Raw genomic sequence first — 51,177 nt, forward strand, 5'->3', positions numbered from 1 at the left:
CTGCTCGCCATCGGCGACCAGTCGCGCGACGACATCTTCGCGCTGCGCATTCCCCCGCGGCGCCGACTGTGCGCGCGGGTGGTCGGGGTGGATGCGCGCGTCGACGCGACCGGTTCGCGATGCACCCCCCTGGATCGGGACGCGCTGCGCGACGCGCTCCTTGCCGTGCGCGCCGCCGGCATCGAGAGTCTCGCGGTGGCGCTGCTGCACGCGCCGCAGGCTCCCGAGGACGAAAGGGCCATCGCGGCACTGGCGCGCGAGTGCGGCTTCACCACCGTCTGCGCCAGTCACGAGGTGTCCGCCGAGCCCGGTCTGCTGGCCCGGGCGCAGACGGCGGTCGTCGAAGCGGCACTGCAGCCGGTGCTGCAGCGCTACACGCGCGGCCTCGCCGACGCCCTGCCGGGTGCCCGCATCCGCCTGATGCAGTCGGACGGGCATCTGGCCGATGCCGCGCGCTTCCAGGCGCGCCACAGCATCTTCTCCGGCCCGGCCGGCGGCGTCATCGGCGCCACCGGAGTGGCCGCGGCGACCGGTGTCACGGGCGTGCTCGGCCTGGACATGGGCGGCACATCCACCGATGTCTTCGAATGCACCAGCCGCCCGGCGGTCCGCGCCGATGCCACGGTGGCGGGCCTCACCGTGCGGGCGCCGACGCTCGAGCTGCACACCGTCGCGGCCGGCGGCGGTTCGCGCATTCTCCGCGACGGCACCCGCCTGCGGGTCGGGCCGGAATCCGCGGGCGCCGACCCGGGGCCGGCATGCTACGGCCGCGGCGGCCCGCCCACGGTCACCGACGCGAATATCGTGCTCGGACGGCTCCACCGGGAGGGATTCGCGCCGGTCTTCGGCCCCGGCGGCGATGCCGCCCTCGATGCCCAGGCCGCGCGCGCGGCGATCGCGGCACTGGATGCCCGCTCGGCGGACGACGCGGCGATCGCCGAGACCGCGCGCGGCGCGCTGCAGCTGGCCGTCGAGCACATGGCCGGGGCGGTCCGCCGCATCAGCGTCGCGCGCGGCGTCGATATCGCCGGGCACACGCTGGTCGCGTTCGGCGGTGCCGGTGCGCAGCATGCCTGCGATGTGGCCGAGTCACTCGGGTTGTCGCGCGTGCTGGTACCGGCGCGGGCGAGCGTGCTGTCGGCCGTGGGCGTCGGCATGGCGACCGTGGGCGTGACGCGCGAGCGCACCGTCGACCTGGCACTGGACGACGACGCGGTGGCGCGCGCCCGCGCAGCGCTGCCCGAGCTGCGCGCACAGGCGATTGCGGATCTCGCCGAGCAGGGCGCGACCTGCGAGGACTGCGCCGCGATGCTGCGCCTGCACTACGCCCGCGCCGACACCACCATCGACCTGCCGCTGACCGAGGGCACCGGCGCCGCCGATCTCGCCCTCGCCTTCGCCGATGCGCACGATCGGGCCTTCGGCTTCGCCGACGCCCGGCGGCCCGTCCACGTCGCCAGCCTCCACGTGCGCGTGCGCGACCGACCGGACGAGCCGCGGGGCGAGCCGGCACCGTGCCCCGCGACCGTGCTCGGGCACCAGCCCATGATGACGCTGGCCGACGGTCGCTGGCACGACGCGCCCATCCTCTCCGACCCCGGCGATGCCGGGGTGAGCGGGCCGGCGCTGGTGCAGCTCGCCCAGTCGAGCCTGGTGCTGCCGGCAGGCTGGCGTGCGACCCGCAACCCGCACGGCATCACCGTCGAGCGCGCGGGCGCCGCTCCGACCGGGCACGACAGCGAAGCAGCGCGCCTCGAGCTGTTCAACAGTCGCTTCATGCACATCGCCGCCGAGATGGGCGACGCGCTGCGGCGCAGCGCGCACTCGGTGAACGTGCGCAATCGACTCGACTATTCCTGCGCGGTATTCGACGCGCACGGCAGCCTCATCGCCAACGCGCCGCACATCCCGGTGCACCTCGGATCGATGAGCGCTGCGGTCAAGGCGATTCGCGAGGCGAGCGGCGGCGCGCTGCATCCCGGTGACGCCTGGCTGATCAACGATCCGTACCGCGGCGGCACCCACCTCCCCGATCTCACCCTGGTGATGCCGGTTCACGACGGCACCGATGCCGCGCCGTTCGGCTTCGTCGCCGCGCGCGCGCACCACGCCGACGTCGGCGGCATCACGCCCGGCTCGATGCCGGCGGAAAGCCGCACCATCGACGATGAAGGCGTGCGCATCGAGGGCGTGCGCGTGGCGACGGGCGGTGTGCTGCTCGACGACACCGTGCGTGCGCTGCTCACCGGCAGCCCCGTGCCGGCGCGCGATCCCGAGGCCAACCTCGCGGACCTGCGCGCCCAGCTCGCGGCCTGCGCTCGGGGCGCGCGCCTCCTCGCCGCGCTCGCGTCCACCGTCGGCGTGGCCCGCGTATCGGAACAGATGGCGCGCGTGCAGGACCATGCCGCCGACGCGGTCGCCCGGTTCATCGCGGCGCTGGCCGACGGCGGACACGATGTGGCGATGGACGACGGCCAGCACGTGCAGCTGCGGACAAGCACCGGCGACGGGCGCCTGCGCATCGACTTCACCGGCAGCAGCGCAATGGACCCCGGCAACGCCAACGCACCGCTTCCGGTGGTGCGGGCGGCGGCGATGTACGCCCTGCGCTGCATCATCGACCGCCCCGTGCCGCTCAACGACGGCTTTCTGCGCCATGTCGACCTCGTCGTCCCTCACCCCGGACTGCTGTCGCCCGAACCGCCGGCCGCGGTGGTGGCCGGCAACGTGGAGACCTCGCAGGCGATCACCGATGCGCTGCTGGTGGCATTCGGCGCGATGGCCGAATCGCAGGGCACGATGAACAACATCAGCTTCGGCAACGACCGCGTGCAGTACTACGAGACCCTCTGCGGAGGAAGCGGCGCCGGACCGGGCTTCGACGGCGGCGACGCCGTGCACAGCCACATGACCAACTCGCGCATCACCGATCCCGAGATCATGGAGCGCCAGTTGCCGGTACGCGTGAACCGCTTCGCGATCCGTCACGGCAGTGGTGGTCACGGGCGACACCGTGGCGGCAACGGCGTTGTGCGCGAGCTCCGTTTCCTGGAACCGGTCGAGCTCGCCATCATCAGCAACCGCCGTGCGCGCGGCGCCCGGGGGATCGCGGGCGGCGGAGACGGCGCGCCAGGGCACAATCTCCTGCGCGATCCCGACGGCAACGAGCACTCCCTGCCCGCACGGGTCACCTGCCGGGTGGCGGCAGGAAGCGTCCTGCGCATCGAGACCCCGGGCGGCGGGGGCTGGGGCGCGCCCCGCGATCCGGGCACACCTACGTGAAGCGACGCACGCTGCTCCGCGCCGGACTTGCCGCCGGCGGCGCCCTCGGCGCGATCGCGCTGTTGAAGCCCGGCAATGCCGGTGCCCCGCACGCCCGCTATTTCGCCGACATGGAGCGTCTCCTGCAGCGTGACGGCCCCGGTACCGCCTGTCTGATCCTGGATCTGGACCGGCTCAACCACAATCTGATCGCGTTGCGCGATGCCATGCCGCCGGGCAAGGCCTATCGTCTGGTCTCGAAATCGCTGCCGTGCGCCAGCCTCATCGACCACGTGCTCGCGGCGATGCGCTCCCGCCGCATCATGTGCTTCCACCAGCCGTTCGCCAACGCCCTCGCCCGGAGCTTTCCGGACGCCGACCTCCTGGTGGGCAAGCCCATGCCGGTGGAGGCGGTCGCGCGCTTCTACGACGATCATCGCCCGGGCCGCTTCGACCCGCAGTCCCAGCTGCAATGGCTGGTCGATACCCCGCAGCGACTCGCGCGCTACGCCAACCTGGCGCGCGCGCGCGGCGTGCGCCTGCGCATCAGCATCGAGATTGACGTCGGCCTGCACCGGGGCGGTGTCGACAACGATGCCGACTTCCTGACCATGCTGCGCATGCTGCGCGACGATAGCCGGCATCTGCGCTTCGGCGGCCTGATGGGCTACGACCCGCATGTCGTGCGCCTGCCGGACCTGATGGGCGACGCCGATGCCCTCCAGCAGGCGGCGAATGCCCGCTATCGGCACTTCATCGCGCTTCTCCGCCGCCATGGCGGCGATCTGCTCACCCTGCAGCAGGATCCGCCGCTGGTATTCAACGGCGCCGGGAGCCCGAACTTCGTGCTGCACGATGAGCGCGCCCCGACCAACGACCTCGCGGTGGGCAGCGCCCTGGTCAAGCCCGCCGATTTCGATCTGCCCACGCTGGCCGCGTTCCGGCCGGCGCTCTGGATCGCCGCGCCGGTGCTCAAGGTGGCCGAAGGTGTCGAGCTCCCCGGCCTGGAGTGGGCATCCCTGCCCGCGCGCCTCTGGAATCCCAACCTGCAGCGCACGCACTTCATCTACGGCGGCAACTGGCGCGCGGACAGCGTATCGCCGCAGGGACTCTCGACCAACGCGCTGTTCGGGCGCAGCAGCAACCAGGAAATGCTGACCGGCGCCGCCATCAGCGCGCTGGCACCCGGCGACTGGGTCTTCCACCGGCCCCGCCAGTCCGAGGCCCTGATGCTGCAGTTCACCGAGATCCTGGTGGTGCAGGCCGGCGGCGTGGTCGACCACTGGCCGGTACTGACGACGACCTGACGCCGTTCCAGCGGGACAACGATTGTGCGGGGATGCATGCGCGCGGGGCGAACGGGTATAATCCCGACCAGATTGGTTGGGATTCGATCCATGCGACTCGGCAAGCTCACAGACTATGCGACGGTGGTGCTCACCGAAATGGCGCAGCGGCCGGGCGAGCGGCGCTCCACCGCCGAGCTGGCGCAACATACGCACCTGTCGGCAACCACCGTCGCCAAGCTCCTGCGCCAGCTGGCGCAGGCGGGCGTCGTCAAGGCCACGCGGGGCGCCAACGGCGGCTACGTGCTGGCGCACGACGCCGGGCGCATCACCATCGCCGATGTGGTCGCCGCGCTCGAGGGCCCCATCGCGCTGACCAGCTGCACGGTGCACGGCGAAGGCTGTCCGATCGACGACCACTGCGGCGTGCGCACCAACTGGTGGCGCATCAACGCCGCCATCGAGCGCGCGCTGGCGTCGGTGACGCTCGCCGACATGAGTGCACCGCTGCCCGCGCAGGAATTCCCGCTGCGGCGCGTCGATGCACCGCACACCCGTCAAACCGCCGGAGCCTGACATGGCAACGACCGCCGAACTCGAGAACATGCTGAAGCAGCGGCAGTACAGTGCCGGCTTCGTCACCGATATCGAATCGGATACCGTGCCGCCGGGTCTTTCCGAGGACGTCATCCGCGCCATCTCGGCGAAGAAGGGTGAGCCGGAATGGATGCTGGAGTTCCGTCTCAAGGCCTATCGCCGCTGGCTGAAGATGGAGTCGCCGAGCTGGGCGCACCTGGACTATCCGCCCATCGACTATCAGGCGATCAGCTACTACAGCACCCCCAAATCGATGGCCGACGGCCCCAAGTCGCTCGACGAGGTCGATCCCAAGCTGCTCGAGACCTACGACAAGCTCGGCATTCCGCTGGAGGAGCAGAAGATGCTCGCCGGCGTGGCGATGGACGTCGTCTTCGACTCGGTCTCCGTGGCCACGACCTTCAAGGAGAAGCTGGCCGAGGCCGGTGTCATCTTCTGCCCGATTTCCGAGGCCGTGCAGGAGTACCCCGAGCTGGTACGGAAGTACCTCGGCACGGTGGTGCCCTTCGGCGACAACTTCTTCGCCGCACTCAATTCGGCGGTGTTCACCGACGGCAGTTTCGTCTACGTGCCGAAGGGCGTGCGCTGCCCGATGGAGCTGTCCACCTACTTCCGGATCAACGAGCGCAACACCGGCCAGTTCGAGCGCACGCTGATCGTGTGCGAGGACGAGGCCTATGTCTCGTACCTCGAGGGCTGCACCGCGCCGCAGCGTGACGAGAACCAGCTGCACGCCGCGGTCGTCGAGCTGGTCGCGCTCGACGATGCCGAGATCAAGTACTCCACCGTGCAGAACTGGTATCCCGGTGACGAGGACGGCAAGGGCGGCATCTACAACTTCGTGACCAAGCGCGGTGACTGCCGCGGCAAGCGCTCGCGCATCTCCTGGACGCAGGTCGAGACCGGATCGGCGATCACCTGGAAGTATCCGAGCTGCCTGCTGCGCGGCGACGATTCGCGCGGCGAGTTCTACTCGGTGGCCGTCACCAACGGGCGCCAGCAGGCCGATACCGGCACCAAGATGATGCACATCGGCAGGAACACGCGCTCGACCATCGTCTCGAAGGGCATCTCGGCCGGACGCTCGAACCAGTCCTATCGCGGCCTGGTGCGCATCATCGAGGCGGCCGAGGGCGCGCGCAATCACACCCAGTGCGACTCGCTGCTCATCGGCGACCAGTGCGGCGCGCACACCTTCCCGTACACCGAGGTGCGCAATCCCACCGGCCAGCTCGAGCACGAGGCGACCACCTCGCGCATCGGCGAGGAACAGCTCTACTACCTGATGAGCCGCGGCCTCTCCGAGGAGGACGCCGTGTCGATGATCGTCAACGGCTTCTGCCGCGACGTCTTCAAGGAGCTGCCCATGGAGTTCGCCGTCGAGGCCGGCAAGCTGCTTCAGGTTTCGCTGGAGGGCGCCGTCGGTTGATGCCGCGCGGGGTCAAGCCGAGCCACTCATCCCCCATCCGAATGCCGCGCCGGTCGCGGCCAGAGCCATGCTAGACATAGAGAATCTTCACGCCACGATCCACGACGAGCCCATCCTCAAGGGACTCGACCTGAGCATCAATGACGGCGAGGTTCACGCCATCATGGGCCCCAACGGAGCCGGCAAGTCCACGCTCGGCCATGTGCTGGCCGGCCGCGAGGGCTATGACGTCACCGCGGGCAGCATCAAGCTGGACGACCGCGATCTGCTCGCGCTCGACACTGCCGAGCGCGCGGCCGCCGGGCTCTTCCTCGGCTTCCAGTACCCGGTCGAGATTCCGGGCGTCAGCAACGTGCAGTTCCTGCGTGCCGCCTACAACGCGCAGCGCAAGGCACGCGGCGAGGAGGAGCTCGACGCCATGGCCTTTCTCAAGCACGTCCGCCAGCACCTCGGCACCGTCGACATGGACAAGGACATGCTGCACCGCGGCGTCAACGAGGGCTTCTCGGGCGGCGAAAAGAAGCGCAACGAGATCCTGCAGATGCTCGTGCTGGAACCGCGCATGATCATCCTCGACGAGACCGATTCCGGTCTCGACATCGACGCGCTGAAGACCGTCGCCCAGGGCATCAACGCAATGCGCGGACCGGACCGCGCCATCCTGCTCATCACCCACTACCAGCGCCTTCTGGACCACGTGGCGCCGGACCGGGTGCACGTGCTCGCCGACGGCCGTATCGCACGCAGCGGCGGCCCCGAGCTGGCCCGCGAACTGGAGGAGAAGGGCTACGCCGGGATCGAGAGCGCAGCATGAGCCTCGCCGAGCGCCTTCAGCCTCTCTTCGACCGCCTGCCGGAGGACAAGCGCCGTGCGCGGCACGACCTCTGGCAGCAACTGATGGACGAGGGATTCCCCGGCCGCAAGCACGAGCGCTGGCGGTTCACCGATATCGCCGAAGCGGTGGCCGAGACGCCCGAGGCCCCCGGCCCGGCACGGATCACCCTGCCCGAGCTCGACGGCCTGCGCCGGGTGGGCTTCATCAACGGCCGCAGCGACGGGCTCGATGACGGCGAGCGGCAGGAGGCACCGGCATCCGGGATCAGCGATGCCAGCGATCTGGTCAATGCGGCGCTGTCCGCCACCGGCGTGCGCTGGGATGCGAGCACCGCGGACGCGGCGCTGCATCTGTGCACGCGCGCAACGGCGGGCTCGGTCCATCTGCGGCATCGCGTGCACGTGCCGGCGGATGTTCAGGCCGTGCTCTACTGGGACGACCACGTTGCGGAATCTGCCGGTTTCGGCACCCAGACGCTGGAGATCACGCTCGCGGAGAACGCGCGGCTGGATCTGGCACGCGTGCACCGCAACCAGGCGGCACCGGTGCTGCTGCGCACCGACGCCCGGCTGGCGGCCGGCGCCCACCTGCGCATGACCGGCTTCGATGCCGCCGACCATCTGTCGCGCCACAACCTGTACGTGCGCCTCGACGCGCCCGGCGCCCGCGCCGATCTCGACGGCGTCTACGCGCCCTACGGCGAGGGGCACATCGACACCTTCGCCACGGTCGAGCACGCCAGCGGCGAGACGATCAGCCGCATGACGTTCCGCGGGCTGGGCATGGACAAGGGCGTGGGGGTGCTCACCGGCCGCGTGCACGTCCATCGCGATGCACAGAAGACCGATTCCGACCAGCATCTCGCGAGCCTGCTGCTGTCGCCGCGCGCCCGGATCAATGCCAAGCCCGAGCTCGAGATCTACGCCGACGACGTGCAGTGCGCGCACGGCAACGCCATCGGCCAGATCGACCGCGACGCCCTGCACTATCTGCAGACGCGCGGCATTCCCCACGCCACGGCCCGCGCGCTGCTCATCGGCGGCTTCGCGGCGGAGACGCTGGCATTCCCGGCGCAGCCCGCCGTGCACGACGCGCTGCTCGCGGCCCTCGACGAGGCGCTGCAGCACGCCGACTGGAGCACGGCATGAACGCGCCCGACGGCCTCGCCCCGACCCTGCCCGGATTCGATGTCGCGTCGGTGCGCGCACAGTTCCCGGTGCTGGCGCAGCGCGTCCACGATGACCGGCGTCTCGCCTATCTGGACAACGCCGCAACCACGCAGAAGCCCGAGGCGGTGCTGCAGGCCCTCGATCACTACTACCGCCACGACAACAGCAACGTGCATCGCGGCGTGCACGCCCTCGCGGCGCGCGCCACGAAGGGCTACGAGGACGCGCGGGCGCGCATCGCGCGCTTCGCCGGCGCCGATGTCGCCGGCACCGTGTTCACGCGCGGAACCACCGAGGCGATCAATCTGGTCGCCTACAGCTATCTGCTGCCGCGCCTGGAGGCCGGTGACGAGATTCTCGTCACCGAGATGGAGCACCACGCCAACATCGTTCCGTGGCAGATCCTCGCGGAGCGCACCGGCGCACGGGTCGTGGTGGCGCCGGTACGCGACGATGGCGGCCTGGACCTGGACGCCTGGCGCGAGCGCCTGACGTCGCGCACGCGCATGGCGGCATTCGTGCACGTATCGAACACCCTCGGCACCATCAACCCGGTCGCCGAGATGGTCGCCGCCGCGCGCGAGCGCGGCGTGCCCACGTGCATCGACGGGGCGCAGGCAGTCGCGCACATGCCGCTCGATTTCGGCGCGCTGGGCGCCGACTTCTACGCGTTCTCGGCGCACAAGCTGTACGGCCCGACCGGCTTCGGCGTGCTCCTCGCGCGTCCCGAGCTTCTCGCCGGGATGCCGCCCTGGCAGGGCGGCGGCGACATGATCGAGACGGTCAGCTTCGACGGCACGACATTCGCCGAGCCGCCCGCACGCTTCGAGGCGGGAACCCCGCACATCGCCGGCGCCATCGGTCTCGCCGCCGCCATCGACTGGCTCGACGCGACCGGAGTCGCGGCCGCGGGGGCGCACGAGCAGACCCTGCTGCGGGACGCGATGGACGCCATCCGCGATATACCCGGGCTCCGGGTGCTGGGCACGGCACCGGACAAGGCGGCCATCATCGCCTTCACGATCGACGGCACGCACCCCTCCGACATCAGCAGTCTCCTCGACATGCAGGGCGTGGCGGTACGCATCGGGCATCACTGCACGATGCCGCTTCACAGCCGCTTCGGCATCAGCGGGAGCGCACGGGCCTCCTTCGCCGTCTACAACGATGGCGAGGATGTGACCCAGTTCGCCGCGGCGCTGACCAAGGCGCGGGAGATGCTGCGCTGAGGCTGCCGCTCCGCCTGCGGCGACTCGGCACCGCCGCGCTCGTCGCGGGCGCCCTGCCCTTCGGCGCCGCCGCCGACGGGCTGCCGCGGCTCGACGCCATCGCCTCCGACCGCACCCCGGTCAGCGCGCTGGTCGTGCGCCTGCGCGACGGTGCGCCCATCGCCGGGCATGCCGCTGACCGACGCCTCATCCCGGCGTCGCTCAGCAAGCTCTTCGTCGCCGTCGCCGCGCTGGAGCACTTCGGTCCGGAGCACCGCTTCCGTACCGGCCTCCACGCGCGGACGGCGCCCGACGACGGCATCCTGTCCGGCGACCTGCTGTTCCGCGGCTCGGGCGACCCCGATCTCGGTACCGAGCAGCTGCGCACGCTGGTGGCGCGTCTGCGGCAGGCCGGAGTGCAGCGGATCACCGGCGCGCTGATCATCGACGAAGGCCGCTTCGGCGCGATTGCCTGCCGCACGAAGGATCGCTGCGACGCGCGCACGGGGAGCCGCTTCGCCTTCGACGGGCCCCTCTCGGCCGCGGGCATCGATCACGGCACCGTCGAGATTGCCGTCCGTCCGGCGTCCCGCCCGGGACAGCCGGCCAGCGTCGCGCTGATGCCGCCGAGCATCTCCGGCATCGCGCTGACGGGCAGCGTCGAGACCCTGCCCGCCGACGCGCGTCTCCGCTTCCGGGTCGAGCGCCGCACCGATGCCGACGGCAACGATGTCCTCGGCTTGGACGGCGGCATCCCCCTCGGACACGCCACCGTGCGGCGCTCGCGGTCGGTCTCCAATGCCGCGCGCCACACCGGTCGCGTCCTGCGCGCGCTTCTGCGCGACGCCGGCATCGCGCTCGAGGGCGGGGTCCGGATCGCGAGCCTGGATGCCCCCGGCGACGACTGGCGCCTACTGGCCGCCATCGACGGCACTCCGCTCGCGGCGCAGCTGCGGCGCATGCTGCACTTCAGCAACAACTACATGGCGGACATGCTGACGCTGCACCTGACGCACGGCGCGACCGGCTCGACCGATCTCGATGTCGCCGGCATGCGACTGCTGACGGCTCTGGACATGGCGCCGGCGGGGGACGCGCCCGAGGCGGGCCCGATCCTGCACAGTGGTAGCGGGCTCAGCGTCTCCAGCCGTCTCTCGGCTCGACAGGTCGTCGCCGTGCTGGCGCGCGCGTATCGGCGGCATGCGCTGTTCCCGGCGCTGCTCGGCGGCCTGACGGTACCGCTCTACGCCGACAGTGGACAGCTCGACGGCGGAAGCGCTGCGTGGAACACCCGGCTCGCGGTCAAGACGGGATGGCTGAGCGAGCCGGTGGGCGTGCGCGCGCTGGCGGGGTACCTGCGCCTCTCCGATGACGACTGGGGCGCGTTCGCGGTCATCGTCAACGGCACCAGCAGGCACCCGCGTGTGCCGCGCACGGCGACGCTGACGGCGCTGCGACAGGACCTCGAAGCCTTGCTGAGCAGCTCCGGGTCCGGGGAGTGAACGAGCACACTCGACCAAAGTGGCGGTGACGCGGAGGCCGCAAGACCGCTAGGCTTCCGACTTACCTGATTGCGGAGATCGTCGTCCATGTCGAGTGCCAGCCAGCGCATCCCGGTCACCCTGCTGAGCGGGGACGGAATCGGTCCCGAGATCATCGCCGCCACCCGCCGCGTGATCGACGCACTGGATGCACCGTTCGCGTGGGACGAGCAGCCCGCCGGTCTCGGTGCGCTGGAGAGCCACGGCGACCTGCTGCCGAGCTGCACGCTGGACAGCATCCGCCGCAACGGCCTCGCGCTGAAGGGGCCGCTGACCACGCCGGTAGGCAGCGGGTTCCGCTCCATCAATGTGCGCATGCGCGAGGAGTTCCAGCTCTACGCCAACCTCCGGCCGGCGCGAACCATCATCGATGGCGGACGCTACGAGGACATCGATCTGGTGCTGGTGCGCGAGAACCTCGAGGGCTTCTACGTCGGCTACGAGCACTACATCCCGGTCGGCGGCGACCCCAAGGCGGTCGCGGAGAGCGCCGGCATCAACACGCGCGAAGGCTGCCGGCGCATCGCGGAGTGGACCTTCGACTATGCCGTCCGGCACGGCCGCAGGAAGGTCACCATCGTGCACAAGGCCAACATCCTCAAGCTGCTCACCGGGCTGTTCCTGGAGACCGCGCGCGAGGTCGGAGAGCGCTACAAGGATCAGCTGATCATCGAGGACCGCATCGTCGACAACTGCGCCATGCAGCTGGTGCTGAATCCCTGGCAGTTCGACGTGCTGCTGACCACCAATCTGTTCGGCGACATCCTGTCCGACCAGATCGCCGGACTCATCGGCGGCCTGGGCATGGCGCCGGGTGGCAACATCGGCAAGGACGCCGCCATCTTCGAGGCGGTGCACGGCTCCGCTCCGGACATCGCCGGCAAGGGCATCGCCAATCCCAGCGCGCTGCTGCTCGCTGCCGCGATGATGCTGGAGCACGTCGACCGGCACGACTCGGCCGAGCGTCTGCGCATCGCGCTGCGCGCCACACTGGTGGAGGATGGCGTACGAACCGGTGATCTCGGCGGCAGCGCGACCACAGAGCAGTTTGCCGACGCGCTGATCCAGCGCCTCTAGAACAAAAAAAGCCCCGGTCGCAGGGAAGGACCGGGGCCAGCGAGCACCTGCCGAGGGGGACTGGCAGGCCTCTCACCTGCGCGGATCAGGCCGCGTCGTCGTCATCCCCATCGTCGTCGTCATCGGTGCCGCCGTCGTCCTGCTGATCGTCTGCGCTGTCATCGTCACCATCGCCGGCAGCATCGTCCTGCCCCTCGTCGGTGTCGCCGCCGCCTTCGTCCGGCGGGCCGACACCGTCCGGCGGGCCCGCATTGCCGGGACGACCATCATCGTCGTCGACGTCGTCATCGTCCTCGCGACCTTCGCGCTCGATCTCCCGCGCCACCAGGATGTTGCCGTCGAAGGTGCCCTCGATCTCCACGAAATCGCCGACCTCGGTGGTCGCGAAGAAGCCCTCCGCCGTCAGATCGCCTTCCTCGCCTTCAAACGCTTCGGCCGAGTTCGCGTCCACGGTAACGCCGGCCACGACCAGCTGCCGGGTGGCCGGATCGATATCGGAGACGGTGCCGGAGAGCTCCTGATCACCGTCGTCGACATCGCCATCGTCGTCCGCACCCTCGCGTTCGATGCGCAGCGCTACCACGTCCTGCGGGCGACGGACCGCGGCGATCTCGACCATGTCGCCAGGCTGCAGATCGTCCAGCCCGAAGGTGCGATCACCGTCCCGGTCGTCCTGATAGCGGGTCCGTGCGTCGGTCCGGATGGTGGTGCCCAGCACCTCGACGGTACCCGCGTCGACATCCACCGCCTGTACCGCACCCTCGATCTCGACACGGCCGAAGCCGTTCTCGGCATCGCGTTCCTCTTCGAAGTCGATCGCGGTGGCGATGACGCCACCCTCGCCGTCCGCGACGCCCTCAACCTCGACGATGGCGCCGTCGACCAGATCGTCGGCAGTGCCGCTCTCGAAGACGGTGGCATCGCCGAAGCTGACGGCGAAGCCGCGCACGCGGAAGGTGCCCGCTTCCGCATCGAGCTCGGCGACCGGACCGTCGATCTCGACCTCGGTGTCGGCCTCGAGGTCATCGTCCACGCGATTGCCCGGGACGTCCTCGATCTCGACCTCGGTTGCGGTCAGCACGCCGGATGCGACGGTTCCGAGCACCTCGACCAGGGCACCGTTGGCGAGCGCGCCGCCCCCCGGCGTGATGGTGGCGCCGGCGTAGTCGATTTCCAGCGACTGCACCCGGAAGCGCTGCGTGGAGGCGTTCAGCGCGCCCAGGCGACCGGTGATCTCGACGGCCTCCACGGCGTCGTCCTCGAGCCCCACGAAGCTGGCGATCATGACCCCATCGCCGGTGACCTCGCCGCTCACCTCGACGGCGTCACCGACAACGAGCGCAGCGAAATCGGTATCGTCGAACACGGTGGCCCCGACGATGCGGATGGTCTGGCCCGCGACCTCGATGGTCTCGGCGTCGACGTCGATCGCCGCGATCGTCCCCCGGATCTGGGCGTCGTAGCGCACGCGCTCGGCGATGAGGCGTCCCTCGTCGTCACGCCGGCCATTGACCTCGACGATCTGACCGACGCGCAGCAGGTTCTCGCTCGCAGCGCCCGGGAGATCGTCGATCTCGAACGAAGCCTCGCCGGTCTCGAAGCGTCGGCCCTCGACGATGACGCTGCCGAATCCGGTGATCGAGCCGCGCACGAAGACCTTGCTGGCCGCGCCCGATCCGTTGATATCGCCCATGGCGCCGGAACTGGAGTCGCCGCCACCGCAGCCGGCGGCCAGCGCCAGCGCACCGGCAGCGACCGTCCAGCCGATTGTCGTCCTCGGAATGTTCATTGTTTCGGTCCTCCGTCGGGGGTGTTCATGTCGAAGTAGTAGATGCCCATGCCCGTCATGTGGGCACCGTCGCTGTCGTCCCGGGTGTGGGGGGTCAGCTCGTGGTTGAGCCGCTCCATCCAGGCCTGGCCGTCACGCTCCAGCGCGCGGCGGAGCTTGTCCTGCCCCGCTCCGTCGAGTCCGGGAAAGACCAGCTTGCGCTCGAATCGCGGCGCGTCCGCGCCGTGCACGAGGTTGTGATCGATGGTGTCGATCAGCGCGGCGACGTTCTCGCCCAGATACGGGAGCCGGTCGCCCTCGTCCGCGCCGCCGGGCACGAAGGCGCGCTTACGGAGCGTGGCGCGGCCGTCGCGCCGCGCCACGATGTCCATGCGCTCAAGCTCGCGAAGCAGGGTCTGCCACGGCACGTCGCTCCCGATGGCACGCACCAGCGCCGGGAAGTCGTCGCCTTCCGTCTCCAGTCCCAGCGGGCGGGGGTTCCCCGCATCGTCGAGCCACGGCGTTTCACCGACCCAGACGGTCACGATCCGGTTGAGCAGATGGCGATCGCCGATGGCCTCGCCGGGACCGCCCCCGGCATCGACGATGCGCGCCACCTCGGTGCGGCTCAGACCGGTCAGTGTCGCGACCCGGGACTTGTTGGTGGGGCGCCCCCGGATACCGAACTCGGCACGCGCGGTGTCCACGAACGCGGTACGCACGATGCGCTCGAAGTCGCGTGCGGTGAGACCGTGGCGGATGGCGGTCCGGGCCAGGGGGCGCAGCACACGATAGACGGCTCGGGCTAGCAGCGTCTTGGATTCCATATTTGCAGGTTACACGTGCATATATGGACGCGCAAGGCGAGCCGACACGACGGTGACGAGCGTCTCCGTCACTCGGATGAACGGCTGTGCGGTGCCGCCGAGAACTCAGCCGGCAGCGGCGAGCGCCTGCACGATCAGCTGCGGCTCGACGCGCCCGCGCCACCGGTTCACGCCCAGTTGATACGCGATGGCGACCCGGGCGCCGCGCTCCGCCATGCGCTCCGCGCCACCGAAGTCGATGGCGGTATGGGTCGGTCCGCCTTCCTCGTTTTCCAGGCGGTAGCGCGCGTGGCGCTCGCCGACAACCCGCGATTCCGCGACGCGGAAGATGCCGTCGAACACCGGTTCGGGGAAACCCTGCCCCCAGGGCCCCGCCGCTTCCAGCGCCAGCGCCGTCTCGACCGCGAGCTCGTCGCCGGTGAGCCGACCATCCGATGCGATGCGGGCGACGAGGTCCTCGTCGCGCAGCATGGCGCGGCACGCGCTGTCGAAGGCTTCCGCGAACGGCGCGAGGGCGTCGGCCGGCAGGGTCAGGCCGGCTGCCATGGCGTGACCGCCGAAGCGGGCCACCAGCCCCGGCGCCATGCGGTCGGCTTCCGCGATGGCATCGCGTATGTGCAGGCCCGGAATGGAGCGCGCCGATCCCTTCAGCCATCCGGCGTCGCTCGACGGTGCGAAGGCGATGACGGGCCGGTGGGCACTCTGCTTGGCGCGGGACGCCACCAGACCGACCACGCCCTCGTGCCAGTCGGACTGGTACAGGCAGAGACCAAGCGCGTCCGGCAGTACCCGGGCGGCATCGGCACCGTCGACCATGACCGTCTCGATATCGCGACGCTCGCGATTGAGGCGATCCAGCTCGCGGGCCATCGTCCGCGCCTGCTCGGGGTCGTCGCACAGCAGGCAATCGACGCCCTGCCCCATGTTCTCGAGCCGTCCGGCGGCGTTCAGGCGCGGTCCGACCACGAAACCGAGCGTCGCGGCGTCGGCGGTGGCGGCATCGCGGCCGCCCACCTCGAGCAGCGCGCGGATCCCCGGACAGGCCCGGCCCGCACGGATGCGCGCCAGCCCCTGCGCGACCAGGATGCGGTTGTTCCGGTCCAGAGGCACCACATCCGCCACCGTGCCGAGGGCGACCAGATCGAGCAGCTCGGCGATGTTGAGACGATCGCGGCCGATGCGTGCGCGCACGGCCGCGAGCAGGTAGAACGCCACACCGACGCCGGCAAGACACTTGCTCGGAAAGGCATCGCCGGTGTTGTTGGGATTGACGATGGCGTCCGCCGATGGAATCGCTTCGCCGGGGAGATGGTGGTCGGTGATGACGACGCGCATCCCGCGGGCCTGCGCGTGCGCCACGCCACTCATGCTGCTGATGCCCGAGTCCACCGTGATCAGGAGCTCGGCGCCGCGCTCGTGCGCGGCGTCGGCGAGCGCCGTCGACAGTCCGTAGCCCATCGTGAAGCGGTCGGGAACAACGTGGTCGAGGCGTCGGGCGCCGAGCGCCCGGAGGCCGCGCATGAGCAGCGCCGTGCTGGTGGCGCCGTCGGCATCGTAGTCGCCGGCGATGCAGATGGCGGTGTCGTCGGCGACCGCGGACGCCACCAACGCCGCGGCCTCGTCGAGACCCTGCAGGCCAGTGGGCGGCAGGAGCCCGCCCAGCTGGTAGTCGCAGTCGGCAGCGCCGGTAACGCCGCGGGCGGCGAGCACCCGGCGGACCACCGGATGCATCGTTGCCGGCAGACCGCTCGCGTCCGCGACCGGGCGGCGGGTGAGATTGAGCCAGGCTGACGCGTCGCCCGGCGTCACGCCATCTTCTTGGCCAGCAGATCGGCGATGGCGCCGCGCTCGGCCGGCACCTTGACGATGTGATCCAGTGCGCCGCGCATGGCGATCTCGGGATCCTTGAGGCCGTGACCGGTCAGCGTGCAGACCACATCGCTGCCGTCCGGCACGCGGCCGGCCGCGATGTCACGCAGCGCGCCCGCCAGCGATGCCGCGGAAGCGGGTTCGCAGAACACGCCTTCGCGCATGGCAAGGCGCGACTGCACGTCGAGGATCTCGTCGTCGGACAGCTCGCCGAACCAGCCGCCGGACTCGGCCTGCACGCGATGCGCGGCGTCCCACGACTGCGGATCGCCGATGCGGATGGCGGTGGCGACGGTATCCGGATCGCGCACCGGTCCGCCGCGCATGAAGGGCGCGCTGCCGCTCGCCTGATAGCCCACCATGACCGGGCGATTGTCGGTGGCCGCCGGATGCGGCACCCGGCAGTCGTTCTCGCAATAGGCACAGGCCGTGGTGCTCTGGCCGCTGGCCTCGGAGTAGCCGATCCAGTGGGCCGTGATGTTGCCGGCGTTGCCCACCGGCAGATAGTGGAAGTCCGGCGCGCGGCCCAGTGCGTCGACGATCTCGAACGCGGCCGTCTTCTGGCCCTGCAGGCGGAACGGGTTGATCGAGTTGACGATGGTGACCGGCGCGGTGGCACCGACCTCCTTGACCAGTCGCATGCCGTCGTCGAAGTTGCCCTCGATCTGCACCACGACTGCGCCGTGCATCACCGCCTGCGCCAGCTTGCCGGCGGCGATCTTGCCGTCCGGTATGACGACCAGCGCCGTGATGCCGGCACGACCGGCATAGGCCGCGGCCGCCGCCGAGGTATTGCCGGTCGATGCGCAGATCACGGCGCGCGCGCCCTCGTCCACCGCCTGCGAGACCGCCACGGTCATGCCGCGATCCTTGAAGGAACCGGTGGGGTTGAGCCCCTCGTACTTCACGAACAGCCGACCGCCGAATCCGATGTCGTGCACCAGATTGTCCAGCTGGATGAGCGGCGTATTGCCCTCGCCCAGGCTGATGGCGCGCGCGCCCTCCGCCAGCGGGAGGCGGTCGCGGTAGGCGTCGATGAGACCGGTGTAACGATGAGCCATGGGAATCCGTCGGGAAGTAGTCGGGAGAAGGCCGGCGGCGCGTGCCCGCCTGTCGGCATCGGCGCTCAGTCGCCGGGATGCTCGACACGCAGGCGGTTGACCGGGCCGCGGGCAATGGGCAGCGCGGCGATCGCATCGGTGGCCTCGATGATCTGCGACTCGCGGACCACCGAGGTGATCATGGCGATGACCGCGTCCTGATCGCCGCGCGGCTCGCGCTGATAGATCGCTTCGACACTGATGTCGTGATCGGCGAGGATCGACGTGATGGCGCGCAGCACCCCGGCCTCGTCGGCCACCTGCAGACGCAGGTAGTGGCTGCTGCGCGTCTCCGCGATGGGCCGCACGGGCAGCGCCCGGATGCCTTCCGGGTGGGCCGACAGCGCCGGCACGCGCGCACCGCCCTGCGTGTCGCGGGCGATGTCGATGATGTCGGACCAGACCGCGGACGCGGTGGCGTCGCCGCCGGCGCCGGGGCCGAAGTAACCGGTGTCGCCGACCGCATCGCCGCTGATCACCACCGCGTTGAGCACACCGTCGACCTTCGCGAGCAGTTCGGTCTCGGGCAGCAGCGTCGGCTGCACGCGCAGCTCGACGGCATCCCCGCGGCGCTTGGCGATGCCCAGATGCTTGATGCGATAGCCCAGCTGGCGCGCCAGCTCGATGTCGTGATTGGTGATGCCCCGGATGCCCTCGCAGGTCACGGCATCAAAGGCCAGCGGCATGCCGAAGGCGATGGCGGCCAGGATGGTCAGCTTGTGGGCGGCGTCGACGCCGTCCACGTCGAAGCTCGGATCCGCCTCGGCGTAGCCCAGGCGCTGGGCCTCGGCAAGCACGTCGTCGAAGGCGATGCCCTCGTCCTGCATGCGCGTGAGGATGTAGTTGCCGGTGCCGTTGATGATGCCCACCACCGCATCGATGCGGTTGCCGGCAAGCCCTTCGCGCAGCGCCTTGATGATGGGAATGCCGCCCGCGACGGCGGCCTCGAAGGCGACCGGCACGCCCGCGGCGGCGGCGGCCTCGAAGATGGCGTTGCCGCCCTCGGCGATCAGCGCCTTGTTGGCGGTGACCACCGGCTTGCCGGCATCCACCGCGGCGCGCAGCAGCGCACCGGCCGGCTCGACACCGCCGATCAGCTCGACGACCACATCGACGTCCCCGGCCTGCACGACCGCCATGGGGTCGGCCTCGATCCGGATCCCGTCGAGATCGCAGTCGCGCGGCCTGGCGGGGTCGCGCGCGCTGGCGGCCGTGATCACCACCTCGCGGCCGGCGCGGCGCGCGATCTCCTCGGCGTTGCGGCGGGCGACGCGCACGACGCCCTGTCCGACCGTGCCGAGCCCCAGCAACCCGATGCGCAGCGGCACCATCAACCCACCTCCCGGAACATTTTCTTGATGCCGCGCAGCGCCTGACGCGTGCGGTGCTCGTTCTCGATCAACGAGATGCGCACGTACTCGTCGCCGTACTCGCCGAAGCCGATGCCCGGCGAAACCGCCACCTTGGCCTCCGACAGCAGGCGCTTGGAGAACTCCAGCGAGCCGAGCTCGCGGAAGGGCTCGGGGATGCGCGCCCAGACGAACATCGTCGCCTTCGGCTTCTCCACCGGCCAGCCGAGCGCGTCCAGCCCCTCGCAGAGCACGTTGCGCCGCAGGCGGTAGGTCTCGGTGATCTCGGCCACGCAATCCTGCGGCCCCTCCAGCGCGGTGATGGCCGCCACCTGCAGCGGAGTAAACATGCCGTAGTCGAGATAGCTCTTGATGCGCGAGAGCGCACCCACCAGCTCGCGGTTGCCGGCCATGAAACCGACGCGCCAGCCCGGCATGTTGTAGGACTTCGACAGCGTGAAGAACTCGACCGCGACATCCTTGGCACCCGGTACCTGAAGGATGGACGGTGCGCGGTAGCCGTCGAACACGATGTCCGCGTAGGCCAGATCGTGGACGATCCAGATCTCGTGCTCCTTCGCGATCGCCACCGCCTTCTCGAAGAACTCGATGTCCACGCACTGGGTGGTCGGGTTCGACGGGAAATTGAGGATCAACATCTTCGGCTTCGGCCACAGCTCGCGGATGGCGCGCTGCAGCTCCTCGAAGAAGTCGACGTCGGGCCCGATGCGCACGTGCCGCACGTCCGCGCCCGCGATCACCACGCTGTAGGGGTGGATCGGATAGGCCGGATTGGGCACCAGCACCGCATCGCCGGGTCCCAGCGTCGCCAGCGCCAGATGCGCCAGCCCTTCCTTGGAGCCGATGGTCGCGATCGCCTCGGTCTCCGGATCGATATCGACATCGAAACGCTGCCGGTACCAGGTGGCGATGGCCCGTCGCAGGCGCGGCACGCCCTTCGATACGGAATAGCGGTGCGTGTCGGGCCGCTGGGCAGCGGCCACCATCTTGTCGACGATGTGCTGCGGCGTGGGACCGTCCGGATTGCCCATGCCGAAGTCGATGATGTCCTCGCCGCGAGCTCGCGCCGCCTTCTTCAGATCACCGACGATGTTGAAGACGTAGGGCGGAAGTCGCTTGATGCGCGGGAACTCGGATTGCACGGCGGGCACTTGGTCGGACGGGAAATCGATCGCGCGCCGCATTCGGCGGGCGCGGAAAACCCGGCATTCTACTCGGACGCGGGCAGCAGGCGTAGGGGGTCGACCGGTTTGCCGGCGCGGCGGATCTCGAAGTGCAGAACCGGTTTCTGCGCCGGCCCGACGCCGACCTCGGCGATGGCGTCACCGGCGGATACCCGGTCGCCCTCCTCGGCCAGCCGGCGGCGGTTGTATCCGTAGGCGGTGAGATAGGTCTCGTCGTGCTTGACGATGACCAGCTCGCCGTAGCCCTTGAGCGCGCTTCCGCTGTACACGACGCGGCCCGCCGCGGCGGCACGCACCGGCGTGCCCACCGGCGCGGCGATGTCGATGCCCTTCGAATCCGGCGGGGCGAAGCGCCGCGCGACGTCTCCCGCCACCGGCCAGCGCCACTGGTCGGGACCGGGCCCGACCGGCGGCGAGCGCGACGGGAGCTCGCGCTCGGGCGCAGCGCCGCCGCTGCCGCCCCCCGCGGACGGCGCCCGCGTCGGGGGTGCGCTCGCCACCGTTCCCGACCCCGGACGTGCCGCGGCGCCGCCGGGCGGCGTCAGGCGCAGCACATCGCCGACGTGGATCAGGTAATTGGGGCCGATATCGTTCCAGCGCGCCAGGCTGCGGTAGTCGACATCGTGGCGCAGCGCGATCGAGTACAGCGTGTCACCGCGTCGCACGCGGTATTCGCCATCCCCGGTACCCGCCTCCCAGCGCAGGGCCGACGCGCAACCGGTCAGGACCAGCGCGATCAGGAGGCCCGCCGCCGTCGCTCGCATCAGCGCACCGCGAGCACCACCGCCATCAGGACAGTGGCCGCGATAAGGGCCCAGCCGATGCGCTCGAGATGGCGCTCCAGCCATGGCGTCGCTGCCGGCCCCAGCAGACGTACCACGCCGGCGACCGCGGCGAACCGGAGTCCCCGCCCGACCAGCGCGCCGATGACGAAGACCGGCAGCGCGAGGCCCACGCTGCCCGCGGCAATGGTGAAGACCTTGAACGGTATGGGCGTAAAGCCGGCCAGGAAGATCGCCCAGAAACCCCAGCGCGCGAACCAGTCGGCAGCGTGCGCCAGCGCGGGTGCGTAGCCGGCCGCCTCGATCCAGGGCATGGCGGCACCCATCATGCCCACGCCGATGCCGTAGCCGAGAAGCCCGCCGGCCACCGACGTGATCGTGGTGAGGAAGGCCAGCCACAGCCAGCGATGCGGCTGCGCCAGGGTCATGGGCGCCAGCATCACGTCGGGCGGAATCGGGAAGAAGGAACTCTCCGCGAAGCTGACCGCGCCCAGCCAGAACGGCGCGCGACGGTGCTGGCTGGCGCGCATCATCCAGCCGTACAGTCTCGTGAACGGACCGCCGCGACGCGCGTCCGGCGACAGCGGCGGATCGGGCGCGCTCACGCCTTGCCCGCCACCAGCGGAACGAAGCTGACCCCGCTGAGATCGCGCCGCTGCAGGCGACCGTCGGCCTGCTTGTCGATCACGACCAGCCGCTGCGCGCCGCTGCCGCCCAGCGGCATCACGAGACGCCCGCCGGCAGCGAGCTGCGCGGTGAGCGCCTGCGGGATCTCCGGCGCGCCGGCGGTCACCAGGATGCCGTCGTACGGGGAATGCCCGGGCCAGCCGCTCATGCCGTCGCCGTACTGGAAGATGATGTTCTGGTAGCCGAGTCGGCGCAGCGTCTCGCGCGCCTGCATGCTGAGCACCTTGATGCGCTCGATGGTGAACACGCTGTTGATGATCTCGGCCAGTACCGCGGCCTGATAGCCGCAGCCCGTGCCTACTTCCAGCACGCGCTTGCGCGGCGCGTCGGCGATCAGCGTCTGGGTCATCAGGCCGACCACCAGCGGCTGGGAGATGGTCTGTGCCTGACCGATGGGCAGCGCCGTGTTCTCGTAGGCGCGCCAGCGCATGCCCTCCGAGACGAATTCGTGGCGCGGCACGCGGCCGATGGCGGCGAGCACCCGCTCGTCGGTCACGCCCTGCCCGCGCAGATCGTCGACCAGCCGGCGGCGCGCCGAATCGGGCAGCAGTGGCGCGCGCGTGGCGTGCTTGGAAGCGATCACAGCAGGCTCTCTGCCCAGGAAGCGGTGCGTTCCATGGCGACGTAGCGCGTCAGGTCGGTGACGATGGGCGTGATCGCCACCGCGTTGCGGGCGATGGCGTCGAAATCGGTGCCGGGGCCGCAGTCGGCCTCGGGTCCCGCCGCGCCCACCCAGTAGATGCGCCGGCCGCGCGGATCGGTATCCGGAACGGTGGCCTCCGCCAGATGGCGGCGTCCGAGTCGGACCACCTCGATGCCGGTGAGCGCGTCGAAGGGCACGTCCGGCACGTTCACGTTGAGGATGGTGTCCGCAGGCAGCGGCTCGCGCAGCAGCTTGGCCACCAGCAGCCGCGCGATGCGCGCCGCGGTCTCGTAGTGGTCGGGATCGAAGTTGGTGGTGGACACCGCGATCGCCGGCGCACCCAGGAAGCGCCCCTCCATCGCCGCCGCGACCGTCCCCGAGTAGAGGACATCGTCGCCGAGATTGGCGCCGTTGTTGATGCCGGACACGACCAGTGCCGGCTTGTGCTCGAGCAGCCCGGTCAGCGCCAGGTGCACGCAATCGGTCGGCGTGCCGTCGACGCACCAGACGCCGTCGTCGTGCTGGTTGGCGCGCAGCGGGTTGGACAGCGTCAGCGAGTTGCTGGCCCCGCTGCGGTTGCGATCCGGCGCCACGACGTCGAGGTCGTACTCGGTCGACAGCTCGCTGGCCAGCGTGCGCAGACCCGGGGCATGGCAGCCGTCATCGTTGGAAAGCAGGAGCCGGGTGCGCGGGCGCGCGGTAGGGTCCGATTCGGAGACGGTGGCTCGCTGGGGGGTGGGTTCGGGCACTGCGCGCTCGTTGTGGAAGACAATCGCCCGTGGATACCATCGCCGGTGTCGCCGTGCCCGAGGACGCATGACGGTCGCGCACGGCCCTCGACGCAAGGCGCCACGGGATCACCGATTGTAGCGCGAGCCATGACCAGCAAGCCGCCCAGTGACGACGAGCGGGATCGCGACAGCGACGACGCGCAGGCCTTCGCGGAGGCAATGCGCGGCGTGGTGCGCCACAACCCGTCCCGCGACCCGGCACCGGCACCCGCTTCCGACGCGCGTGCCCACCAGCGGGAGGCCGACGAGGCCGAGGCGCTGCGCGAGAGCCTGACGCACATTCCCGACGATGTGCTCATCGCTGCCGGCGACATTCTCGAATACCGCGCATCCGGCGTGACCGAGTCGGTGTTCCGGCGTCTCAAGCGCGGCCAGTTCCGCATCGGCGACGAGCTCGATCTGCACGGGCTCGGTGTTGCCGCCGCCAAGGTCGCGGTCCGCGGGTTCCTCGCGGACTGCCAGGCGCGCGATCTGCGCTGTGTGCGGATCATCCACGGCAAGGGCCTGCGCTCTGGCGAGGCCGGTCCGGTGCTCAAGCGGGCGCTCGACGGCTGGCTGCGTCGCAGGCGCGATGTGCTGGCCTTCACCTCCGCGCGCCGCGAGGAAGGAGGTGCCGGAGCGGTCGTGGTGCTGCTGCGCCAGCAGCGGTAGACGTGCGGAGCATGCGCCGCGGCGGGCGACCGCGCCTAGCCGGCGTCCCCGCCTTCGATGAGGACCACGGCATGGGCGGCGATAGCACGCGCCTCGCCGACGGCATCGACGCCTTCGTGCGTCGTCGCCTTTATGGAGATCCGCTCAACGGGGATCGCCAGTGCTTCGCCGACCGCCTCGCGCATGGCCTCGATGTGCGGCGCCAACCGCGGCACCTGCGCGACCACCGTGACGTCCACGTTGCCCGGGGTGAAGCCCTCGGCGGTGATCAGGTCGCGCACATGCCGCAGGAACGCGCGGCTGTCGGCGCCGGCCCAGCGCGGGTCGCTGTCCGGGAAATGCCGGCCGATGTCGCCGAGCGCCGCTGCGCCGAGCAGTGCGTCGCACAGCGCATGAATGGCCACGTCTCCGTCCGAGTGCGCCACCACGGCATGGTCGCAGGCGATGAAGACACCGCCCACGGTGACGCCGTCACCGGCGTGCAGACGATGCAGGTCGTAGCCGTGTCCGACGCGCCACGCGCTCACGCATCCCGTCCCAGCAGGAACTCGGCCAGCGGCCAGTCATCGGGCGCCGTGATCTTGAGGTTGGTCGCATCGCCACGCACCAGGCGCGGACGGTAGCCGGCACGCTCCATGGCCTGGGCCTCGTCGCTGCAGGGCAGTCCTGCGGCCTGCGCCCGCTGGAGCGCGCGTTCCAGCGCGTCCAGCGGGAAGACCTGCGGCGTCTGCGCCCGCCAGAGACGGCCGCGGTCCAGCGTACGGTCCACGCTCGTGCCATCGGCATCCGCGTGCTTGACCGTGTCGTGCAGCGGCAGGGCCAGCAGTCCACCATCCGGCGTCGCAGCCTCGACGAGCAGGCGTGCCACGGCCTCCGCCCGCAGACAGGGACGCGCCGCATCGTGCACCAGCACCGGATCGTCGAGCCCCGCGCCGGCCTCGCGCAGTGCGGCAATGCCGGCGAGGACCGAGTCCATGCGCTCCGCGCCGCCCGCCGCGAACACGACCCGCGCGCGATCCGTGGGCGCCAGGTCGAGCTCGGGGGGATCGAGATCGCGGGCGATCACCACCACGATGCGGCGGATGCGCGCGCAGGCCAGCAGCGGCGCCAGGCTCCAGGCGAGCACGCTGCGCCCGCCGATCGGCCGGAACTGCTTGGCGGTCCCGAGCCCCATGCGCGATCCCCTGCCGGCCGCCGCCACCACGGCCCAGCAGTCGCCGGTCGCCCCTTCGGGAAGCGGCACGCGTCGGGATCAGTGCTCGTTCACGACGAGGAAGAATTCCTCGCCGTCGCGCACCAGGCCGAGCTGACGCCGTGCCAGCGCTTCCAGCGCGTCGGCGTCGGCGCCCTTGAGCGCGTCGATCTCCGCACCGATGGCGGCGTTGCGCTGCTCGGATTCGGCGATCTCGGCGCGCAGCGATTCGGCGCGCACGTGCATGCGGTGGACATCGGCGAGGCTGCCCGCACCCACCCACAGCCGGTATTGCAGGAATACCAGCAGAACCACCAGCACGATGGTCAGGGTGTGGCGCATGACATGATCTTACCCCAGCGGTACCGGAAAAGCCGATACCCCGGGATACTGGGCCTGATCGCCGAGGGCGTGCTCGATGCGCAGCAGCTGGTTGTACTTGGCGGTGCGATCCGAGCGGCACAGCGATCCGGTCTTGATCTGGGTGGCCGCGGTACCGACGGCGATGTCGGCGATGGTGGCGTCCTCGGTCTCGCCGGAGCGGTGCGACACCACCGACGAATAGCCCGCCTGGGTCGCCATGTTGATGGCGTCCAGGGTTTCGGACAGCGTGCCGATCTGGTTGGGCTTGATGAGGATGCTGTTGCCGATGCCCTTGTCGATGCCCTCGGCGAGGATCCGGGTGTTGGTCACGAAGAGGTCGTCACCGACCAGCTGCACGCGGTCGCGCAGACGATCGGACAGCAGCTTCCAGCCCTTCCAGTCATCCTCCGCGCAGCCGTCCTCGATCGAGATCACCGGATAGCGGTCGCAGAGATCGGCCAGATAGTCGACGAAGCCGGCCGCGTCGTAGGTGGCGCCCTCGCCCTTGAGGTGATAGCGACCGTCGCGGTAAATCTCGCTGGAGGCCACGTCGAGGCCCAGCCAGATGTCCTTGCCGGGCTTGTAGCCGGCCGACTCGATGGCGGCCAGCAGGCACTCGAGCGCGTCGCCGTTGGATGCGAGATCCGGCGCGAAGCCGCCCTCGTCGCCGACCGCGGTGTTGAGCCCGCGCGACGCCAGCACCTTCTTGAGGGCGTGGAAGGTCTCGGCGCCCCAGCGCAGCGCCTCGCGGAAGCTGGGCGCGCCGGCCGGCAGGATCATGAACTCCTGGATGTCGACGTTGTTGTCGGCGTGCGCACCGCCGTTGATGACATTCATCATCGGCACCGGCAGCCCGACCGCCTGCAGGCCGCCGATGTGCCGGAACAGGGGCTTGCCCGCCTCGCTGGCGGCGGCATGCGCGGCGGCGAGACTCACCGCCAGGATGGCATTGGCGCCGAGGTTGCCCTTGTTGTCGCTGCCGTCGAGCGCGATCATCGTGGCGTCGACCAGCAGCTGATCCTGCCCGTCGAGGCCCTTCACGGCCTTGGCGATGTCGCCGTTCACGTTCTTGACCGCGCGCGTCACGCCCTTGCCGAGATAGCGCGTGCCCTTCTTCTTGCCGCCGTCGCGAAGCTCGACCGCCTCGCGCACGCCGGTCGACGCGCCGCTGGGTGCGACCCCGCGCCCACGCGCACCGGAGGCCAGGACCACTTCGGCCTCGACGGTCGGGTTGCCGCGGGAGTCGAGGATCTCGAGACCCTGGACGGAGACAATCTTGGACATGCTCTACTCCTTGAACTTTTCTGTGTAACTGATTGTTTATTCGATAATGGTGGCGAGCATGAACGGCCCGCCCCGCGATTGCCGCGGCCTCAGCCGCGCAGCGCGTCCTCCATCAGCGGTGCCGCCTTGACCGCGCGGTCGAGCGCCGCGAGGGTTTCCAGCAGTGCGCCGATGCGATCCAGCGGCAGCGAATTCGGCCCGTCGCACAGCGCCTCGTCGGGGCGCGGGTGGGTTTCCATGAACAATCCGGAGACGCCCGCGCCCACAGCGGCGCGCGCCAGCACCGGAATGAATTCGCGCTGGCCGCCGGAGCTGCCGCCCTGCCCGCCGGGGAGCTGCACGCTGTGGGTGCAGTCGAAGACCACCGGTGCGAAGGCGCGCATCGCGGCCAGGCCGCGCATGTCCGACACCAGATTGTTGTAGCCGAAGGAGAAGCCGCGCTCGCAGAGCAGGAAGCGGTGTTCCGCCACCGCGGTCATCTTGTCGATGACCCGGCCCATCTCCCACGGGCTCATGAACTGGCCCTTCTTGACGTTGACGGGGCGGCCGGTGCGCGCGACGCGCTGCATGAAGTTGGTCTGCCGGCAGAGGAAGGCCGGCGTCTGGATGACGTCGATGACCTCGGCCACCGCCTCCAGCGGCGTGTCCTCGTGCACGTCGGTCAGCACCGGCACGCCGACCTCGGCCTTGACCTTCTCCATGATGCGCAGGCCTTCCTCCAGACCCGGACCGCGATAGCTCTCGTGCGAAGTGCGGTTGGCCTTGTCGAAGGAGCCCTTGAAGATGTAGGGAATGCCCAGCCGCTCGGCGATCGGACGGATGGCCGAAGCCACCTCCAGCGCCAGCGCCTCCGATTCCAGCGTGTCCGGACCGGCGATCAGGAAGAAGGGACGGTCGATGCCGATGTCGTGTCCGCAGAGCCTCATGCCGCGCCCTGGGCGTCGTCCTGCTGAGCCTTGATCTGGTGCGAGTTGCGGTACTGCCGCGCCGCGTGCACGAAGCTGGAGAACAGGGGATGGCCCTCGCGCGGCGTCGACGAGAACTCGGGATGGAACTGGCAGCCGATGAACCACGGATGGTCGGGCAGCTCGACAACCTCGGCGAGATGATCCTCCGGGGTTTCGCCGGATATCCGCATGCCGCCGTTCTCGATCGCCTCGCGATAGGTGTTGTTGAATTCGAAGCGGTGGCGGTGGCGCTCCTCGATGAGCTCCGAGTTGTAGATCGCGCGTGCGCGGGAGCCGGCGGCGAGCCGGGCGCGCTGGGCGCCCAGGCGCATGGTGCCGCCCTTGACCGACTCGAGCGACCGGTGCTGCAGCTGCCCGCCGCTGTCGTGCCACTCGGTGACCAGGGCGATGACCGGATGGGCGCAGTCGGGATCGATCTCGGTGGAATGCGCGCCCTCCAGTCCGCAGACATGGCGCGCGTACTCGATGACGGCGACCTGCATGCCCAGGCAGATGCCAAGATAGGGGATGCCGTTCTCGCGCGCAAAGCGGCAGGCCATGATCTTGCCCTCGATGCCGCGCTCGCCGAAGCCGCCGGGCACCAGGATGGCGTCCGCGCCCTGCAGCACGCGTTCGCCCTGGCGGGCGATGGTCTCGGCCTCGAGGTAGCGGATGCGGACCTTGTTGCCGGTGTGGCGGCCGGCGTGCTCCAGTGCCTCGTTGAGCGACATGTAGGCATCGGCGAGATCGACGTACTTGCCGACCATCGCGACCTCGATCTCGCCCTCCTGCTCGTCGCGCGAGGTGACGACGCGGTCCCACTGGGCGAGATCGGTCTTGCGCGCGCTGAGGCCGAAGTGCTCGACCACGAGCTCGTCGAGCCCCTGCTGGTGCAACCAGGCCGGAATCTTGTAGATGTCGTCGAGGTCGATCGCGGAGATCACCGAGCGTTCCTCGACGTTGGTGAACATCGCGATCTTGCGGCGCTCGCTGTCGGGCAGCGGGCGGTCGCTGCGGCAGAGCAGCACGTCCGGCTGGATGCCGATCGAGCGCAGTTCCTTGACCGAGTGCTGCGTCGGCTTGGTCTTCATCTCGCCCGACGAGCGCACGTAGGGCAGCAGCGTCAGATGCATGTACATGGCGCGCTTGCTGCCGACGCGGATGCCGAGCTGGCGGATGGCCTCCAGGAACGGCAGCGACTCGATGTCGCCGACCGTGCCGCCGATCTCGGCGATGCAGATGTCGGCCCCCTCGCCGCCGCGCTCGATGGCGAGCTGGATCTCGTCGGTGACGTGCGGGATGACCTGGACGGTCGATCCGAGATAGTCGCCGCGGCGCTCCTTCTCCAGCACGTGCCGGTAGATCTGGCCGGTGGTGACGTTCGAGAGCTTGCTGGTCTTGCCGTGCAGGAAGCGTTCGTAGTGACCGAGATCGAGATCGGTCTCGGCACCGTCGCGCGTCACGAAGACCTCGCCGTGCTGGAACGGGCTCATGGTGCCGGCATCGACGTTGAGGTACGGATCGAGCTTGATGATCTGCACCTTGAGGCCGCGTGTCTCGAGCACCGCCGCCAGCGAAGCCGCGGCGATGCCCTTGCCCAGCGAGGACACCACCCCACCGGTGACGAAGAGATAGCAGGGCGCTTGTTCGGTCGGCATGGTCGCGGGGTGCTGGCGGCGTGGGACCCCGATATTGTAGGGGATGCGCCCGACGATCAGGAGTCGTCAGGCACTTCCGGCCGTCGATTCGGTTTCTTGCCCGCCGTCCGCCGGGCCCCGCAGCAGCTCCGCCGGGTGCTCGCCGAGCGCGGGACGCGCCACGCCGCGTTCGCAGACGAAGGCATCGATCATGGCCGCGGGGGTGACATCGAACACCGGGTTCCAGGCGCGCGTGCCCGCGGGTGCGCTGCGCGTGCCGCCCAGCGTGCAGAGCTCGTCGCCGTCGCGCTCCTCGATGGGGATGGCGGCGCCGTCCGCGCAATCCGGATCGACCGTGCCGCTCGGCGCCACCACCATGACCCGCGTGCCGAAGGCGCGAGCGCAGGTGGCGAGCGCGAGTGTGCCGATCTTGTTGGCGGTATCGCCGTTGGCGGCGACACGGTCGGCGCCCACGATCACCCAGTCGAGCCCGCCGCCGGCCATCAGCTGCGCCGCCGCGGCGTCCGCGATCATGGTTGCCGGAATACCCTCGGCGGCCAGCTCCCAGGCGGTCAGCCGCGCGCCCTGCAGCCAAGGGCGGGTTTCGGTGTGGAAGACGGCGCCGAGGCGGCCGGCGCTCCAGGCCGTCCGGATGACGCCCAGCGCCGTGCCGTGGCCGCCGGTAGCGAGCGCGCCGGTATTGCAGTGGGTCAGCACGCGGGCGCCCGTGCCCAGCATTCCGGCGCCGAGCTCGGCCATGCGCAGGTTCTGCGCAAGGTCTTCGGCGTGAATGGCGCGGGCCTCCTCCGCGCGAACCGCGGCGTCCACATCGCCGAGCGCGCGCATGCGCGCCAGCGCCCAGTGCAGGTTCACCGCCGTGGGCCGAGAGGCGCGCAGCGTCGCCTCCGCGATTTCCGGATCGTCCCCCGCAGCGGCCGCCATCGCCATGCCGTAGGCCGCGGCGATGCCGATGGCGGGCGCACCCCGCACCACCATCGCGCGGATCGCATCGGCGACGGCGGCGGCATCGTGGCAGACCAGCCAGCGTGTCTCGTGCGGCAGCGCGCGCTGGTCGAGCAGATGCAGCACGCCCGCCTCGAAGCGCACGGCGCGCAGCGCCTCGCCCGGAGATGGGATTGCCTGGCTCACGGTACCTCCTCGCACGGATGGCCGGCGAACGCGAGCGCCGAACCGGGACAGTCCGCGCGGCATCGCCGCCGAACCGGCATTCTACGCGCCTGTCACCCGGTACCCGCGGAGCTTCCCCGCCATGCAGGACATCGATCTGCTCGTCCAGCCGCGCTGGCTGATTCCCGTCCAGCCCGAGGGCCTCGTGCTGGAGCACCACGCCATGGCCGTGCGCGACGGCCGCATCGTGGCGGTACTGCCCGCCGACGAGGCGGTGCGCCAGTACCGGCCGGCGCAGTCGGTCGAGCTGCCCGACCATGCGCTCCTTCCGGGCTTCGTCAATCTGCACACGCACGCCGCCATGTCGCTGATGCGGGGGCTGGCGGACGATCTGCCGCTGATGCGCTGGCTCAACGAGCACATCTGGCCGGCCGAGGCGGCCGCGGTCAGCGAGGCCTACGTCGCGGACGGTACCCGCCTCGCCTGCGCCGAGTTCATCCGCAGCGGCCAGACCTGCTTCAACGACATGTACTTCTTCCCCGAAACCGCCGCGGACGTCATCAACGAGACCGGCATGCGCGCCGGACTCGGCCTGATCGTCATCGACTTTCCGACGGTCTACGCCAGCGACGCCGACGACTATCTGCACAAGGCGCTGGCCGCGCACGACCGGCTCAAGGGCGCGCCCCACATCCACCCGGTCCTCGCCCCGCACGGTCCCTACACGGTCTCGGATGCACCGCTGCGCAAGCTGCGTGCCTACGCCAACGAGCTCGGGCTGCCCATCCACATGCACGTGCACGAGACCGCCGACGAGGTGCAGGGCCAGCTCGCCGCTACCGGCCAGCGGCCGCTGGAACGGCTTGAGGCGCTCGATCTGCTCGACAGCGACTTCATCGCCGTCCACATGACCCAGCTCACCGACGACGAGATCGCACGCGTCGCGCGCTACGGGATGCACGTCGCCCATTGCCCGCAGTCCAACCTCAAGCTGGCGAGCGGCTTCTGCCCGGTCGCGAAGCTGCTCGATGCGGGCGTCAATGTCGGCATCGGCACCGACGGCGCCGCCAGCAACAACGATCTCGATCTGCTCGACGAGATGCGCACCGCCGCCATGCTGGCGAAGGCGGTCGCCGGCCAGCCATCCGCGGTGGCAGCACCGCGCGCGCTCACCATGGCGACGATGGGGGGTGCCCGCGCGCTCGGCATCGCCGACGAGATCGGATCGCTGGAGGCCGGAAAGGCCGCCGACTTCATCGCCATCGACCTGTCCGACATCTCCACCCAACCCGTCTACAATCCGATCGCGCAGATCGTCTACAGCGCCGCGCGGCATCAGATCACCGACACCTTCGTGGGTGGCCGGGCGCTGATGCGGCGCCGCCAGCTGCTCACCGTCGACGGTGATGCAGCCGTCGCCAGCGCAGCCCGCTGGCAGGAGACATTGCGCACCTTCATGGCCCACGACAGGCGCGACACCGCATGAGCAACGCCGACAGCTCCGAGCTTGCCCGCTTCGACAGCATCGCCGCCCAGTGGTGGGATCCGCGCGGCCCGATGGCTGCGCTGCACCACATCAACCCGGTCCGCCTGCGCTACATCGCGCAGCGCTGCGGCGGCCTCGACGGCCTGCGCATGCTGGACGTGGGCTGTGGCGCGGGCCTGCTCTCGGAGGCCCTCTGCGGCGCCGGCGCGACCGTGACCGGCATCGATCTCGCCGAGGAGGCCCTGGGCGCGGCCCGCGCGCACGCGGAAGCGAGCCGGCTCGACATCGACTATCGACAGCTCGCCGCCGAATCGCTCGCCGCGGAGATGCCCGGTGGCTTCGACGCCGTGTGCTGCCTCGAGATGCTGGAACACGTGCCCGACCCCGAAGCGGTGGTCGCCGCCTGCGCCCGTCTGGTGCGCCCGGGCGGCGACATCGTGTTCAGCACCATCAACCGCAGTCCCAAGGCCTTCGCGCTGGCCATCGTGGCGGCCGAGCAGGTGCTGCGCCTGGTACCGCCCGGCACCCACGACTACGCCAAGCTGATCCGGCCATCCGAGCTGTGCGAATGGATCCGCGCCGCGGGGCTCGAGGTGGTGGACACGCGCGGGCTGCACTACAACCCGATACTGCGCAGCGGCCGCATGGTGCGCGATGTCTCGGTGAACTACTTCGTCCACGCCCGGCGCCCATCGTGACCGCTCCCGCCTGCCTGCTCTTCGACCTCGACGGCACGCTCGCCGACACTGCGCCCGAACTGGCCGCCGCGGTCAATGCGCTCCGCGCGGAGCACGGGCTGGCTGCCCTGCCCTTCGATCAGCTCCGCCCGGTCTGCTCGCAGGGCGCCCGCGGCCTGGTCGGTCGCGCCTTCGGCGTGATGCCCGAGGACGACCGCTTCCCGGCCCTGCGCGACGCCTTCCTGGCGCACTACGGCGCCGGGCATGTGCGCAACTCCCGGCCCTTTGCGGGGGTACCCGAGATGCTCGACGCCATCCAGCGTCAGGGCGCACTGTGGGGCATCGTCACCAACAAGCCGCGGGCCTACGCCGAGCCGCTGGTCGCCGCCCTGGGATGGGATGACGATGCGGCGGTGATGATCGCCGGCGATGACGCCGCCCGCGCCAAGCCCGCCCCCGACCCGCTGCTGCTCGCCTGCGAGTCGCTCGCGCTCGCGCCGGCACAGTGCCACTACATCGGTGACGACCCGCGCGACATCGTGGCGGCGCGCGCAGCGGGCATGCCCTGCACGGCGGTGTCGTGGGGTTACATCGACGAGAGTCCCGACATCGGCACCTGGGGCGCCGACGCGATCCGTCACGCACCGGCCGAGATCGCGGCCTGCCTGCTGCCGGCGGCGTGACCGCGGCCCGGGACGCATTCGACGCGCTGCGCGCGCCGCTGGTCGGCGCCCGGCTGCTGCTCACCGAGCAGCACCTCTGGGGGCCGGCGGCCCTGCCGGTGTTCCTGGGCCTGCTGTGGTCGGCGCTGTCGCTCGGACTCGCCGCCGCGACCGGCACCGCCGGCTCCCTGCTGGTCATCATCCTGTCCTTCACGCTGGCGGCCGCGCTGATCGGCGCGATCGTCCTGGTCCACCTGCTGCTCGCGCTGTGCGCGCCGCTGTTCGACTGGCTGTCCGAGCGCACCGAGACCGTGATCGGCGCGCGCGTTGCGCCCAGCGGCGATTCCTGGCTCACGCGCTCGCTCCGCGCCACCGCCATCGGCTTCCGGCTGCTGGTGCTGAAGCTGGCGCTGCTGCTGGTGATCCTGGTGGTGAGCTTCATGCCCCCGATCGGCACGGTCCTGAGCTGGGTGCTGATCGGCTTCACGCTGTCGGTCGACTTCCTCGACTATCCGATGACCCGCCGACGCTGGAGCGCGCCGCACAAGCGCGCCTGGCTGGGACGGCACTGGGCGGCGGTTGTGGTGTTCTCGCTGCTCATCTACCTGCTCCTGATCCTGCCCGGCGCGGGCGGCCTGCTGCTGGCCCCGAGCATCATCGGTGGCACCTGGCTGGTCTGCACGCGTGACCGCACTCCCTTCGCTGACGCCCCACCGACCAACGATGAGCCGAGCCCTCCCGAACCCGCTGCCGTCTGACGCCCTGCGCGGACGCGTCCTCCTGATCACCGGTGCCGGCGCCGGCCTCGGCCGCGCCACGGCGCTGCGCTGCGCGCGCGCCGGCGCCACCGTGGTCCTGCTGGGGCGCACCATCGCCAAGCTCGAGGCCACCTTCGACGCCATCCTGGCGCTCGGCGACGTGCCCGAACCCGCGATCTACCCGATGGATCTCGCCGGCGCCAGCGACCGCGACATGCATGAGTGCATCGACCGCATCGTGGAGAGCTGCGGCGGGCTGCACGGCATCGTGCACGCAGCCGCGCACTGGCAGGATTTCCGCCCCATGCAGGATGTGCTGGCCTCCGACTGGGCCGGCACGCTGGCCACCAATCTGAACGCGCCGTGGGCGCTCACGCGGGTCGCGCTGGAGACCCTCAAGACGGCGGATGACGGCTGCGTGGTGTTCTGCGATTGCGAACCCGCACAGCAGGGCCGGGCCTTCTTCGGGGCCTACGGTGTCGCCAAGGCCGCGCTCCGCGAGATGGTTGCGGCGTGGACCGCCGAGCAGCCCGGCGTGCGCATGCACCTGTTCGACCCGGGCCCGATGCGCACGACCATGCGGCTGCTCGGCTACCCGGGCGCACCGCCCGAGACCTACCCGCCGCCGGAATCGGCGGCCGAGGTGCTCAGCGCCCTCTTCGACCCCGCCCTCGGGGCGGATGCGGACCGGGCCGGCCAGCTTTGCTGGTCGGCAGCCCCACCGCCTGAAGCAGCGCATTGACCTCCGCCGGCGTCGCCTCGCGATAGCCCGACGAGCGGATGCCGCGCCCCAGCGCGACGGGACCGAACCCGACCCGGATGAGCCGCGCGACCTCGCAGCCCTGGGATTCCCACATCCGGCGCACCAGCCGGTTGCGGCCCTCGTGCAGCGAGACCTCGAACCACTGGTTGGTGCTGCCGCTCTCGCCCGGCGGTGCGCCGATCGCGGCCAGCGAATCGAAGCGCCCCGGGCCGTCGTCGAGCTCGACGCCGTCACGGAGTCGCTGGCACATCGCGTCGTCGACCGTGCCGTGCACGCGGACCGCGTAGTAGCGGGCAAGCCCGTAGCGCGGATGCATGAGCCGGTTGGCGAGCTCGCCGTTGTTGGTGAACATCAGCAGGCCCGAGGTATTGATGTCGAGGCGCCCGACCGCAATCCAGCGCCCGGTATCGAGCTTCGGCAGACGCCGGAACACGGTCCGGCGCCCCTCGGGATCCGACTCGGTGACCAGCTCGCCGACGCGCTTCTTGTAGAGCAGCACCCGCGTCGCGGCCTTGCCGTCCCCCGGGCGCGGACGCCGGAGGGCGCGCCCGTCCACCTGGATGCGGTCCTCGGGGCCAACCTGCGTGCCGGGCACGGCGGTCTCGCCGTTGACCGTGACGCGACCGGCCACGATCCAGGCATCGGCCTCGCGGCGGGACGCAATGCCGGCCTCGGCGAGCACCTTCTGCAGACGCTGCTTCAATGCAGACGCTCGGGGCCGGGGCTCGCGCCGTCCGCATCCGGTGCGGCCGCGCCCGCGTCGTCGTCCGCGTCGAGCGGGTCACCGGATGACGACGCATCGTCATCGATGGCCGCACCCTCGCCATCGTCATCGGCCGCGGGTGCATCCAGGCTGATGCCGCGCTTCTCCGCCAGCCGCGCCAGCGCGGCTTCCAGCTGCTCGGGGTCCTTGATCTCGGGCAGCGACGGCAGCTCGTCGAGGCTCCTGAGCCCGAGATCGTCGAGCAGCTGCGACGTCGTGATGAGCAGGGCCGGCCGCCCCGGCACTTCGCGCACACCGGCCTCCCGCACCCAGCCGCGCTCGCCCAGGGTGCGGAGGATGTTCGCCGACACGGTGACGCCGCGGATCTCCTCGATGTCCGAACGCGTCACCGGCTGGCGGTAGCAGATGATGGCGAGCGTCTCGAGCAGCGCGCGGGACAGCTTGGGCGGCTTCTCCTGCCAGAGGCGGTGCACCCAGGCGGCATAGTCGTCGACGACGCTGATGCGCCAGCCGCTGGCGACCTCGGTCAGCGCCAGCGCGGTGCCTTCGTAGCGCCGCTGCAGCCGCTCCAGCGCCGCGCGCAGCGCCTTGCGATCGCCGGCGCCGTCCTCGGCCAGCAGACTCTGCAGCGCGTTCAGCGACAGGGGCTGATCGGATGCCAGCAGCAATGCCTCGAGGATGTTCTCGAGATCGGACGCGGCTTCCGCGGCGGAATCGGGCACGCCATCGGGCGCGCTATCGGGGGTCGGCTCCTCGCTCACGAAACCTCCGCGGACTGCTGAGTGGATTCGGCAGCGCCGATGAAGAGCGGGCCGAAGGCCTCGCGCTGATCGACCGCGATCAGCTCGCCCTTGCAGAGCTCGAGAATGGCCAGCACCGACACCACCACGCCGTCGCGGCCCTCGCTGGGGTCGAGGAGCTGCTCGAAGCGCATGCGGCGGGTTCCCCGCAGCCGATCCAGGATACGCCCCATGCGCTCGCGCACCGAGAGGGGCTCGTGACTGACTTCGTGGGCGCCGCGCAGCTCCGCGCGCGACAGCGCGTCCGCGAGCGCGCCCAGCAGGCCGCGCAGGGTCGGCACCGGCAGCGCCAGCGCCGGCGGCTGCGCGGTGGGGCGCGCCTGGGCGGCATGCATCTCGCGGCCCATGCGCGGCAGCCCGTCGATCTGCTCGGCGGCGGTCTTGAAGCGCTCGTACTCCTGCAGACGGCGGATCAGCGCCATGCGCGGGTCCTCGTCGTCCTCTTCCTCGGCTGCAGCCGGGCGCGGCAGCAGCACCCGCGACTTGATCTCGGCGAGCCAGGCGGCCATGAGCAGATACTCCGCCGCCATCTCAAGGCGCAGGCGCTGCATCAGCGCGATGTACTCGAGGTACTGGCGCGTGATCTGCAGGATCGGAATCTCGCGGACGTCGAGGTTCTGTCTGCGGATGAGATACAGCAGCAGGTCGAGCGGACCCTCGAAGGCCTCGAGGAAGACCTCGAGCGCATCGGGCGGAATATAGAGATCATCGGGCAGCTGGGCGAGCGGCTCACCGTTGACGCGCACCCGCGCCAGCACCGGCGCGGCATCGGCCTGCACCGTCTCGGCAGCGGGTGCGGTCTCGTTCATGCCGGGATGAAGCCGAGCGCGTGGTGGACGCGCTCCATGGTGCCGCCGGCGCGCTCGGACGCGCGTGCGGCACCGGCGCGCAGCACACCGCGCAGCCCTTCCTCGTCGGCGCGGATCTCGGTGTAGTGCTGCTGGATCGGCTCGAGCACGGCGATCACGGCGTCGGCCACGGCCTGCTTGAAGGTGCCGTAGCCCTTGCCGTCGTAGTCGCGCGCGATGGTCTCGAAACTGTCCCCCGTGCAGGCCGACAGGATCGACATCAGGTTCGACACGCCCGGCTTGGTGTCGGGGTCGAAGCGGATGCCGCCGTCCATGTCGGTCACGGCGCGCTTGATCTTGCGCTCGACGCGCTTGGGTTCATCGAGCAGATAGATGGCGTTGGTCTCGGCGTCCTCGGACTTCGACATCTTCGCCTCCGGATTCTGGAGGCCCATGATGCGGGCGCCGACCGGCGGCGTCATCGTCTCCGGCACCACGAAGGTCTCGCCGTGCTCGCGGTTGAAGCGCTGCGCGACGGTCCGCGTGAGCTCCAGGTGCTGCCGCTGGTCGTCGCCCACAGGCACCCTGTGCGCGCCGTACAGCAGGATGTCCGCGGCCATCAGGACCGGGTAGCAGAACAGGCCGGCATTGACGTTGTCGACGTGCCGGGCGGACTTGTCCTTGAACTGCGTCATGCGCTGCAGCTCGCCGTACTGGGTGTAGCAGTTCAGGATCCAGGCCAGCTCCGAGTGCGCTGGAACGTGCGACTGCACGAACAGCACGTTGCGGTCGGGGTCGAGACCGCACGCGATGTACAGCGCGATGAACTCGTAGCAGCGCTCCAGACGGTCGGCCGGCGCCTGCCGCACCGAGATCGAGTGCAGGTCGACCAGCATGTAGTGGCAGTCGTACTCGGTGTGCAGCGGAAGCCAGTTCTTCAGGGCGCCCAGATAGTTGCCGATGGTCAGCCGCCCCGAGGGTTGCACCCCCGACAGCACGACCGGTCGTTGCCTGTTCGTTCCACTCGTCATCAGGGAAGCCCCGTCACGGTACCCACCATGCCCTCCACGAATCCATACATCGGCCAGAGAATCACGCCCAGGATGCCGGTGACCAGCAGCCCCAGCAGGATGATCAGGCCATACGGCTCGACCCGGTCCAGCCACGCCGCCTGGCGCGGCGGCACGAAGCCGCCCAGCACCCGCGAGCCATCGAGCGGCGGCAGCGGCAGCAGGTTCAGCACCATGAGGATGATGTTGATGCCGATCCCCGCCAGCGCCATGTAGCGCATGCCGATGGCCATGCCGCTCTCGCTGCCGGTCAGCAGCAGCAGCTTCAGCAGAATGGCCCAGCCCAGCGCCATGACGAGGTTCGCGAGCGGTCCGGCAAGCGCGACCCAGGCCATGCTGCGCCGCCCCTGATGCAGCCGCGCGGCGTTGACCGGCACCGGACGCGCCCAGCCGAACAGGAATCCGCCGATGGCGAGCAGGATGCCGGGCACGAGCAGGGTGCCGACCGGATCGACATGGCGGAGCGGGTTCAGCGACAGCCGACCGGCCTGCTGCGCGGTCGGATCGCCCAGCGCACGGGCCGCGTAGCCGTGAGCGACCTCGTGCAGCGTGACGGCGAGCAGCACCGGCAGCGCCCACACCGCTAGCTGCTGGACGATCGTCAGGGATTCCATCGGCCGATTATACGATCCGCTCTTCCCAGGCGGCCGCGCCCCGTCCGGCGCGGGTGATCTCGGGCGTCTCGCCACTCCAGTCCACCACGGTGGTGGGATCGGTGCCGCAGTCGCCACCGTCGATCACGATGTCCACGGCGCGGTCGAGCGCATCCCGCGCGTCGTCGGGATGCGCGACCGGCTGATCGTCCGGCGGCAGGATCAGCGTGCACGAGCTGATGGCATCGTCGAGCTCGTCGAGCATCGCCGCCACGATCCGCGAGTCGGGCACGCGCAGGCCGATGGTCTTGCGCTTCTCGTGCAGGAGCCGGCGCGGTGCCTGCTTGGTGGCGCGGAGAATGAAGGTGTACGGACCGGGCGTCGACGCCTTCAGTGCCCGGTACTGTCGGTTGTCGACCCGCGCGTAGCGCGCGATCTCGGAGAGGTCCCGGCACACCAGCGTGAACAGATGGTGCTTGTCGAAGCGCCGGATGGCGCGGATGCGCTCGGCCGCCGCCTTGTCATCCAGCATGCTGCCCAGCGCGTAGCAGCTGTCGGTGGGATAGGCCATGACAGCGCCCTCGCGCAGGCGCGCGACCACCTGGCGCACCAGACGCGGTTGCGGGTTCTCCGGATGGATATGGAAGAATTCGGCCAATGTGCTCGCCTCGACGTGCAACTGCCGGCCTGTTGCCGGCGGCGCGCATGGTACGCCGCACGCAGCTTTCCGGTAAGTCGCGGGCGTATACTGGGCGCATGCGACAGTTGCTCGATCTCGCGCCGGCCGCCGCGTTCTTCCTCGGCTGGCTGCTCTACGACATCTACATCGCCACCGGCGCCGTCATCGTGGCGCTGTTCGCGGTGGTCGCCGCCTACTGGTTCCTGGATCGCAAGCTGCACAAGATGCACGCCTTCGCCGCGTGCGCGGCGGGTGTCTTCGGCAGCCTGACCCTGCTGCTGCGCGACCCGGTCTTCATCCAGTACAAGCCCTCGCTGGTGTACGCCTGCTTCGCGGTCATTCTCGCCGGCAGCCATTTCATCGGTGACCGCGTGCTGCTGCAGCGCATCCCGCAGCACACGCTGGTGATGCCCGACGGCCACTGGCGGCGCCTCAATGCGGCCTGGGCCGCCTTCTTCCTCGGTATCGCGGCGCTCAACCTCTACCTCGTGCACACCCAGACGGAAGCGGTCTGGGTGCATTTCCGGACCTGGGGCTACAGCCTGATCACGATGACCTTCGTGCTCTGCACGCTGCCGTTCATCGCACGCTACCTGCAGGAACGCCCCGCCGAGAACGAATCACCGGACGAGCCGCGGCCATGAGCGAGCTGCTGTACGCCATCGTCGGCCACGACGTGCCCGACTCCCTGCCCCTGCGCCGCGAGTTGCGGCCGCGGCATCTCGATCATCTGCGCGCGCTGCAGGACGAGGGTCGACTGATCGCCGCGGGCCCGCGCCCGGCGGTCGACGCGATCGATCCGGACGCGGCCGGTTACGCCGGCAGCGTGGTGATCGCGGCTTTCGACAACATCGACGACGCGCGCGCCTGGGCCGATGCCGACCCCTACATGCTGGGCGGCGTCTTCGAGCGGGTCGACGTCTTCCCCTTCGTCCGCGCGCTGCCGGCATGAGCGCGCCGCCCGACAATCGCGAGCGCATCACCCGCATGGACGCGGTCCTGCGCGAAGCCTTCGCCCCCGATTCCCTGCGCGTCGAGGACGAGTCGCATCTCCATGTCGGCCACGCCGGCGCGCGCTCGGGCCGCGGCCACTTCCGCGTCCACATCGTGTCCGCCGCGTTTCGGGGTCAGGCACCGCTCGCGCGTCACCGCGCCGTATATGCCGCCCTCGGCACGATGATGGAGACCGACATCCACGCGCTGGCCATCCACGCCCGCACCCCCGACGAGGCCGCCGAACGCGGCGACTGAGCCCGCACCGGCACCGTCGGGCCCGAGGCCCTGCACCGAACGTCATGTCCCCGGTACGAAACCCCAATGCGATCCCGACGCTGCTGATCGTCGTGGGCGCCGCCCTGGCCGTCTATCACGGCCCCACCGTCTGGGAGCACGAGCCCATGACGGATCACCAGGTCGAGGCCGAGGCGCGCGCGCAGCTGGAGGCGCTGGAGGAGCGGCGCGGCCCGCATCTCAGCACCATCCAGGGCGAGCAGCGAAGCGCGCTGCTCGAACGCCTGGAGGCCGAAGTCCGCGGCGTTCATGAACGCCCGTATCGCGAGGCCGCGCGCTGGTTCTTCCTGGGCGTGGGCTGCCTGATCATCGGCGCCGGGCACCGCCTCGCCGGCTGGTTGAGCGGGCGGCACTTCGGCGGTTGATCAACCGCCCGCAGGGGGCGGCGGAGCAGCCGGCGCTCTCACGGTGATCGGGAAACTGTAGATCGACACCAGCCCATTGGGCGACTCCACGTTCAGCTGGAAAATGCCGCTGGCGTCGCCCTCACCGGGATCGATCTCGTCCGCCGTGAATGCAAAGCCGTATGCATTGCCGCCCGCCGTATCGTCCGTCGTGCAGGGCACGGTGTACCCGGTAGCGCCCACCAGCTCACCGACATCGCCATCGACCGAGAAGCCGATACTGGTCTCCGCCGGCATGGGCTGATCATTGAGATCACGGATCACGAAGCCAATGACCATGCTGCCGCCCTGATCGATCTCGAAACTGCCCGCGCCCGGGTCGTAGTCGCCGGCACTCGACACCGAGACATCATCGACAAGATCGAGCACCGGGCTCGAATCGGACATGATCACGGGCACCACGCGCCGCACGTTCAGGGAACGCATTCCGGTGGGTGCACAGGCCTCGGGATCGTTGCAGAGCGCGCCGGTGAAGACCCCGTCGGCGCCGTCGTAAACGCCGTTGGTGTTGAAGTCGGCGAACTCCTCGCCCCCGTTGACGAACTGGGGACCAAGGTCCCGCTGGCCATCGGAGTCGTCGTCGCGGAACGCCTCGGGCAGGTCCGTGAACTGTTCGTCGGAGTCATAGCGACCGTCACCGTTGAGATCGGTGAAGCTCTCTTCGCCAATCGCGGTCACCAGAACGGCGGAACGACCGGCACGGGAAGCGCCCTCGCTGCCCGCCACCGAACAGGTGGCGTCCGGCCCCGCCGACCCGGCCACCGAGTCGCATCCGTTGAATGCGCCGGGCCGAGGATCCTGACTCGTCCACGGCACGGAGCAGCTGCCATCGCTGGTCTGGCAGCCTGAAACGACCGAGCCCCCCTCCGTCGTGAAGGAGATCGCGGTACCGTCGGGAACGGGGTTGTTGAATCGATCGGCCGCCCGCACGGTGATGTTGGTGGTCGTTCCGTCGGTGCCCCAGCCCTCTACGTTGAAACACTCGACGGCTACCGAAAAGCTGTCGTTGTCGGGAATGCCGGTACTCACGACGAGCTGGTCCGATTGCGAGCTGATGGTCTCGCCATCGCGATCGACGGTCGCGGTCACGCGTACGGTTGTCGCAACCGTGCCCGCCGAAACGGTGGTCTGTACCTCTCCGCTATCGTCCGTAGTCCCCTCGAACGGGGTCAGCGTGATGCCGCCAACCGTCGTGTTGAGCGCGAATGCCACCCGCTCGCGAACCACCGGACCGCCAGAGACATCCTCCACCCGGAATGTGAGCACCGACGTTGTTGGGCGGCCGCTTCCCTGCAGCCCGACGAAGACCGGCTCGGCACCCACGAACGATATCGACCCCAGATCCGCCGGCTCGACCTCGATCATGCCCGTCGCCTGCAGCTGTTCTCCGTCGACCACGGTGGTGGCGGTAACGGTGTCTTCGCCGGAGCAACCACGTGCGCGGTAGGCCGCCGACACGCTGCCGGAGTTCACCGGAGCCGGATTGGGCTCGATGGTGGCCAGGCCGTCGCCAATGCAGGGGGAGGTGAACTGGACCTGCGCGTCCCCGCCGAACGGCTGATCGTTGTTGGCGACGTCGAGCAGCTTCAAGCTCAGGCCGGAACTGCCACCGGCGGACAGTGGCGACTGACCGATCGCGATCGCCCCCGGCTGGAAGTCCTCGTCAATGCTCGCCCCAAGCCGGAAATCCGGTGGCGTCGGCTGATTCGGGGCCACTACGGGAATCACGACCGTCTGCTGGACCGCGCCCGCGGCTGCGAGCACCGTGATATCGCGAAGCGTCGCGTCGCCACCGGTAGTCAGAACCGCTCTCGCCCTGCCCTCGCCGTCCGTGGTATCGCCGAGGATCTGCAGTGCGCCCGACGTTGCCGCGAAGCTTACCGATGCGCCCTCGACCAGCCGGTTGTCGGCATCCCGCACCTGCGCGGTAACCGTGACGCCCTGCGGGGCATCGACCGCATTGGCCGGCAACTCCGCGCTGTCCGTGAGGATCGCGAGATCGGCGACATCGACGCTACCACCATCGCCATTGCCCGGCGGATTCAATCCACCGCCGCCGCTGCCGAGCTGCGCGTCACCGCCGCATGCGGCGAGCACGCAGGCCAGGATCAGGGAGCCCCCGGAACTCCACAGGCCGCCTTTGCGCATCTGGTCCCCTTGACTGCTCGTGTCCGAATATCCGGCCCGATACTACGGGCGCCGGGAGGCTTCCACAAGCCGGAACATCCGCCAATTCATACCGCTGCGCGAAAAGTCGCGATTCCATCTGAAGCGCTATCCTTGCGGTTCCGTCCCCGTAGCTCAGCCGGATAGAGCGATCGCCTCCTAAGGGAAGCCTCACACCGCTGCAAGCCTTTGATTACAGGGCTATCGCACTGAATATGCACGCAAAACGCATTGCGGAACAATGGGGAGCATTGCGTAACATTGCGCAATTTTGCTCATGCCGAGCAGATGGAGGGCAGATGGGAACGGGCCTCTCCCCGCCAGACACGAACACGATACATCCTGGCCTGACGCCGAACTAGCGAACGTGCGGGGCGGCGCCGCGTGCGGTGGTTGAGAACGTCCTGCGCCTTGTAGACGCCCGACTGGCGGGCACCTAAGTCCAGTACCTCGAAGTGACCAGGGCGCGGCAGCGCCTCGGCCACGAAAGCCTCGACGACCTCAGCCTCGTCCTCGGTGATGCCGGAAATATCGCCATCGATGAGCGCCGGCAGCGGATCGCGGTAGATCGCGCGTTGGGGATGTGGGTCGTAGTAACGCCTCGCCTCTCCAAGCCCCCTGCTCTGGATTCCCGAGGGAGCCGCTTTTGCTGTTGTCTGGCTCGGTTGTCTCGGGGCAGCCGTCAGGGGTTGCCGGCTGGCTTGTTGTGGTCCTGCTCCGTCATCCGTCGGTCGCCGGAACCCGGCCGCGCTCGCGAACAAGCGCCGGCGGAAAGGGCCGGCGCGCAAGCCGCAGCCCGGAGCCGCAGGCGTAGGGACCGGGTGAGCACCGGAGCGCAGCGATCCCTTGGAGCCGGCGCGCGCGAGCGCAGGGATCCGAATAAGCGACCGACGGATGACGGAAAAAAGCAGGACCGCCAGCCGGCAACGTTACGGCACCGAGCAACGCGGATCGAGCCAGACTATGCGCGCCGGCGGCGCGCTGATGGATCAGACGGCGGCGCTGTAGCGGCTTGTAAGCGAGTGGTTATTGCAAAAGGGCTCACACACTTTCACGATCGTACGCACTCTGGATGCACGCCCGTATTTTGATCGGACCTCAAGAACGCGGACGCGGCGCAACCCGGAGCCGCTGCTCGATTTCCTCATAGATCGGCATCGCGTTTTCGGCCTCGAGTGTAACGGCGATCCCATAGCGGACAGGGGATTCCACGCCGCCCGCATCTTCCTTGCACCAAACCTTGAGCGAGAGATGTCCGTCATCGATGAAAGGAACGGCGCGGGCGCCCTGATAGCGTTCATGAAAGACGGTGCCCTTTTTGTTAGACGCATCGGCGGGCTGGGCAATGCCCTTACGTTCGACACCCAGCGCCTCAAGAGGCGCGTCCGCCGAGGCTTCAAGCCTGACGCAGCGGTAGCTCTGATGGCCGGCCTTGACGGGCGAGAACCATGCCATTGAGAGGGTCAAGGCACGCGGGTCCGTGACGCGTTCCAGCGACGGCGGGAGCGGTATTCGGTAGCTGTGAGCGTGATCGGGCGCAAGCGCCCCGTATCCGACCAGCGTCGCGCGATTTGTCGCACATTCCATGGCTTCCGCCATATCCGGTATGCCGAACCCCATGAACCGACTGATATTCTCAGCCTGTTGGACGAAACGTCGCCCGTCATCAGGCCCGCAAATCTCCTTGAGCAGGCTCCATTTGCCGTTCCAGCGGGCGCGATGTACCAACAGAGCCTTCACGACGGTGGCGTAGTACTCTGGCGGCATATCCGCCAGACGCGAACCGCCCTCGCGGTCCATTAAGGCATCGAATATCCTGTGCGCAGCGCGCGTTGCCAGCGCGGTTGCTGAACTCGTCCCGTCACTCAGCGCCGTCTTGTCCAATTGCCCCTGACCGGACGAATCAGGTGCGGCGGCGCGCAGTCCATACAGCCGCTGCGGCTGCCCGAAATGCGCCTCGATGCCGCCGCCCGACCGGCCCATACGGACGAACTCCCGCCCGCCTGGGAGGAATATCTCCGGCTTGACTGAACGCCGGTGGCCAAGACCGAGAGCCGAGCTTGCGTTCGGCAGTTCATGGCTGTCATAGGGATCAACCGCAAGGAGAGCGCCGGGCCGCGCTGCCACAGCATCATGATGCTGCGCACCGATAGTCAGCACGTTGAGCGCTTCCGCCGGCGAGAGAAGTGTCCGTTCGTGCTTGGCAGCGTTAAGTGCTTCGAGAACAGCTCGTTCACGCTCGTCAGCCGGCGCATCCTCAAAGTCCTTCCAAGTGTCGTATCGATTGATGCGTAGGGGTTCGGTGATGTTTCCGCCGCTGACCAGAAAGAGGATCCCGTAGCGCTCGGACAGAAAATCCAGCAGACGTGCGAGCGGGCTTACCAGCCGCGCGAAAGGCCGGCGTCCATCACCGATCGACAGGTTGATTAGGAACACGGATGGTGCGGCTGCATCTTCGCCGGCGCTACCCTTGATTCTTAGTACCGCCCGGTAAATCGTGTCGATGAGGAGCCGGTCGCCGTCAGTGCGTTCCTGACCATTAGCCTGGGCGAACATGATCGGCCGGAGATAAAGCGGCCGTTCAAGCGGCGTTTCGCCTGCATTCAGGTCGCCATGAAGGATGAGCGACGCCATCGCCGTGCCATGAACGCGCCTTGCAACAATCGCCATTTCTTCGAGATTGTCAGGATCATCTATGCTCAGGCGATCAGTCAGCAGAGCGTGGCGCTGCAGTGGAAAGCCGTCGAGCAAGGCGGCGATCGGCACGTTCTCCGAAGGAGCGCCTGCCCTTTCCTCAACGCCCGGCGTCTCCACCTCTTCCGGTTCTAGCTCATTGTGGAGGGTGCTCTGCGGCCGCAGAAACATTACTTCATCTGCAAGCGCCAGATTTACTTCGGCTCGCTGCATCAGCGCCGGAATAGCCTGGGCGGGGATATCGATCAGCGCCCCGTGATAGGCGATCTCACTGATGACTCTCTCGTGGACGACCCGCCCGCCGGCTTCTGCGATGTGAGCGGCAAGCCGCTCCGATGCGTTCCGCTGCCCGGCTTCGTTTGGGAGGAACCAAAGTTCAACTTCGGTTCGTACCGGGCGGTCCGGCGCTCTGGCAAGCTCCTCCTGCCAAAAGGCAATCGTTTCATCGAGAATGCGGTCGGCTGCGCCCCAGGGGCGCAATACCCGCAATTGCTCGAACACTCTCTCAAATGGCGTGTAGCCGTGCCCAAGACGCTCTCCGCGCGACCAGCGCTGCCAAAGGCTCAGCAATTCATTGAAGGCACCGGTCGTCGGCATGGCCAGATAGAATCGACCGGGCACGTCCTTATCGTCGCGGTCGAGTCCTTCTCGCCCTTTACGCGAGTCTTTCACGGCAAACAACTCATCCGGCGGCTGCTCGGTTTCGATCTCAGCCATAAACTCAAGGCCTGGAACCTTGGCGACGGCCTTTACGAAATCATCTACGGTGCCGGCGATCTCGAAAACGATTACCCTGTCTGGCGCGAGGCTGCTCGGATCATCGCGCAACTCCATTGCTCCGGCGGCACCGCCAGCGAGCGCCTGACGTAACCTCTGGAATGCCGGCTGGAATCGCCCGATCTGGGCATCGCGGCCAGGTTTTCGAATCTGACCTCCGCCTCCGCCGGCGCGGGGCGGGTCTATAGGCTCAGGCTTCGGAAGGATCAGTAGCGGCCGGTCCGCCATTATCTATCCTCCCGCTCGTGTAATCTTGTTGTTCGGCCCTGACCGTCCAGATGTTTAGCTGATCGGCCACAACCGCCTTCAACGGTTTTTCCCCAAGGGTCAGCACATGACGCCGCAAGATATCGAGGCAAAACTGCTCCGCTTCCGCATAGCTGATCCTGCCAAGTTTCTTGGCAATTGTTGAAGATGTATATCCCAGCGTATCATCGAACCGCTCCGCAAAGCGGTCGATATATTCGGCAAGCGCTTTCCGTGTCGGCATCGGCAGCGATAACCTCAACTGGAAACGACGCCACGAGGCTCGGTCCAGAAGTTCCGGATGATTTGTCGCGCCGACAACAATTGTATAACTCGGCAGGTCATCGACCTGCATCAAGAGGGATGTGACAACACGCTTGATCTCGCCAGTTTCATGAATATCGCCCCGTTCCTTGCCGATTGCATCGAATTCATCGAAAAAAAGCACACAAGGCGTCGTGCGGGCATAGTCGAAGACCCGCTTCATGCGTGCGGCCGTTTCACCGAGATAGCTGCCGATCATCGCTTCATAGCGCACGACGAATAGCGGAACCGCTACGGCCTCCGCGATCGCTTCGGCCATACTTGTTTTGCCCGTTCCGGGCGGCCCGACCAGAAGCACCCGATGACGCGGCTCCAAACCGTTTGAACGTAGTAGATCAGCGCGCTGCTGTTCTTCAACTAGCTCCGAAATCGCCTGTTTGACCGTGTCCGGCAGAACAAGATCTTCCAACTGCCGCCGCGGCCTAACCTCAGATAAGTACTCACGGTGCTTTGCGGTTGTTTCAAGCACGGGATTTGTTCTGTGCGCGCCGCTGCCATTGAGCTGTATGGCTCTTGTCAGCCGGTCGGCAAGAATATTGTGCTGCTTTGCCCGTTCCTCGGCGATAATTGCTTCAACAGCTTTCTGAAAAGCCTGTTTGTCGCCGCTCGCGCTCGATTTCACCAAGCTGACGAGAAGATCACTTCGCGCCATTGCCACACCCATTCTTATTGCGGCGCCGTCCACGGCGGTCGGCCAGCTCGGATTCAGGAACGTCGATTCCGATGGCCTGCAAGCCGCGCAACACAACGGTCCGGATGTTTTCCCCGCGGTTAACGCCCATCATGGCCACCTGGCGCCGGATCGATTCCGGCACCATAACCTGGATCGGCACCTCTTCTCTCGTATCGTTCGCCGGAGGGATGCCCTCCCCCTGGCCTCTTGACACCCCTTCTGCGGGGGATTCCTTACTCGTCATGCTGAAATGCCTGTGTCGAAGCTTGCGCCCTTCATCATGATTTTCTTAGATCATGGCATCATGAGCAAGTGGAGGGCACACGAAGAAAGAGCATCCTCTGCCCGGCACCGGAGTGCGCCGGAAGCCGAACCGGCGGTCGGGCTTAGAGGATCTATCGCGACACTCGGCTTGGCGTGCTAGGCAGAGTAGTCGGTTTAGCAGTCCCGCCCTCCGTCACGGAGTGTTTACCTGAAATCAAGACGACCACAACCACGCTCACCTGCTCGCAGAGATTTCCTGGGGGCTGCTACGGACAGGCTACGGTCCACGGCGGCTGAAGACAGGGCCACACTCGCCACCTGCCCGGGGTTTCGCATGCGAAACGAGCCGTCGCGTGACGCAGACCGCGGGGTGGATTGATATGCAGCACGGACTTCAGGCGCGAGCACGGGCCGCGACGCTGGATCGTGCCGGTAGCGACATGAGCGCCGGACGGGGCTCGAACCCGCATCTCTGCAGTTGGTGGAACTGAGGCTCTACCGTTTGAGCTACCGGCGCCGGGGTGACCGAGCAGCCCGCGCGCGGCGGGTCAAGTCCGCGGCCTCAGCCAAGGGTGGGACTTGAGCGTCGAACCCCCAAGCGCTAATCTGGCAACCGCAGTTGGTGAAGCTGAGTAAGCTACAAGCGAGGGCCGCATCTTCGGACGCGGCCCTACTTTTTGGCGACCAACCGAGCGATCAAACCGCCAAGAATTGCAGCGCCTCGATGTGTGAACACGGCACTGTTGCAAAGCGAGGGCTCGTACCGGATGGAATCGAATAAGAGCCCTGGCAGCATGACTATCGGCGCTTCGAAGGTGGTGAGGGGCAGATCCGTGAAGCGAGCTGGATCTCGCGCGGCATGTGGACAATCCGGGCACGACGCCGCTACCGCGGCCCGCTCCGTTGGGCGATCTTTTGGGGATCGCCCTGCCTGCGCTGTCGCACCCTGATTGCCCACAAGCCTTGACGTTCGTAAGTGGTAACGAGCAAGAAAATGGTCAACAAAGGGCGCTTAAAACCCGGCGCCGGGAAGTGGCGCCTCGGACCGTGGTTGGTCAAGCGCAGCGTCGACGAAGTCGTCATCCAGATTACCGATGACATCTGCCAGCCAGCTCCAATCCGTAGGCATTGGCTCCAACAACAGGCCTCCGGCGACGGGCCGGATCCTCACCGAATCGCCCTCCAAACGATAGCCCGCGGGCAGTCGTAAGACTTGGCGGTTGCCTGACCAAAACACTCTTGCTGTGTCTGCCATTGAAGGCTCCGTTCCGGCCTCGATGATAGTGGGATAACACAGGCGGGAACCCGCGTCCATCGCAGCGCATGCCTGGACGGCTCATGTAGGAGGGGAGTCATTTTCAGCGCACGCCGCCGGCGCGTCGTGGAGGAAAGTCAGGGCTTGTTTTGGAGATCGTCGTTGAGTTGATTGCCGATCTTTAGAGCCTGATAGTGAGCTTACGTTGCGGTCCCGGGTTCCTGCACCTCAGCGAGACGGCGAAGCAGCAAAGTGATCTCGACAAGCATCACCAAGTTTTCCCGACTCAGCGCAGTCGCATCGCCCATCCGAGCGTAGAGCGGCGACAGCTCCGAAGCCGCGATCGGCCGATCATGCACGTGGGATTCGATGAGCTTCTTCGCGAGCTGTGAAGCGCTCCTGCTGGGCCGATTCGCGCCTTCTTCGAGCGCGCGTTGCGTAGCCTGGGGTACGCGTAAGGTGTAACGCATAGGTCGGCAAAATTGCCCCTCTGAGGACAGATTCGGGCCGTCCGTAAACGCTGGCAAGTCGCCGCGCGCCGGCCCGAAGGTCGGGCCGCCGCTTGGGAGCTCTAAGCGCTTGATTTTACGAAGGCGTCAGACAAATGTCGGCGCGCTGTCATGCGCGTGTCTGACGCACAACCGCCGCTAGCACAACAAGTTAGCGGCGGCGCTGACGCACCTGATGGTGCATCAGGTGTGATCTCCTGGCCCGGCGCGTAGCGACGGGTCAGCCCTGCGTCGTCTCCGCACGGCGCAGGGAAAAGCCTTGCCGTCCTCAGAGGCAGTAAAAGCGCGGCAAGGCGTATGACCGGGTAAAGCCCAACAGCTTTCGCTCGGTCATCGAAGGCTGCTAATCGTGGTCATCCAATTGGATGACCCAAGTCAGGTGCGCTGCAAATGACTCCCTTGGGCGCTTATGGATATCGGTCGGCCCACAGAGCGCACTGTCCTTGCGGAGGTCGCTCTCGCCCCTTGGCGACCGCCGCAAGGGCAATGCGCTTGACTTCGCCGGCAGTGACGGAGCTATTCTTTTCTTCGCAGGAGCTGATCGCGTCGAGGCACGTCAATGAACATGAAAATCCAGCCCGATCAGACAACCGAGCATGCGGTTTCGCATGCGAAACGGCCCAAGCACAGCCGGGCCGCGCGCTTCGTGCGCGTGGTGCTGGGCCTGGCGCTGTTCATCCCCTTCGAGATCGCGGCGACTTCCGGCGCGTCCGTCGAAGTGATCTGCTTCACCCTGGGCGTGGCCTTTGCCGGCCTGCTGACCATCATCGATGCTTTCGTCTATCTCAAGATGCCGAAGGACCATCAGCCGTACTACGCGCACTCCCTGAACAAGGCGCATATGTCCACGGCAGAACAACTTAAAATTTACGGCACGATCATCGACGGCCGGCCTGGTCGCATCTAGCATCATCGCCCGGTAACTTGTAGTTGCCCCTATATCCCCGGA

At 68.8% G+C, this 51,177-nt stretch carries 47 protein-coding genes and 1 tRNA gene; 20 read left to right on the forward strand and 28 right to left on the reverse strand.

Annotated features, from left to right (window positions below):
- The 9 genes from KAH28_RS10820 to KAH28_RS10860 form a co-directional block, all read left to right on the forward strand.
- Positions 1-3,282: hydantoinase B/oxoprolinase family protein (locus KAH28_RS10820; RefSeq protein ID WP_290576497.1), on the forward strand; the 3,282-nt coding region annotated here is incomplete at its 5' end.
- On the forward strand, positions 3,279-4,568 hold the full coding sequence (locus tag KAH28_RS10825; RefSeq protein ID WP_290576499.1) for an alanine racemase: 1,290 nt from the start codon (positions 3,279-3,281) through the stop codon (positions 4,566-4,568). The genes KAH28_RS10820 and KAH28_RS10825, both read left to right, overlap by 4 nt.
- A 90-nt stretch (positions 4,569-4,658) precedes the next feature.
- Positions 4,659-5,123: an SUF system Fe-S cluster assembly regulator gene (locus KAH28_RS10830; protein WP_290576501.1), complete on the forward strand. Its 465-nt coding sequence runs from the start codon at positions 4,659-4,661 to the stop codon at positions 5,121-5,123.
- Position 5,124: 1 nt separating this feature from the next.
- On the forward strand, positions 5,125-6,573 hold the full coding sequence (gene sufB, locus KAH28_RS10835; protein ID WP_290576503.1) for a Fe-S cluster assembly protein SufB: 1,449 nt from the start codon (positions 5,125-5,127) through the stop codon (positions 6,571-6,573).
- A gap of 67 nt (positions 6,574-6,640) precedes the next feature.
- Positions 6,641-7,387, forward strand: coding sequence for a Fe-S cluster assembly ATPase SufC (gene sufC, locus KAH28_RS10840; RefSeq protein WP_290576505.1), 747 nt, complete (start codon positions 6,641-6,643; stop codon positions 7,385-7,387).
- Entirely contained in the window at positions 7,384-8,556 is a 1,173-nt protein-coding gene (locus KAH28_RS10845) for a SufD family Fe-S cluster assembly protein (protein WP_290576507.1), read from the forward strand. Before sufC ends, KAH28_RS10845 begins: the two co-directional genes overlap by 4 nt.
- On the forward strand, positions 8,553-9,806 hold the full coding sequence (locus tag KAH28_RS10850) for a SufS family cysteine desulfurase (RefSeq protein WP_290576509.1): 1,254 nt from the start codon (positions 8,553-8,555) through the stop codon (positions 9,804-9,806). The genes KAH28_RS10845 and KAH28_RS10850 overlap by 4 nt, the downstream gene beginning before the upstream one ends.
- Before the next feature lie 128 nt (positions 9,807-9,934).
- A complete protein-coding gene (dacB, locus tag KAH28_RS10855) occupies positions 9,935-11,287 on the forward strand; it encodes a D-alanyl-D-alanine carboxypeptidase/D-alanyl-D-alanine-endopeptidase (RefSeq protein WP_290576582.1) in 1,353 nt (450 codons plus the stop codon).
- 87 nt (positions 11,288-11,374) lie between these two features.
- A complete protein-coding gene (locus KAH28_RS10860) occupies positions 11,375-12,403 on the forward strand; it encodes an isocitrate/isopropylmalate family dehydrogenase (protein WP_290576511.1) in 1,029 nt (342 codons plus the stop codon).
- 85 nt (positions 12,404-12,488) lie between these two features.
- Here the strand turns inward: KAH28_RS10860 and KAH28_RS10865 are convergent, their stop codons facing one another.
- The 10 genes from KAH28_RS10865 to surE form a co-directional block, all read right to left on the reverse strand.
- Complete coding sequence (locus tag KAH28_RS10865; protein WP_290576513.1) at positions 12,489-14,192, reverse strand: DUF5666 domain-containing protein; 1,704 nt, start codon at positions 14,190-14,192, stop codon at positions 12,489-12,491.
- The gene (locus KAH28_RS10870) at positions 14,189-14,998 is read right to left on the reverse strand and encodes a DUF6502 family protein (RefSeq protein ID WP_290576515.1); all 810 of its coding nucleotides are present in this window, start codon (positions 14,996-14,998) and stop codon (positions 14,189-14,191) included. Before KAH28_RS10870 ends, KAH28_RS10865 begins: the two co-directional genes overlap by 4 nt.
- Positions 14,999-15,103: 105 nt before the next feature.
- A complete protein-coding gene (recJ, locus tag KAH28_RS10875; protein ID WP_290576517.1) occupies positions 15,104-16,807 on the reverse strand; it encodes a single-stranded-DNA-specific exonuclease RecJ in 1,704 nt (567 codons plus the stop codon).
- Complete coding sequence (gene thrC, locus KAH28_RS10880; protein WP_366918172.1) at positions 16,804-17,934, reverse strand: threonine synthase; 1,131 nt, start codon at positions 17,932-17,934, stop codon at positions 16,804-16,806. The genes recJ and thrC overlap by 4 nt, the downstream gene beginning before the upstream one ends.
- Before the next feature lie 59 nt (positions 17,935-17,993).
- Positions 17,994-19,298 carry a homoserine dehydrogenase gene (locus KAH28_RS10885; protein WP_290576521.1) on the reverse strand — a complete coding sequence of 435 codons (1,305 nt, stop codon included), beginning with the start codon at positions 19,296-19,298 and terminating at the stop codon, positions 17,994-17,996.
- Entirely contained in the window at positions 19,298-20,479 is a 1,182-nt protein-coding gene (gene alaC, locus KAH28_RS10890; RefSeq protein ID WP_290576523.1) for an alanine transaminase, read from the reverse strand. The genes KAH28_RS10885 and alaC overlap by 1 nt, the downstream gene beginning before the upstream one ends.
- Positions 20,480-20,547: 68 nt before the next feature.
- Positions 20,548-21,285, reverse strand: a complete 738-nt coding sequence (locus KAH28_RS10895; RefSeq protein ID WP_290576525.1) for a peptidoglycan DD-metalloendopeptidase family protein — start codon at positions 21,283-21,285, stop codon at positions 20,548-20,550.
- The gene (locus KAH28_RS10900; RefSeq protein ID WP_290576527.1) at positions 21,285-21,908 is read right to left on the reverse strand and encodes a YqaA family protein; all 624 of its coding nucleotides are present in this window, start codon (positions 21,906-21,908) and stop codon (positions 21,285-21,287) included. Before KAH28_RS10900 ends, KAH28_RS10895 begins: the two co-directional genes overlap by 1 nt.
- Positions 21,905-22,573 (reverse strand): protein-L-isoaspartate(D-aspartate) O-methyltransferase, encoded by a 669-nt coding sequence (locus tag KAH28_RS10905; RefSeq protein WP_290576529.1) that lies wholly within the window; start codon positions 22,571-22,573, stop codon positions 21,905-21,907. Before KAH28_RS10905 ends, KAH28_RS10900 begins: the two co-directional genes overlap by 4 nt.
- On the reverse strand, positions 22,570-23,310 hold the full coding sequence (gene surE / locus KAH28_RS10910) for a 5'/3'-nucleotidase SurE (protein ID WP_366918173.1): 741 nt from the start codon (positions 23,308-23,310) through the stop codon (positions 22,570-22,572). The genes KAH28_RS10905 and surE overlap by 4 nt, the downstream gene beginning before the upstream one ends.
- 201 nt (positions 23,311-23,511) lie before the next feature.
- On the opposite strand from surE, the gene KAH28_RS10915 reads away from it, so the two are divergent.
- On the forward strand, positions 23,512-24,075 hold the full coding sequence (locus KAH28_RS10915; protein ID WP_290576532.1) for a Smr/MutS family protein: 564 nt from the start codon (positions 23,512-23,514) through the stop codon (positions 24,073-24,075).
- Between the two features lie 35 nt (positions 24,076-24,110).
- On the opposite strand, the gene ispF is transcribed toward KAH28_RS10915, so the two are convergent.
- The 7 genes from ispF to mtnA all read right to left on the reverse strand — a co-directional run bounded on the left by ispF (position 24,111) and on the right by mtnA (position 30,647).
- Positions 24,111-24,602 carry a 2-C-methyl-D-erythritol 2,4-cyclodiphosphate synthase gene (gene ispF / locus KAH28_RS10920; protein ID WP_290576533.1) on the reverse strand — a complete coding sequence of 164 codons (492 nt, stop codon included), beginning with the start codon at positions 24,600-24,602 and terminating at the stop codon, positions 24,111-24,113.
- Entirely contained in the window at positions 24,599-25,318 is a 720-nt protein-coding gene (gene ispD, locus KAH28_RS10925) for a 2-C-methyl-D-erythritol 4-phosphate cytidylyltransferase (protein ID WP_290576534.1), read from the reverse strand. The genes ispF and ispD overlap by 4 nt, the downstream gene beginning before the upstream one ends.
- 9 nt (positions 25,319-25,327) lie before the next feature.
- Positions 25,328-25,609: a septum formation initiator family protein gene (locus KAH28_RS10930; protein WP_290576536.1), complete on the reverse strand. Its 282-nt coding sequence runs from the start codon at positions 25,607-25,609 to the stop codon at positions 25,328-25,330.
- A gap of 9 nt (positions 25,610-25,618) precedes the next feature.
- The gene (gene eno, locus KAH28_RS10935) at positions 25,619-26,914 is read right to left on the reverse strand and encodes a phosphopyruvate hydratase (RefSeq protein WP_290576538.1); all 1,296 of its coding nucleotides are present in this window, start codon (positions 26,912-26,914) and stop codon (positions 25,619-25,621) included.
- Positions 26,915-27,003: 89 nt separating this feature from the next.
- A complete protein-coding gene (gene kdsA, locus KAH28_RS10940) occupies positions 27,004-27,840 on the reverse strand; it encodes a 3-deoxy-8-phosphooctulonate synthase (protein WP_290576540.1) in 837 nt (278 codons plus the stop codon).
- The gene (locus KAH28_RS10945; RefSeq protein ID WP_290576542.1) at positions 27,837-29,519 is read right to left on the reverse strand and encodes a CTP synthase; all 1,683 of its coding nucleotides are present in this window, start codon (positions 29,517-29,519) and stop codon (positions 27,837-27,839) included. Before KAH28_RS10945 ends, kdsA begins: the two co-directional genes overlap by 4 nt.
- A 66-nt stretch (positions 29,520-29,585) precedes the next feature.
- Positions 29,586-30,647 (reverse strand): S-methyl-5-thioribose-1-phosphate isomerase, encoded by a 1,062-nt coding sequence (mtnA, locus tag KAH28_RS10950; protein WP_290576544.1) that lies wholly within the window; start codon positions 30,645-30,647, stop codon positions 29,586-29,588.
- Positions 30,648-30,768: 121 nt separating this feature from the next.
- Between mtnA and KAH28_RS10955 the strand changes: the two genes are divergently transcribed.
- The 5 genes from KAH28_RS10955 to KAH28_RS10975 are packed head-to-tail and all read left to right on the forward strand — an operon-like array spanning position 30,769 to position 34,951.
- Complete coding sequence (locus KAH28_RS10955) at positions 30,769-32,112, forward strand: TRZ/ATZ family hydrolase (protein WP_290576546.1); 1,344 nt, start codon at positions 30,769-30,771, stop codon at positions 32,110-32,112.
- Positions 32,109-32,810: a bifunctional 2-polyprenyl-6-hydroxyphenol methylase/3-demethylubiquinol 3-O-methyltransferase UbiG gene (gene ubiG, locus KAH28_RS10960; protein ID WP_290576548.1), complete on the forward strand. Its 702-nt coding sequence runs from the start codon at positions 32,109-32,111 to the stop codon at positions 32,808-32,810. The genes KAH28_RS10955 and ubiG overlap by 4 nt, the downstream gene beginning before the upstream one ends.
- Positions 32,807-33,472, forward strand: coding sequence for a phosphoglycolate phosphatase (gene gph / locus KAH28_RS10965; protein ID WP_290576550.1), 666 nt, complete (start codon positions 32,807-32,809; stop codon positions 33,470-33,472). The genes ubiG and gph overlap by 4 nt, the downstream gene beginning before the upstream one ends.
- Positions 33,469-34,209, forward strand: a complete 741-nt coding sequence (locus KAH28_RS10970; RefSeq protein WP_290576552.1) for an EI24 domain-containing protein — start codon at positions 33,469-33,471, stop codon at positions 34,207-34,209. The genes gph and KAH28_RS10970 overlap by 4 nt, the downstream gene beginning before the upstream one ends.
- Entirely contained in the window at positions 34,175-34,951 is a 777-nt protein-coding gene (locus KAH28_RS10975) for an SDR family NAD(P)-dependent oxidoreductase (RefSeq protein WP_290576554.1), read from the forward strand. The genes KAH28_RS10970 and KAH28_RS10975 overlap by 35 nt, the downstream gene beginning before the upstream one ends.
- Here KAH28_RS10975 and KAH28_RS10980 read toward each other — a convergent pair.
- From KAH28_RS10980 to KAH28_RS11005, 6 genes are read right to left on the reverse strand one after another with little or no spacing between them, the layout of a single operon-like run.
- Positions 34,857-35,675 (reverse strand): pseudouridine synthase, encoded by an 819-nt coding sequence (locus KAH28_RS10980; protein WP_290576556.1) that lies wholly within the window; start codon positions 35,673-35,675, stop codon positions 34,857-34,859. The two genes, KAH28_RS10975 and KAH28_RS10980, sit on opposite strands and share 95 nt — an antisense overlap.
- Positions 35,672-36,457, reverse strand: a complete 786-nt coding sequence (scpB, locus tag KAH28_RS10985; RefSeq protein ID WP_290576558.1) for an SMC-Scp complex subunit ScpB — start codon at positions 36,455-36,457, stop codon at positions 35,672-35,674. The genes KAH28_RS10980 and scpB overlap by 4 nt, the downstream gene beginning before the upstream one ends.
- On the reverse strand, positions 36,454-37,305 hold the full coding sequence (locus KAH28_RS10990; protein ID WP_290576560.1) for a ScpA family protein: 852 nt from the start codon (positions 37,303-37,305) through the stop codon (positions 36,454-36,456). Before KAH28_RS10990 ends, scpB begins: the two co-directional genes overlap by 4 nt.
- Positions 37,302-38,315, reverse strand: coding sequence for a tryptophan--tRNA ligase (gene trpS / locus KAH28_RS10995; RefSeq protein ID WP_290576562.1), 1,014 nt, complete (start codon positions 38,313-38,315; stop codon positions 37,302-37,304). The genes KAH28_RS10990 and trpS overlap by 4 nt, the downstream gene beginning before the upstream one ends.
- Positions 38,315-38,968, reverse strand: a complete 654-nt coding sequence (locus KAH28_RS11000) for a site-2 protease family protein (protein ID WP_290576564.1) — start codon at positions 38,966-38,968, stop codon at positions 38,315-38,317. The genes trpS and KAH28_RS11000 overlap by 1 nt, the downstream gene beginning before the upstream one ends.
- A gap of 7 nt (positions 38,969-38,975) precedes the next feature.
- Complete coding sequence (locus tag KAH28_RS11005) at positions 38,976-39,605, reverse strand: L-threonylcarbamoyladenylate synthase (protein ID WP_290576565.1); 630 nt, start codon at positions 39,603-39,605, stop codon at positions 38,976-38,978.
- A gap of 98 nt (positions 39,606-39,703) precedes the next feature.
- Here KAH28_RS11005 and KAH28_RS11010 point away from each other — a divergent pair, with 98 nt between their 5' ends.
- The 4 genes from KAH28_RS11010 to KAH28_RS11025 are packed head-to-tail and all read left to right on the forward strand — an operon-like array spanning position 39,704 to position 41,281.
- Positions 39,704-40,270, forward strand: a complete 567-nt coding sequence (locus KAH28_RS11010) for an inner membrane-spanning protein YciB (RefSeq protein WP_290576567.1) — start codon at positions 39,704-39,706, stop codon at positions 40,268-40,270.
- 5 nt (positions 40,271-40,275) lie between these two features.
- The gene (locus KAH28_RS11015; protein ID WP_366918174.1) at positions 40,276-40,578 is read left to right on the forward strand and encodes a YciI family protein; all 303 of its coding nucleotides are present in this window, start codon (positions 40,276-40,278) and stop codon (positions 40,576-40,578) included.
- Positions 40,575-40,877, forward strand: coding sequence for a BolA family protein (locus tag KAH28_RS11020; RefSeq protein WP_290576571.1), 303 nt, complete (start codon positions 40,575-40,577; stop codon positions 40,875-40,877). The genes KAH28_RS11015 and KAH28_RS11020 overlap by 4 nt, the downstream gene beginning before the upstream one ends.
- Positions 40,878-40,921: 44 nt before the next feature.
- A complete protein-coding gene (locus tag KAH28_RS11025; protein ID WP_290576574.1) occupies positions 40,922-41,281 on the forward strand; it encodes a hypothetical protein in 360 nt (119 codons plus the stop codon).
- On the opposite strand, the gene KAH28_RS11030 is transcribed toward KAH28_RS11025, so the two are convergent.
- From KAH28_RS11030 to KAH28_RS11050, 5 genes are all read right to left on the reverse strand, one after another.
- Positions 41,282-43,468: a hypothetical protein gene (locus KAH28_RS11030; protein ID WP_290576575.1), complete on the reverse strand. Its 2,187-nt coding sequence runs from the start codon at positions 43,466-43,468 to the stop codon at positions 41,282-41,284. It abuts the gene before it with no gap.
- A 1,116-nt stretch (positions 43,469-44,584) separates the two neighbouring features.
- Positions 44,585-47,014, reverse strand: a complete 2,430-nt coding sequence (locus KAH28_RS11035; protein ID WP_290576577.1) for a S8 family peptidase — start codon at positions 47,012-47,014, stop codon at positions 44,585-44,587.
- A 133-nt stretch (positions 47,015-47,147) separates the two neighbouring features.
- On the reverse strand, positions 47,148-48,179 hold the full coding sequence (locus KAH28_RS11040; protein ID WP_290576578.1) for an ATP-binding protein: 1,032 nt from the start codon (positions 48,177-48,179) through the stop codon (positions 47,148-47,150).
- Entirely contained in the window at positions 48,166-48,444 is a 279-nt protein-coding gene (locus tag KAH28_RS11045; RefSeq protein WP_290576579.1) for a hypothetical protein, read from the reverse strand. Before KAH28_RS11045 ends, KAH28_RS11040 begins: the two co-directional genes overlap by 14 nt.
- Before the next feature lie 463 nt (positions 48,445-48,907).
- Positions 48,908-48,981 (reverse strand) — tRNA-Val (locus KAH28_RS11050).
- A gap of 1,806 nt (positions 48,982-50,787) precedes the next feature.
- Between KAH28_RS11050 and KAH28_RS11055 the strand changes: the two genes are divergently transcribed.
- Positions 50,788-51,135 (forward strand): hypothetical protein, encoded by a 348-nt coding sequence (locus KAH28_RS11055; RefSeq protein WP_290576580.1) that lies wholly within the window; start codon positions 50,788-50,790, stop codon positions 51,133-51,135.
- The last annotated feature ends 42 nt before the right edge of the window (positions 51,136-51,177 follow it).

Source organism: Algiphilus sp. (genome assembly GCF_023145115.1).
Classification (GTDB): Bacteria; Pseudomonadota; Gammaproteobacteria; order Nevskiales; family Nevskiaceae; genus Algiphilus.

Excerpts from the sequence above, each read along its gene's own strand:
- KAH28_RS10830 (WP_290576501.1), top strand. The coding sequence starts at position 4,659 with ATGCGACTCGGCAAGCTCACAGACTATGCGACGGTGGTGCTCACCGAA.
- sufB (WP_290576503.1), top strand. The coding sequence starts at position 5,125 with ATGGCAACGACCGCCGAACTCGAGAACATGCTGAAGCAGCGGCAGTAC.
- sufC (WP_290576505.1), top strand. The coding sequence starts at position 6,641 with ATGCTAGACATAGAGAATCTTCACGCCACGATCCACGACGAGCCCATC.
- KAH28_RS10845 (WP_290576507.1), top strand. The coding sequence starts at position 7,384 with ATGAGCCTCGCCGAGCGCCTTCAGCCTCTCTTCGACCGCCTGCCGGAG.
- KAH28_RS10850 (WP_290576509.1), top strand. The coding sequence starts at position 8,553 with ATGAACGCGCCCGACGGCCTCGCCCCGACCCTGCCCGGATTCGATGTC.
- KAH28_RS10860 (WP_290576511.1), top strand. The coding sequence starts at position 11,375 with ATGTCGAGTGCCAGCCAGCGCATCCCGGTCACCCTGCTGAGCGGGGAC.
- KAH28_RS10865 (WP_290576513.1), bottom strand. The coding sequence starts at position 14,192 with ATGAACATTCCGAGGACGACAATCGGCTGGACGGTCGCTGCCGGTGCG.
- KAH28_RS10870 (WP_290576515.1), bottom strand. The coding sequence starts at position 14,998 with ATGGAATCCAAGACGCTGCTAGCCCGAGCCGTCTATCGTGTGCTGCGC.
- KAH28_RS10885 (WP_290576521.1), bottom strand. The coding sequence starts at position 19,298 with ATGGTGCCGCTGCGCATCGGGTTGCTGGGGCTCGGCACGGTCGGACAG.
- KAH28_RS10895 (WP_290576525.1), bottom strand. The coding sequence starts at position 21,285 with ATGCGAGCGACGGCGGCGGGCCTCCTGATCGCGCTGGTCCTGACCGGT.
- KAH28_RS10915 (WP_290576532.1), top strand. The coding sequence starts at position 23,512 with ATGACCAGCAAGCCGCCCAGTGACGACGAGCGGGATCGCGACAGCGAC.
- KAH28_RS10930 (WP_290576536.1), bottom strand. The coding sequence starts at position 25,609 with ATGCGCCACACCCTGACCATCGTGCTGGTGGTTCTGCTGGTATTCCTG.
- eno (WP_290576538.1), bottom strand. The coding sequence starts at position 26,914 with ATGTCCAAGATTGTCTCCGTCCAGGGTCTCGAGATCCTCGACTCCCGC.
- kdsA (WP_290576540.1), bottom strand. The coding sequence starts at position 27,840 with ATGAGGCTCTGCGGACACGACATCGGCATCGACCGTCCCTTCTTCCTG.
- KAH28_RS10945 (WP_290576542.1), bottom strand. The coding sequence starts at position 29,519 with ATGCCGACCGAACAAGCGCCCTGCTATCTCTTCGTCACCGGTGGGGTG.
- KAH28_RS10955 (WP_290576546.1), top strand. The coding sequence starts at position 30,769 with ATGCAGGACATCGATCTGCTCGTCCAGCCGCGCTGGCTGATTCCCGTC.
- ubiG (WP_290576548.1), top strand. The coding sequence starts at position 32,109 with ATGAGCAACGCCGACAGCTCCGAGCTTGCCCGCTTCGACAGCATCGCC.
- KAH28_RS10975 (WP_290576554.1), top strand. The coding sequence starts at position 34,175 with ATGAGCCGAGCCCTCCCGAACCCGCTGCCGTCTGACGCCCTGCGCGGA.
- KAH28_RS10990 (WP_290576560.1), bottom strand. The coding sequence starts at position 37,305 with ATGAACGAGACCGCACCCGCTGCCGAGACGGTGCAGGCCGATGCCGCG.
- trpS (WP_290576562.1), bottom strand. The coding sequence starts at position 38,315 with ATGACGAGTGGAACGAACAGGCAACGACCGGTCGTGCTGTCGGGGGTG.
- KAH28_RS11000 (WP_290576564.1), bottom strand. The coding sequence starts at position 38,968 with ATGGAATCCCTGACGATCGTCCAGCAGCTAGCGGTGTGGGCGCTGCCG.
- KAH28_RS11010 (WP_290576567.1), top strand. The coding sequence starts at position 39,704 with ATGCGACAGTTGCTCGATCTCGCGCCGGCCGCCGCGTTCTTCCTCGGC.
- KAH28_RS11020 (WP_290576571.1), top strand. The coding sequence starts at position 40,575 with ATGAGCGCGCCGCCCGACAATCGCGAGCGCATCACCCGCATGGACGCG.
- KAH28_RS11025 (WP_290576574.1), top strand. The coding sequence starts at position 40,922 with ATGTCCCCGGTACGAAACCCCAATGCGATCCCGACGCTGCTGATCGTC.
- KAH28_RS11030 (WP_290576575.1), bottom strand. The coding sequence starts at position 43,468 with ATGCGCAAAGGCGGCCTGTGGAGTTCCGGGGGCTCCCTGATCCTGGCC.
- KAH28_RS11035 (WP_290576577.1), bottom strand. The coding sequence starts at position 47,014 with ATGGAGTTGCGCGATGATCCGAGCAGCCTCGCGCCAGACAGGGTAATC.
- KAH28_RS11040 (WP_290576578.1), bottom strand. The coding sequence starts at position 48,179 with ATGGCGCGAAGTGATCTTCTCGTCAGCTTGGTGAAATCGAGCGCGAGC.
- KAH28_RS11045 (WP_290576579.1), bottom strand. The coding sequence starts at position 48,444 with ATGACGAGTAAGGAATCCCCCGCAGAAGGGGTGTCAAGAGGCCAGGGG.
- KAH28_RS11055 (WP_290576580.1), top strand. The coding sequence starts at position 50,788 with ATGAACATGAAAATCCAGCCCGATCAGACAACCGAGCATGCGGTTTCG.